Source organism: Pseudomonas sp. NY11955, from assembly GCF_048068035.1.
GTDB lineage: Bacteria > Pseudomonadota > Gammaproteobacteria > Pseudomonadales > Pseudomonadaceae > Aquipseudomonas.
Map to the genome: position 1 here is coordinate 1 of NZ_JBLUPS010000016.1, position 54149 is coordinate 54149.

Genomic DNA, 54149 nt, shown 5'->3' on the forward strand with positions numbered 1-54149 from the left:
TCTGCTGCGTGGTACCAAGCGTGACGACGTTGAGCGTGGCCAGGTTCTGGTCAAGCCAGGTTCGGTCAAGCCGCACACCAAGTTCACCGCAGAAGTCTACGTTCTGTCGAAGGAAGAAGGCGGCCGTCACACTCCGTTCTTCAAAGGCTACCGTCCTCAGTTCTACTTCCGTACCACTGACGTGACCGGTAACTGCGAACTGCCGGAAGGCGTTGAAATGGTAATGCCAGGTGACAACATTCAGATGACTGTTACCCTGATCAAGACCATCGCAATGGAAGACGGTCTGCGCTTCGCTATCCGTGAAGGCGGTCGTACCGTCGGCGCCGGCGTTGTGGCCAAAATCATCGAGTAATCACTCGACCGATTGAAAAAACCCCCGCTCAGCGGGGGTTTTTTTTATTGGGTTGACACTAAATGGGGGCGTCTATAGAATCACGCCTCCTTTTAGCGGGCGTAGTGCGTCCGTTGGGAACAGCCTGGAGTCTGAAATCCAATGCAAAATCAGCAAATCCGTATCAGGTTGAAGGCTTTCGACCATCGCCTGATCGACCAATCCACCCAGGAAATCGTGGAAACCGCGAAACGTACTGGTGCACAAGTGCGTGGTCCAATTCCACTGCCTACCCGCAAAGAGCGTTTCACCGTTCTGGTCTCCCCGCACGTCAACAAAGACGCGCGTGACCAGTACGAGATTCGCACTCATAAGCGTGTTCTGGACATCGTCCAGCCAACGGATAAAACCGTTGACGCGCTGATGAAGCTTGATCTGGCGGCAGGTGTGGAAGTACAGATCAGCCTCGGCTAAGACTTCGGTCTAGTCGTGTAACGCTCTGAAATGGGCGGCCATAGCGGGTGAAAGCCCCGTACACTCATGAGGTTTACAACATGACTATTGGTGTAATCGGTCGCAAGTGCGGTATGACCCGCATTTTCACCGAAGAAGGTGTCTCCATTCCGGTCACGGTCATTGAGATCGAGCCGAATCGCGTCACCCAGTTCAAAACTGAAGAAACCGATGGCTACCGTGCAGTGCAAGTCACTGTCGGCGAGCGTCGTGCTTCGCGTGTGACTGCCGCTCAGGCAGGCCACTTCGCCAAGGCCAACGTTGCCGCTGGTCGCGGTGTTTGGGAGTTCCGTCTTGAAGAAGGCGATTTCCAGGCTGGCGATCTGATCAAAGCTGAACTCTTCACTGCAGGCCAGCTGGTTGACGTTACTGGTCAGTCCAAAGGTAAAGGCTTCGCCGGTACCATCAAGCGCTGGAACTTCCGTGGTCAGGACAACACCCACGGTAACTCCGTGTCGCACCGTGTTCCTGGTTCCATCGGCCAGTGCCAGACTCCTGGTCGTGTGTTCAAGGGCAAGAAGATGTCCGGTCACATGGGCGCCGAGCGCGTGACTGTTCAGTCCCTGGAAGTAGTTCGCGTAGACGCTGAACGCAACCTGCTGCTGATCAAGGGTGCCGTACCTGGCGCTACTGGCGGCGACGTGGTTGTACGTCCAGCTGTCAAGGCTCGCGGTTAAGGGGAAACTGACATGCAACTTAATGTAAATGACGCTCAGGCGATCGAAGTTTCCGAACTGACTTTCGGTGGCGAATTCAACGAGACGCTGGTTCACCAAGCAGTCGTGGCCTACATGGCCGGCGGCCGTCAGGGTACCAAGCAGCAGAAGACCCGTTCCGACGTGGCTGGTGGCGGTAAGCGCCCATGGCGTCAGAAGGGTACTGGCCGTGCTCGTGCTGGTACCACTCGTGGTCCGATCTGGCGTGGCGGTGGTGTAACCTTCGCAGCTCGCCCTCAAGATCACTCGCAGAAGCTCAACAAGAAGATGTACCGCGCAGCCCTGCGCTCCATCCTCGCTGAGCTGGTGCGTAGCGACCGTCTGGTCGTGGTTCAGGACTTCGCTGTTGAAGCACCGAAAACCAAAGATCTGCTGAACAAGCTGAACGGCATGGGTCTGAGCGACGTATTGATCGTTTCCGACGCTGTTGATCAGAACCTGTACCTGGCTGCTCGTAACCTGCCGCACGTCGACGTACGTGACGTACAAGGTTCCGACCCGGTCAGTCTGATCGCATACGAGAAAGTGTTGATCACTGTCTCGGCCGTGAAGAAATTCGAGGAGCTGCTGGGATGAACCAGGAACGCGTATTTAAAGTCCTCCTTGGCCCGCACGTTTCCGAGAAGGCTACCGTTCTGGCTGAGAAAAAAGGCCAGTTCGTATTCAAGGTTGCTACTGATGCAACCAAGCTGGAAATCAAGAAAGCTGTCGAAGGCCTGTTCAACGTAAAAGTTGAAAACGTGTCGACTGTTAACGTTCTGGGTAAAACCAAGCGTACCGCACGTGGTCTGGGCAAGCGTAATGACTGGAAGAAGGCGATCGTCTCCCTTCAGCCAGGCCAAGATCTCGATTTCAGCAGCAGTGCTGAGTAAGGAAGGGGTGCATCATGGCAATCGTTAAATGCAAACCGACTTCCCCTGGCCGCCGTTTCGTGGTCAAGGTGGTCAACAAGGAGCTGCACAAAGGCGCTCCTCACGCACCGCTGATCGAGAAAAAATCGAAGTCTGGTGGTCGTAACAACAATGGCCGCATTACCACTCGTCACGTTGGTGGTGGTCACAAGCAGCATTACCGTCTGGTTGACTTCCGTCGCAACGACAAAGATGGCATCCCAGCCACTGTCGAGCGTATCGAATACGACCCGAACCGTACTGCTCACATCGCCCTGCTGTGCTACGCAGACGGTGAGCGTCGCTACATCATTGCCCCTAAAGGCGTGAGCGCTGGCGACCAGCTGATCGCAGGTGCCCTGGCCCCAATCAAGGCCGGTAACTCCCTGCAGCTGCGCAACATCCCAGTAGGTAGCACCATTCACGGCATCGAACTGAAGCCGGGTAAAGGTGCTCAGATCGCACGTTCCGCTGGTGCTTCGGCTCAGCTGATCGCCCGCGAAGGTGTCTACGTGACCCTGCGTCTGCGCTCTGGTGAAATGCGTAAAGTCCTGGCTGAGTGCCGTGCGACCCTGGGCGAAGTCTCGAACTCCGAGCACAGCCTGCGTTCGCTGGGTAAAGCTGGTGCCAAACGCTGGCGCGGCGTTCGCCCAACCGTTCGTGGCGTTGCCATGAACCCGGTTGACCACCCACATGGTGGTGGTGAAGGTCGTACCTCCGGTGGTCGTCATCCGGTATCGCCATGGGGCTTCCCAACCAAGGGTGCTAAAACCCGTGGTAATAAGCGTACCGACAACATGATCGTCCGTCGTCGCAAGTAACTAGAGGGATACGACAGTGCCACGTTCTCTGAAAAAAGGTCCTTTTATCGATCTTCACCTGCTGAAGAAGGTCGAAGTGGCGGTGGAGAAGAACGATCGCAAGCCAGTTAAAACCTGGTCGCGTCGCTCGATGATCCTGCCACAAATGGTCGGTCTGACCATCGCGGTTCATAACGGTCGCCAGCATGTTCCAGTTCTCGTGAACGAAGACATGGTCGGCCACAAACTGGGCGAGTTCGCCGGTACCCGCACCTATCGCGGGCACGTGGCTGACAAGAAAGCCAAGCGTTAAGGGGTAAGGAAATGGAAGTAGCCGCTAAGTTGTCGGGCGCTCGCATCTCCGCCCAGAAAGCCCGCTTGGTCGCCGACCAGATCCGCGGGAAGAAGGTGGGCGAAGCGCTCAACCTGTTGGCCTTCAGCAGCAAAAAAGCCGCTGAAATCATGAAGAAAGTCCTCGAGTCGGCCGTAGCCAACGCCGAACACAACGAAGGCGCAGACGTTGATGACCTGAAGGTCTCCACCGTCTTCGTCAACGAAGGGCGTTCGCTGAAGCGCATCATGCCACGTGCCAAAGGCCGTGCTGATCGCATCGTCAAGCGGTCTTGCCATATCACTGTCAAGGTTGCGGACAAGTAACGGAGTCGATCAGATGGGTCAGAAAGTACATCCCACTGGCATTCGCCTGGGAATCGTCAAGGAGCACACCTCCGTCTGGTACGCAGACGGTGCTACTTACGCAGATTACCTGTTGAAGGATCTGAAAACGCGTGAGTACCTCCAAGACAAACTAAAAAGCGCGTCCGTAAGCCGTATCGATATTCATCGTCCGGCTCAAACTGCACGCATCACCATCCACACCGCTCGTCCCGGTATCGTTATCGGTAAGAAAGGTGAAGATGTCGAGAAGCTGCGTCAGGACCTGACCAAGCAGATGGGTGTGCCTGTGCACATCAACATCGAAGAGATCCGCAAGCCGGAACTCGACGCTATGCTGGTTGCGCAGAGCGTAGCTCAGCAGCTGGAACGCCGCGTAATGTTCCGTCGCGCCATGAAGCGCGCCGTACAGAACGCCATGCGTATTGGTGCCAAGGGCATCAAGATCCAGGTGAGCGGTCGTCTCGGCGGTGCTGAGATTGCTCGTACCGAGTGGTATCGCGAAGGTCGTGTGCCTCTGCACACCCTGCGTGCCGATATCGACTACAACACCTACGAAGCTCACACCACTTACGGTGTGATCGGTGTGAAGGTTTGGATCTTCAAAGGCGAAGTTATTGGTGGTCGCCAAGAAGAACTGAAACCACAAGCACCAGCGCCTCGTAAAAAAGCTGCTAAGTAAGGGGTACGCCAAATGTTGCAACCAAAGCGTACAAAATTCCGCAAGCAGATGACTGGCCACAACCGTGGTCTGGCACTGCGCGGTAGCAAAGTCAGCTTCGGCGAATTCGCCCTGAAAGCTGTTGCTCGCGGTCGCCTCACCGCTCGCCAGATCGAGTCCGCACGTCGTGCGCTGACCCGTCACGTTAAGCGTGGCGGTAAGATCTGGATCCGTGTGTTCCCGGACAAGCCGATCTCCAAGAAGCCTCTCGAGGTTCGTATGGGTAAAGGTAAGGGCTCCGTGGAATACTGGGTTGCCCAGATTCAGCCAGGCAAAGTCCTGTACGAGATCGAGGGTGTTTCTGAAGAGCTGGCGCGCGAAGCTTTCGCCCTGGCTGCTGCAAAGCTGCCTCTCGCCACCTCCTTTGTTAAGCGGACGGTGATGTGATGAAAGCGAATGAACTTCGTGAAAAATCGGCACAGCAACTGAACGAGCAACTGCTCGGCTTGCTGCGCGACCAGTTCAATCTGCGTATGCAGAAAGCAACTGGCCAGTTGGGGCAGTCGCACCTGCTCTCGCAAGTTAAGCGTGACATCGCTCGCGTGAAAACTGTGCTCAACCAGCAGGCAGGTAAGTGATCATGGCTGAAGCTGAAAAAACCGTCCGTACGCTGACTGGCCGTGTCGTCAGCGACAAAATGGACAAGACCATCACCGTTCTGATCGAGCGTCGCGTAAAGCACCCGATCTACGGTAAATACGTTAAGCGTTCGACTAAGCTGCACGCGCACGACGAAGCCAACCAGTGCAAGATCGGCGACAAGGTTTCCATCCGTGAAACCCGTCCGCTGGCCAAGACCAAGTCCTGGGCACTGGTTGAAGTCCTCGAACGCGCTGTTGAAGTCTAAGGGCTAGGGGTCGGAGAAATTTTATGATTCAGACTCAATCCATGCTCGATGTGGCCGATAACAGCGGCGCTCGTCGCGTCATGTGCATCAAGGTGCTCGGCGGTTCGCACCGTCGTTACGCCGGCATCGGTGACATCATCAAGGTTACTGTCAAGGAAGCAATTCCGCGCGGTAAGGTCAAAAAAGGCCAAGTGATGACTGCTGTTGTCGTGCGCACCCGTCACGGTGTTCGTCGCGCTGACGGTTCCATCATTCGTTTCGACGGCAACGCTGCTGTTCTGCTGAACAACAAGCAAGAGCCGATCGGCACTCGCATCTTCGGGCCAGTGACCCGTGAACTTCGTACTGAGAAGTTCATGAAGATCGTCTCGCTCGCCCCTGAAGTGCTGTAAGGAGATCCGACATGCAAAAGATTCGTCGTGACGACGAGATCATCGTGATCGCCGGCAAAGACAAAGGTAAGCGCGGTAAGGTGCTGAAGGTTCTCGCTGATGACCGTCTGGTCATCGGTGGTGTGAACCTGGTCAAGCGTCATACCAAGCCTAACCCGATGGCGGGCGTACAGGGCGGTATCGTCGAGAAAGAAGCGCCTCTGCACGCTTCCAACGTTGCCATCTTCAACGGCGAAACCAACAAGGCTGACCGCGTTGGTTTCAAAGTAGAAGACGGTAAAAAAATTCGTGTCTTCAAGTCGACCCAAAAAGCGGTTGATGCTTGAACACTGCTAGGTAGAAGACCATGGCACGACTGAAAGAGATTTACCGGAACGAAATCGCTCCTAAGCTTAAGGAAGAACTTAAGCTGTCGAACGTGATGGAAGTTCCGCGCGTTACCAAGATCACCCTGAACATGGGTCTGGGCGAAGCGATCGGCGACAAGAAAGTCATCGAGCACGCTGTTGCCGACCTGGAAAAGATCACCGGTCAAAAGCCGGTCGTGACTTTCGCTCGCAAATCCATCGCTGGCTTCAAAGTCCGCGAAGGCTGGCCGATCGGCGTCAAGGTGACCCTGCGTAGCGACAAGATGTACGAATTCCTGGACCGCCTGCTGGCGATCTCCCTGCCTCGGGTTCGCGACTTCCGCGGCCTGAATGCCAAGTCCTTCGATGGCCGTGGCAACTACAGCATGGGCGTGAAAGAGCAGATCATCTTCCCGGAAATCGATTACGACAAGATCGATGCTCTGCGCGGTTTGGACATCACCCTGACCACCACTGCTCGTTCGGACGACGAAGGCCGCGCTCTGCTGCGTGCTTTCAAGTTCCCGTTCCGCAACTGATTGGAGTAGGAAAATGGCCAAGAAGAGCATGAAAAACCGCGAGCTGAAGCGTCAGCTCACGGTAGCCAAGTTCGCTAAGAAGCGTGCTGAGCTGAAAGCGACCATCGTCAACGTTAACGCCTCTCCAGAAGAGCGTTTCGCTGCCGTTGTCGCTCTGCAGAAGCAGCCACGTGACGCTAGCGCCTCGCGCCTGCGCAACCGTTGCCGCCTGACCGGTCGTCCTCACGGTGTATACCGTAAGTTCGGCCTGGGCCGTAACATGCTGCGTCAAGCTGCAATGCGCGGTGACGTACCAGGTCTGGTCAAAGCCTCCTGGTAATCGCTGCAGGCAGGTACCCGGCGCAAGGGGAGCAATCTTCCGACCGCCGGTGACCTCGCCAACAAACAAGCCCCTATATGGGGCTTGTTTCGTTTCTGCCTTGTGTCTAGAATGACCGGCTCACCTGAGCCTGGGTTTTTTGCCCAATCCGCTCCGGTGGTTGTCATAGCCGCAAGGCTAATAATTCTTGTATCAGGAGCATCTAGCCCATGAGTATGCAGGACCCGTTAGCGGACATGCTAACTCGCATCCGTAATGCCCAGATGGCTGAAAAGTCCGTCGTAAGCATGCCTTCCTCTACCCTGAAGGTCGCGGTTGCCAAAGTTCTGAAGGACGAAGGTTACATCGCTGGCTACCAGGTAACTGGTGAGGCCAAGCCTTCCCTGTCGATCGAACTGAAGTACTTCGAAGGCCGTCCGGTCATCGAGGAACTGAAGCGCTCCAGCCGTCCAGGCCTGCGCCAGTACAAGGCCGTCACCGATCTGCCGAAAGTACGTGGCGGTCTGGGCGTGTCTATCGTCTCCACCAACAAAGGTGTGATGACTGATCGCGCTGCGCGCGCTGCCGGTGTCGGCGGCGAAGTTCTGTGCACAGTGTTCTAAGGGGGGATAGACATGTCTCGCGTCGCTAAGAACCCCGTTAAGCTGCCATCCGGTGTCGAAGTCAAGTTCGCCGGCCAACAGCTTTCGGTGAAGGGTGCCAAAGGCACTCTCGAACTGAACGTTCACTCGTCTGTTGAAGTTACCGAAGAGTCTGGTGAGCTGCGTTTCGTCGCTCGCAATGGTGACCAGCAAGCTCGTGCCATGGCCGGTACTACCCGTGCTCTGGTCAACAACATGGTCCAAGGCGTAAGCCAAGGCTTCGAGCGTAAGCTCCAGCTGGTCGGTGTTGGTTACAAGGCACAGGCCAAAGGCACCGTCCTGAACCTGGCCCTGGGCTTCTCTCACCCAGTGGACTACGAACTGCCAGCCGGTATCACCGCTGAAACGCCTAGCCAGACCGACATCCTGATCAAGGGTATCGATAAGCAGCTGGTAGGTCAGGTGGCCGCTGAAATCCGCGACTTCCGTCCGCCAGAGCCTTACAAAGGTAAAGGTGTGCGTTACGCGGACGAAGTAGTCCGTCGTAAAGAAGCCAAGAAGAAGTAGGGCCTAGTAAATGACCGACAAAAAAGTTATTCGACTGCGTCGCGCTCGCAAAGCACGTCTCAAGATGCACGAACTCGAAGTCGTGCGCCTGTGCGTGTTCCGCTCCTCGCAGCACATCTACGCCCAGGTCATTTCGGCCGACGGCAGCAAGGTTCTGGCAAGCGCCTCGACCTTGGACAAAGACCTGCGTGATGGCGCCACTGGCAACATCGACGCGGCCACTAAGGTTGGCAAGCTGGTAGCTGAGCGTGCGAAAGCCGCCGGTGTATCTCAAGTTGCCTTTGACCGTTCCGGCTTCAAGTACCATGGCCGCGTCAAAGCGCTGGCTGATGCTGCTCGTGAAGGCGGGCTGGAGTTCTAAGTTATGGCAAATAACGATCAAAAGCGCGACGAAGGCTACATCGAGAAGCTGGTTCAAGTTAACCGCGTTGCCAAAACCGTAAAAGGCGGCCGTATCTTCACCTTCACCGCGCTGACCGTGGTAGGTGATGGTAAAGGTCGTGTTGGCTTCGGCCGTGGCAAGTCGCGCGAAGTACCTGCCGCGATTCAGAAAGCCATGGAAGCTGCTCGCCGCAACATGATCCAGGTTGACCTGAAGGGCACCACCCTGCAGTACGCCACCAAGGCTGCCCACGGCGCCTCGAAGGTTTACATGCAGCCTGCCTCGGAAGGTACCGGTATCATCGCCGGTGGCGCAATGCGTGCTGTCCTGGAAGTTGCTGGTGTTCAGAACGTTCTGGCCAAGTGCTACGGTTCGACCAACCCAGTGAACGTGGTTTACGCCACCTTCAAGGGTCTGAAAGCCATGCAATCTCCTGAATCCATTGCTGCCAAGCGCGGCAAGAGCGTCGAGGAGATCTTCTGATCATGGCAACCGTAAAAGTAACGCTGATCAAGAGCGTCTCGGGCCGTCTGCCTAACCACAAACTGTGTGTTAAAGGCCTGGGTCTGCGTCGCATCGGTCACACTGTAGAAGTCCAAGATACTCCTGAGAACCGCGGGATGATCAACAAGGCTTACTACATGCTGAAGGTCGAGGGCTAATCGATGAAACTCAATGATCTGAGTCCAGCGCCGGGTTCCCGTCGCGAGAAGCATCGTCCAGGTCGTGGTATCGGTAGCGGTCTGGGTAAGACCGGCGGCCGTGGCCACAAAGGTCAGACTTCCCGTTCGGGTGGTTCGATCGCTCCTGGCTTCGAAGGCGGTCAACAGCCGCTGCACCGTCGTCTGCCGAAGTTCGGCTTCGTTTCCCTGAAAGCCATGGACCGCGCTGAAGTGCGTCTGTCCGAGCTGGCCAAAGTGGAAGGCGACGTGATCTCCGTGCAATCCCTGAAGGATGCCAACGTGATCAACCAGCACATTCAGCGTGTGAAAATCATGCTGTCTGGCGAAGTTACTCGCGCAGTCACCATCAAGGGTATCGCAGCCACCAAGGGTGCGCGTGCGGCTATCGAAGCAGCTGGCGGCAAATTCGAGGAATAAATGGCTAAGCAAGGTGCTCTCTCTTCGCTCGGTAAGGGCGGGATGTCGGAACTCTGGGCTCGTCTGCGCTTTCTGTTCATGGCGATCATCGTCTATCGGATAGGTGCGCATATCCCGGTTCCCGGCATCAATCCGGACCGTCTGGCGGATCTGTTTCGGCAGAATGAGGGGACCATTCTTAGCTTGTTCAACATGTTTTCCGGTGGCGCGCTCGAGCGTATGAGCATCTTTGCACTGGGGATCATGCCGTACATTTCGGCATCGATCATCATGCAGCTGATGACCGCGGTCAGCCCGCAACTGGAGCAGTTGAAGAAGGAAGGTGAAGCTGGCCGTCGCAAGATCAGCCAGTACACCCGCTACGGCACCGTTATCCTGGCACTGGTTCAAGCCATTGGCATGTCCATTGGCCTGGCCAACCAGGGCGTGGCGTTTTCTGTGGGCCTGGGCTTCCATGTCGTCGCCGTCTCCACCTTCGTGGCGGGCGCGATGTTCATGATGTGGCTGGGCGAGCAGATCACCGAGCGCGGTGTGGGCAACGGTATCTCGATGTTGATCTTCGCAGGTATCGTTGCCGGTCTTCCGAGAGCAATCGGGCAGTCTTTCGAGTCTGCACGCACAGGCGATATCAACATTTTCGCCTTGGTCGCTATCGGTTTGCTGGCAGTAGCGATTATCGGTTTCGTGGTGTTCATTGAGCGTGGTCAGCGTCGTATCGCCGTTCACTACGCCAAGCGTCAGCAGGGCCGTAAGGTCTTCGCTGCGCAGACCAGCCACTTGCCGTTGAAGGTGAACATGGCGGGGGTTATCCCAGCCATTTTCGCGAGCAGCATTCTGCTGTTCCCGGCTTCGCTGGGTGCCTGGTTCGGTCAGTCCGAAGGTATGGGCTGGCTGCAGGACATCTCGCAGTCGATCGCTCCTGGTCAGCCGTTGAACATTTTGCTGTTTAGTGCAGGGATCATTTTCTTCTGCTTCTTCTACACAGCGTTGATGTTCAACCCGAAAGACGTAGCGGAAAACCTGAAGAAGTCCGGTGCCTTTATTCCGGGTATCCGTCCTGGTGAGCAGTCGGCGCGCTACATTGATGGCGTTCTGACCCGTTTGACCATGTTCGGTGCTCTTTACATGATGGCCGTCTGCCTTCTGCCCCAGTTCCTGGTGGTGGCAGCAAATGTGCCGTTCTACCTTGGCGGGACCTCGTTGCTGATTGTGGTAGTGGTTGTGATGGACTTCATGTCCCAAGTACAATCGCACCTCGTTTCGCACCAGTACGAATCCCTGATGAAGAAAGCCAACCTGAAAGGCTACGGTGGCAGCGGTCTGCTGCGCTGATACGCCCCTAAGGTTCGAGGAGTCGGTAATGAAAGTTCGTGCATCGGTGAAAAAGCTGTGCCGTAACTGCAAGATCATCCGTCGCGAAGGCGTCGTACGAGTGATCTGCAGCGCGGAACCGCGTCACAAACAGCGCCAAGGCTGAGTGTGATCTGCGCTTCAAACCCAGCAGCTAGTGTGCTGCTGGGTTGATTATTCGTTTCTACAGCGATATTATCTCGCGCCCTATTTCTTGGCTTCCGGGGCGTAGGTAGCTGTCAATTGGAGTCCCACTGAATGGCCCGTATTGCAGGCGTCAACATTCCAGATAACAAGCATACTGTTATCTCGCTGACCTACATCTATGGTGTCGGTCGCACAACTGCACAGAAGATCTGTGCAGACGCTGGTGTAAACCCAGCCGCTAAGATCAAGGATCTGAGCGACGAGCAAATCGAAACCCTGCGTGGCGAAGTTGCGAAGTTCACCACCGAAGGTGACCTGCGTCGTGACATCAACATGAAGATCAAGCGCTTGATGGACCTGGGTTGCTACCGCGGCCTGCGTCATCGTAAAGGTCTGCCGGTTCGCGGTCAGCGCACCAAGACCAACGCACGCACCCGTAAGGGCCCGCGTAAGCCGATCCGCAAGTAATCGCCCAGGAATATAGACATGGCAAAACCTGCTGCTCGTCCTCGTAAGAAAGTCAAAAAGACAGTGGTTGATGGCATCGCCCACATCCATGCGTCTTTCAACAACACCATCGTGACCATCACCGACCGTCAGGGCAACGCTTTGTCCTGGGCGACCTCCGGTGGTTCGGGTTTCCGTGGTTCGCGCAAATCCACCCCGTTCGCAGCTCAGATCGCTGCTGAGCGTGCTGGTCAAGCTGCGCTGGAATACGGTCTGAAGAACCTCGACGTTAACGTCAAGGGTCCAGGTCCAGGTCGTGAGTCCGCCGTTCGTGCATTGAACAGCTGCGGCTACAAGATCGCCAGCATCACCGACGTGACGCCTATCCCGCACAACGGGTGCCGTCCGCCGAAGAAGCGTCGCGTGTAATCAGGAGACAGAAGAATGGCACGTTACATTGGTCCAAAATGCAAACTGTCTCGTCGTGAAGGCACCGATCTGTTCCTGAAGAGCGGCGTTCGCGCTCTGGAATCGAAGTGCAACATCGAAGCAGCCCCAGGTATCCACGGCCAGCGCCGTGGCCGTCAGTCCGACTACGGCACCCAGCTGCGTGAGAAACAAAAAGTCCGTCGTATCTACGGTGTTCTGGAGCGTCAGTTCCGCGGTTACTACCAAGCTGCTGCCTCGAAAAAAGGCGCAACCGGTGAGAACCTGCTGCAACTGCTCGAGTGCCGTCTGGATAACGTCGTTTACCGTATGGGCTTCGGCTCGACTCGTTCCGAGTCGCGTCAGCTGGTTTCGCACAAAGCGATCAGCGTCAACGGTAAGACTGTAAACATTCCATCCTACCAAGTTCGTCCGGGTGACGTGGTCGCGGTCCGCGAGAAGTCGCTGGCCCAGCTGCGCATTGTTCAAGCCCTTGAACTGTGCGCCCAGCGTGGCCGCGTTGAGTGGGTTGACGTGGATGCTGCTAAAAAGTCGGGCGTTTTCAAGAACGTTCCTGCTCGCAGCGACCTGTCTGCCGACATCAACGAAAACCTGATTGTCGAGCTCTACTCCAAGTAAGGGCTAGAAAATAGGTGCATCCATGCAGATTTCGGTAAATGAGTTCCTGACTCCCCGCCACATTGATGTGCAGGTAGTCAGTCCGACCCGCGCCAAGATCACGCTCGAGCCTCTCGAGCGTGGTTTCGGCCATACCCTGGGCAACGCGCTGCGCCGCATCCTGTTGTCCTCCATGCCTGGCTGTGCAGTAGTCGAGGCCGAGATCGATGGCGTACTCCACGAGTACTCCGCGATCGAAGGTGTTCAGGAAGACGTAATTGAAATCCTGTTGAACCTGAAAGGCCTGGCTATCAAACTGCACGGTCGTGACGAAGTTACGCTGACCTTGTCGAAAAAGGGTTCGGGGGTGGTTACCGCTGCCGATATTCAGCTGGATCACGATGTCGAGATCGTCAACCCCGATCACGTAATCGCGAACCTGGCGTCGAATGGCGCCCTGAACATGAAGCTCACTGTAGCTCGTGGTCGCGGTTACGAGCCGGCCGACTCCCGTCAAACCGACGAAGACGAAAGCCGTAGCATTGGCCGTCTGCAGTTGGACGCTTCGTTCAGCCCGGTGCGTCGTATCGCCTACGTGGTCGAGAACGCCCGTGTTGAACAGCGTACCAACTTGGACAAGCTGGTCATTGATCTGGAAACCAACGGCACCCTGGATCCTGAAGAGGCTATCCGCCGCGCTGCGACCATCCTGCAACAGCAGCTGGCCGCGTTCGTCGACCTCAAAGGTGACAGCGAGCCTGTCGTAGTCGAGCAGGAAGACGAGATCGATCCGATCCTGCTGCGTCCGGTTGACGACCTGGAACTGACTGTACGTTCGGCCAACTGCCTCAAGGCGGAGAACATCTACTACATCGGCGACCTGATTCAGCGTACCGAAGTAGAGCTGTTGAAGACTCCTAACCTGGGCAAGAAGTCCCTGACTGAAATCAAGGACGTGCTGGCCTCTCGTGGTCTGTCTCTCGGCATGCGCCTCGACAACTGGCCGCCTGCAAGTCTTAAGAAAGACGACAAGGCGACCGCCTGATCGTCGTAATCACCGAACGTAGTGTTTGGTAAGGAATGAATCATGCGTCATCGTAAAAGTGGACGTCACCTGAGCCGCACCAGCTCTCACCGCAAGGCTATGTTCCAGAACATGGCAGTGTCGCTGATCGAGCACGAGCTGATCAAAACCACCCTGCCGAAAGCCAAGGAACTGCGCCGCGTTGCCGAGCCGCTGATCACCCTGGCCAAGGAAGACAGCGTTGCTAACCGTCGTCTGGCCTTCGACCGTACCCGTTCGAAGTCCGCTGTTGGCAAACTGTTCAACGACCTGGGCAAGCGTTACGCCACCCGTCAGGGCGGCTACCTGCGCATCCTGAAGTGCGGTTTCCGCGCTGGCGACAACGCGCCTATGGCGTACGTCGAGCTGGTTGATCGTCCGGTCGGCGGTGCTGTAGAAGCTGCTGAGTAAGACGTTCTGTCTGCTACAAAGAACCGGGCCTAGTGCCCGGTTTTTTGTTTCTGCATACATTGTTTATTTCTATTGATATAAGTCATGTAATGAATTTGTCCCTGTAACCTTGCTCGTCAATACTCTTTCTACAGCCGATTAGCCGGCGCTTTAAGACCAGAAAGGGAGAGCCCATGAGCAAGATTCTCACCACCGCCAGCGGTGCACCTGTAGCCGACAACCAGAATTCCCGCTCCGCCGGCCCGCGTGGCCCGCTGCTGCTCGACGACTTCCACCTGATCGAGAAGCTCGCCCATTTCAACCGCGAGAACATTCCGGAGCGCCGCGTCCATGCCAAGGGCTCGGGCGCCTATGGCACTTTCACCGTTACCCGCGATATCAGCGGCTACACCAGCGCCAAGCTGTTCGAACAGATCGGCAAACAAACCGAGACCTTCTTGCGCTTCTCCACCGTGGGTGGTGAGCGTGGCTCTGCGGATACCGAGCGCGACCCACGTGGCTTCGCCGTCAAGTTCTACACCGAGGAAGGCAACTGGGACATCGTTGGTAATAACACGCCAGTGTTCTTCATTCGCGACCCGTTGAAGTTCCCGGACTTTATCCACACTCAGAAGCGCCACCCGCAGTCCAACCTGAAGAATGCCCAAATGATGTGGGATTTTTGGTCGCATTCCCCTGAGGCGCTGCACCAGGTCACCATCCTGTTCTCCGATCGAGGCATTCCGGATGGCTATCGCCACATGCACGGTTTCGGCAGCCACACCTACAGCCTGATCAATGCCAAGGGTGAACGTACCTGGGTCAAGTGGCACTTCAAGACCCAGCAAGGCATCAAGAACCTCGCACCGGCGGAAGCTGCGCGCCTGGCGGGCACCGACCCGGATTACGCACAGCGCGACTTGTTCGAGGCCATCGAGCGTGGTGACTACCCGCGTTGGACGGTTTGCATTCAGGTGATGAGCGAAGCCGAGGCTGCCAGCCGCGACGAGAACCCCTTCGACGTGACCAAGACCTGGTCGCAAAAGGACTATCCACTGATCGAAGTGGGTGTGCTGGAGCTCAACCGTAACCCGCTCAACTACTTCGCCGAGGTCGAGCAGGCGGCGTTCGGGCCGAGCAATATGGTGCCTGGGGTTGGTCTGTCGCCGGATCGCATGCTGCAAGGTCGTGTGTTCGCCTATGCCGACGCGCACCGCTACCGGGTCGGTACCAACCACCAGCAACTGCCAGTGAACGCGCCACGCTGCCCGGTGAACAGTTATCAACGCGACGGTTCCATGGCAACCGGTGGTTACGGCAGTGCGCCGAACTACGAGCCAAACAGCTACAGCGATGCGCCGAAGCAGTCGCCACGGCATGCCGAGCCAGCACTGGCCCTCAACGGCTCGGCTGAGCGCTACGATCACCGCGAGGATACCGATTACTTCAGCCATGCCGGCGCTTTGTTCCGCTTGATGAGCGATGAGCAGAAAGCCCTGCTGATCAGCAACATCGCCGGTACCATGGCGGGTGTCAGCGAAGACGTGATCCAGCGCCAGCTGCAGTACTTCTTCAAGGCCGACCCGGCTTATGGTGAAGGGATTGCCAAGGCGTTGGGCATCCATCTCGCCTAAGTCGAAGTGATAAGAAGAACCGCCCTCATTTGGGCGGTTTTTCAATGAATATCACTACTGTTTAACCGATTTTTTGCGTCTTATTGCGCGTTTTTCAGTGACCGTAGGCGAAAGCTGGTTCACACTATGTGGCATAGACGTTTTCACATGGAGAATCAGGGCGATGCAAGGCCACCCGGATGTAATCAACTACCTCGTCACGCTGCTGAAGGGCGAACTGGCGGCACGCGACCAGTACTTCATTCATTCGCGCATGTACGAAGACTGGGGCCTGTCCAAGCTCTACGAGCGCATCAACCACGAGATGGAAGAAGAGACACAGCACGCCGATGCCCTGATGCGTCGCATCCTCATGCTTGAAGGCACCCCCGACATGCGCGCGGACGATCTGGAAGTCGGCAGCACTGTGCCAGAAATGATCGAGGCCGACCTCAAGCTCGAGTACAAGGTGCGCGGCGCGCTCTGCAAAGGTATCGAACTGTGCGAACTGCACAAGGACTACATCAGCCGTGACATCCTGCGCGCGCAGTTGGCCGATACCGAAGAAGACCACACTTACTGGCTGGAGAAGCAGCAGGGCCTGATCAAGGCCATCGGCCTGGAAAACTACCTGCAGTCGCAGATGTAAGTTATCCACAGACTCAAGAAAAAGCCCCTGGCACCAACGGTACCAGGGGCTTTTTTCATTGCCTCGGCAACACTCAGGCCCGGTCCCGCTCCAGCAGCGGTTTCAGGTAATGGCCGGTATACGATTGTTTCATCTCGCTCAGCTCTTCTGGCGTGCCACAGGCAATGATCTGCCCACCCTTGGAGCCACCCTCCGGCCCCAGGTCCACCAGCCAGTCGGCGGTCTTGATCACATCCAGGTTATGCTCGATCACCACCACGGTATTGCCGTGGTCGCGCAGGCGATGCAGCACGTCCAGCAACTGCTGGATGTCAGCGAAGTGCAGGCCCGTGGTCGGCTCATCGAGGATGTACAGGGTCTTGCCGGTATCGCGCTTGGACAGCTCGCGCGACAGCTTCACCCGCTGCGCCTCACCGCCAGACAGGGTGGTTGCCGACTGCCCCAGCTTGATGTACGACAGGCCCACATCCATCAACGTTTGCAGCTTGCGCGCCAGCGCCGGTACCGCATCGAAGAACTCGCGAGCATCCTCGATGGTCATTTCCAGCACCTCGTGGATGTTCTTGCCCTTGTACTTGATTTCCAGGGTTTCGCGGTTGTAGCGCTTGCTCTTGCACACGTCGCACGGCACATAGATGTCTGGCAGGAAGTGCATTTCCACCTTGATCAGGCCATCGCCCTGGCAGGCCTCGCAACGGCCGCCCTTGACGTTGAACGAGAAGCGCCCCGGGCCATACCCACGTGAACGCGATTCCGGCACGCCAGAGAACAGCTCGCGAATCGGCGTGAAAATGCCGGTGTAGGTCGCCGGATTGGAGCGCGGGGTACGGCCAATCGGGCTTTGGTCGATATCCACCACTTTGTCCAGGTGTTGCAGGCCGTCCATACTGCTGTGCGGTGCGGCTTCCAGGCTGCTCGCGCCATTGAGGGCGGTGGCGGCCAGGGGGAACAGGGTGTTGTTGATCAGCGTCGATTTGCCCGAGCCGGATACCCCGGTCACGCAGGTCAGCAGGCCGATCGGCACTTCCAGGTCAACGTTCTGCAGGTTGTTGCCACGCGCGCCCTTGAGCTTGAGTTGCAGCTTTTTGTTGCGCGGCGTGCGCTTGGCCGGTACGACGATCTTCTTGCGCCCGGACAGGTACTTGCCCGTCAGCGAATCGGGATGGTCCATGACCTCTTGTGGCGAGCCCTCAGCGACGATCTGCCCACCGTGCACACCAGCGCCCGGGCCGATATCGACCACGTAGTCGGCCAGGCGGATGGCGTCCTCGTCGTGTTCCACCACGATTACCGTGTTGCCCAGGTCGCGCAGGTGGTTGAGGGTGGCCAGCAGGCGGTCGTTGTCGCGTTGATGAAGGCCGATGGACGGTTCATCGAGGATGTACATCACGCCCACCAGGCCGGCGCCGATCTGGCTGGCCAGACGGATACGTTGCGCTTCACCACCGGAGAGGGTATCGGCGCTACGGTCCAGGGTCAGGTAGTCGAGGCCGACATTGACCAGGAACTGCAGGCGTTCGCAGATTTCCTTGAGGATTTTCGCCGCGATTTCACCACGGCGCCCAGTTAGCGTCAGGTCAGCAAAATAGTTGCTGGCTTCACCGATCGGCAGGTTGGTCACTGCCGGCAGGGTCTTCTCCCCAACCCACACATGGCGTGCCTCGCGGCGCAAGCGGGTACCACGGCAATCCGGGCAGGGTTGCGTGCCGAGGAACTTGGCCAGTTCTTCACGCACGGTGGCCGATTCGGTTTCGCGGTAGCGGCGTTCAAGGTTCGGCACAATGCCTTCGAACGGGTGCGAACGCTTGACGATATCGCCACGGTCGTTGAGGTACTTGAAGTCGACACTCTGCTTGCCACTGCCCTGCAGGATCACCTTCTGGTGCTCGGCCGACAGCTCGCCGAACGGCTCCTCCAGGCTGAAGCCATAGTGCGCGGCCAACGAACCGAGCATCTGGAAGTAGTACACGTTACGCCGGTCCCAGCCACGGATCGCGCCTTCGGCCAGGGTGAGTTCGGCATTGACCAGGCGCTTGGTGTCGAAGAACTGCTTCACCCCCAGGCCATCGCACGTCGGGCAGGCACCCGCCGGGTTGTTGAAGGAGAACAGCTTCGGTTCCAGCTCGCTGATCGCATGACCGCATACCGGGCAGGCGAAGCGCGCGGAGAAGATCATTTCTTCGCCTTGTTCGTCGTCCATCGGTGCCACCAGGGCGATGCCGTCGGCCAGTTTCAACGCGGTCTCGAACGACTCGGCCAGGCGCTGCTGCAAGTCGGCGCGGACCTTGAAACGGTCCACCACTACATCGATGCTGTGTTTTTTCTGCTTGTCCAGCTTGGGCAGTTCATCGAGCTCGTAGAGCTTGCCATTGACCCGGGCCCGCACGAAGCCCTGGGCGCGCAGCTCGTCGAAAACTGCCAGGTGCTCACCCTTGCGCTCGCGTACCACCGGTGCCAGCAGCATCAGCTTGCTGCCTTCCGGGCGCTCCAGCACCAGGTCGACCATCTGGCTGATCGTTTGCGCCTCCAGCGGGATATCGTGGTCCGGGCAGCGAGGCGTACCGACGCGAGCGTACAGCAGGCGCAGGTAGTCGTAGATCTCGGTGATGGTGCCGACCGTGGAGCGCGGGTTGTGCGAGGTCGATTTCTGCTCGATGGAAATCGCCGGCGACAAGCCTTCGATGGTGTCGACGTCGGGCTTTTCCATCATCGAAAGGAACTGCCGGGCGTAGGCCGACAGCGATTCCACGTAGCGGCGCTGGCCTTCGGCATACAAGGTATCGAACGCCAGGGACGATTTGCCGGAACCGGACAGGCCGGTGATCACGATCAGCTTGTCCCGGGGCAGGGTCAGGTCGATGTTCTTCAGGTTGTGGGTACGCGCCCCACGAATCAGGATCTTGTCCACTGCGGCCTCGCTCGGCGGGCATAAACAAGGAAGTATACGGCGCGCCAGCATGACGCGGCAAAGCGTCGCGTAGATGCCGTCAAGCTGTCGGACTGATAGAATCGCCGCCGGTTCACACGAGGTTAATCCATGCACGACACCCACAACGAGCGCATGAGTGGCGGCGAAACCCGCGCCGCTGGCGGCCTTGCCCTGGTCTTTGCCTTTCGTATGCTGGGCATGTTCATGGTCTTGCCGGTGCTGGCCACCTACGGCATGGACCTGGCCGGCGCCACGCCCGCGCTGATCGGCCTGGCCATTGGTGCCTATGGCCTGACTCAGGCGGTATTGCAGATCCCGTTCGGGATGATTTCCGACCGCATCGGCCGCCGGCCGGTGATTTACCTGGGGTTGGTGATTTTTGCCCTCGGCAGCGTGCTGGCGGCCCAGGCCGACTCCATCTGGGGCGTGATCGCAGGGCGTATCTTGCAGGGTGCCGGGGCGATTTCTGCCGCAGTGATGGCGCTGCTGTCAGACCTCACCCGCGAACAACACCGGACCAAGGCCATGGCCATGATCGGCATGAGCATCGGCTTGTCGTTCGCTGTCGCCATGGTCGTCGGCCCCTTGCTGACAAGTGCCTTTGGTTTGTCAGGCTTGTTCCTCGCCACGGCAGGACTTGCCCTGGTCGGCATAGCGCTGATCGCGTTCGTCGTGCCCAACACCCACAGCATTCTGCAGCACCGCGAGTCGGGTGTGGCACGCAAGGCACTCGGCCCAACCCTGCGCCACCCGGACCTTCTGCGCCTGGATGTGGGCATCTTCATTCTGCACGCCATCCTCATGGCCAGCTTCGTCGCGCTGCCGCTGGCCTTCGTCGAGCGTGGTGGCCTGCCCAAGGAGCAGCATTGGTGGGTATACCTGACCGCGCTGTTCATCTCATTTTTTGCAATGGTCCCCTTCATCATCTACGGCGAAAAAAAGCGCAAGATGAAACGTGTGTTGGCCGGCGCGGTCAGTGTCCTGCTGCTGACAGAGATATACTTCTGGGAGTGGGCTGACGGTTTGCGCGGACTGGTGATTGGCACCGTGGTATTCTTTACCGCATTCAACCTGCTGGAGGCTTCGTTGCCTTCTCTGGTGAGCAAGGTGTCGCCTGCCGGTGGCAAGGGGACGGCGATGGGGGTGTATTCCACCAGCCAGTTCCTTGGTGCGGCGCTGGGCGGGATCCTTGGCGGCTGGTTGTTCCAGCACGGTGGGCTGGACACGGTGTTCCTCGGTTGCGCGGTGCTGTGTGCCATCTGGCTGATCGTCGCCTTGCGCATGAACGAGCCGCCGTATGTGACCAGCCTGCGCATGCCGCTGACGCCTGAAGCAGTCCGTGAAGCCGGCCTGACCGAGCGCCTGATGGCCGTGCCGGGTGTGACCGACGCTGTGGTGGTGGCAGAAGAAGCCGCCATCTATATCAAACTGGATACGAAAATTTTGGACCGTGCGACCCTCGAGCGACTGGTGAACCCAGCCTCTTCGGCGTGCGAAGCCTAGGAGAACGTTATGGCCCGTGGGGTTAACAAAGTCATTCTGGTCGGCACCTGTGGCCAGGATCCCGAAGTCCGCTACCTGCCCAACGGTAACGCCGTGACCAACCTGAGCCTGGCCACCAGCGAGCAGTGGACCGACAAGCAGTCGGGCCAGAAGGTCGAGCGTACCGAGTGGCACCGTGTGTCGCTGTTCGGCAAAGTTGCCGAAATCGCCGGCGAGTACCTGCGTAAAGGTTCGCAGTGCTACATCGAAGGCAAACTGCAGACCCGCGAGTGGGAAAAAGACGGTATCAAGCGCTACACCACCGAGATCATCGTCGACATCAACGGCACCATGCAGCTGCTCGGCGGCCGTCCGCAGGGCCAGCAGCAGGGCGGCGACCCGTACAACCAGGGTGGCGGCAACTACGGTGGCGGCCAGCCGCAACAGTACAATCAGGCCCCGCGTCCACTGGCCCAGCGCTCGCAACAGGCCCCTCAGCGCCCCGCGCCGCAGCAGCCTGCACCGCAGCCGGCGGCTGACTTCGACAGCTTCGATGACGATATTCCGTTCTGATCAGAGCGGTAAGGCGTCTAGCAAGACCAGAAACCCAGGGCATTCGCCCTGGGTTTTTTTATGCGAGGAAACGAGCGCGGCGCCCCCGATAGGGCACTACACGGGCGCTTTGAAGATATTCTCCATGATCCCCATGAAATCCCACGCCAGCTTCGAGCGCTGCTGATGCCCAGGAAAGACCATGGACACCTCGAAAGGAATGGATTGTTCAAGCTTGCGATAAGTAATCCCCGGGTACTTGGAGTACGACGCCGTGAACGGGTCGCACACGGTCATGCCGAAGCCGCCCGACACCATGTTGCAGGCGAAATGCGCGGAGGTGGTATCCACCGATCTCTGGCCTACCACCTTGAGTGACTCCAGCGCAGCATCGAGGCGGCGCTGCAGGGGGTTGTTGGGGTTCAGTGAAATCAGGCGCTGGCCCTGCAGGTCTTCAAGGCTGACGACCTGCTTTTCGGCAAGGGGGTCATCGCAGCGCATCACGCACACAGCGTCTACCTTGGGCATCTGCACCAGTTGCAGGCCGGGGTAGTCGCCTGAGGGTACCTGTACGAAGCCGATATCCAGCTGGTTTGCCGACGTCAGTTCGAGCACGCTCATCGAGTTGCGCACATCCAGCGAGGTCCGCACGCCGGGGCGCTCATGCACGAACCGGCGTGCCCCTTCGGCTACCACGGTCAGGCCCAGCGCACTCATCGAGCCAATACGCAGGGTGCCCGTGCGCAGGGGCATCAGGTCTTCGGCTACACGCTCGATGCGCTCGATACCCTGGTAGAACTTGTCCACCTCGGCGTACAGGAACTGCGCTTCAGTGCTGGGGATCAGGCGGTTGCCTTCGCGGCGGAACAGGCGCAGCGAAAGGGCGATTTCCAGGTCGCGGATCAGCCGGCTGACGGCGGGTTGGGAAACCCGCAAGGTCTCGGCGGCAATGGTCATGCTGCCGGTGAGCATAACGGTGCGGAAGGCTTCCAGCTGGCGCGGGTTCAGTTTCATGTTCGGTCTCGGCGGGGCGCTACGGGGTGGCGGCATGACCAGCATAACATTTCATTATGTGCGTCCAACCCGCTGGCGTATTGCGCTGTTTTGTTGACGTGCGATTATTTGTTCAGGTGTTCGCAGGTTAACAGCTTGCCAACACTTACAGATGATTGCCGTTAATTAAAACAATAGGGGCTGATCGTGCTTAATTATGCAATTCGCAGGATATTGTTCCTGCTGCCCATGTTGTTGGGTGTATCGATCGTGGTCTTTCTGGTCTTGCATTTCATTCCGGGCGACCCGGCCAGGTTGGCCGCAGGGCCGGATGCCACGGAAGCGGACGTCGCGCAGATACGGCAGAACTACGGGTTGGACAAACCCCTGGTTTCCCAATACCTGATCTACGTGAGGAAAGTGGCCACCGGTGACCTGGGCGAATCCTTCCAGACCTTCACCCCCGTGCTCGAAGGTATCGCCCGGACATTACCCGCGACGCTCGAGTTGACCGCAGCAGGGATGCTGCTGGCGGTCATCATTGGCGTGCCGCTGGGCATCATTGCCGCCTTGCGCCCACGGGGCGTGCTCGACAGTACGTTGACGAGCCTGGCGGTACTGGGCATTTCGATGCCGGGCTTCCTCCTCGGGTTGATCCTGATGTCGGTGTTCTCAGCCAGCCTGGGCTGGCTGCCGCCTACCGGTCGCGGCGGGTTTCAGCACCTGATACTCCCGGCCGTGACGCTTGGCCTGCCGTATGTCGCGACGTTTTCCAGGCTGGCCCGTTCAACGATGATGGATGTATTGAAGGAAGACTATATAAGGACGGCCTACGCCAAAGGCGTGCCTAATTATAAAGTTGTCCTGAAACATGCACTTTCCAATGCCGCCATTCCATTGGTTACGGTCTTTGGCATGGACTTCGGAAGATTACTCGGTGGCGCGGTCATTGTTGAAACCGTGTTTGCCTGGCCCGGCATGGGACGCTTCCTGATAGATGCGATCATGGCCCGTGATATCTATGTGGTTCAAGGGACCGTATTGGTATTCGCTGCGCTGGTCGTTGTCGTCAACCTGATTGTGGATCTTGCATATGGCTTCCTCGACCCTCGCATCACCTACAACTGACGCCCGGCCCATGCCTCGTACCGTGCGGCGCATGAGTTTCATCGGCTTCCTCATCGCGAGAAAGCGCTGGTTTGCCCTCGGTGCAACCGCAGTGATCGTGCTGATGGTGACCGCGGCCATCTTCGCGCCGCTGTTTTTCGACTGGGATGCGGTGACCCGGATCAACTTGTCACAATCGCTGGTAATGCCAGGTGCCGAGTTCTGGCTGGGTACCGATCAACTGGGGCGCGACCTGTTCGGGCGTGTACTCTGGGGCGCGCGCATCACCCTGATCGTCGCCGTGGCCAGCGTGGGGATCGCCATGCTGGTGGGCGTTGCGGTGGGGGCGAGCTGTGGTTACTACAACGGGCCGATCTCCGGGCTGGTCATGCGCGTCATGGACTCGATGATCGCCTTCCCCCGTACCTTGGTGGCGATCCTGGTGATCACCGTGGCCGGCAACAGCATCCTCAGCCTGACCCTGGCAATCGCCATCTCCAGCATTCCCATCTACGTGCGGTTCTTCGCCGGGCCGGTCATGGCCCTGGCCAAGCGCGAATTCGTCCTGGCGTCGAAATCCATCGGGGTGAGCGATGTGCGGTTACTGCGGGTACATATTCTGCCCAACATCGGTTCGCTGGTGATCATCCAGGCCACGGTGTCGCTCGCCGAAGCCATCCTGATTGGCTCCGGGCTGAGCTTCCTCGGGCTTGGGCCACCCCCGCCGACGCCGGAGTGGGGCGCGATGATTGCCGAGTCACGGCCTTTGTTGACCACCCACCCCTATGTGCTGATCGCCCCGGGATGCGCGCTGGTCCTGACCATCCTGAGCTTCAACATCATGGGTGATGCACTACGCGACTTCATCGACCCGAAATCGCGCAAAGCCTGACAGTCACCGGTGCGGCCTGGCCGCGCCGGATGCAACGAAACCTTATCAAGCGAGAAAAGATCATGGAGCGTACAGGCTTCAAGGCACAGCTCGTCCGTGGTTTGCTGCTGGGTGTCCTCGGATGCTCGGCACTCGGCGCTGGCGCGGCCAGCGCACAGGACCTGCAGACACTGACCTTCGTCCAAGGGTCCGACATCGACACCCTGGACCCCGCGGTATCCCGCAGTGTGCCGTCGTACAACGTGCTCGACCACCTGTTCAACCGCCTGGTGAACTGGGAGGGCCAGGAGCGCGAGCAGGTCGTTCCCGATTTGGCGCTGTCCTGGGTCCGCTCCGACGACGGCCGGCAGTGGACCTTCACGCTGCGCAAGGGTGTGAAGTTCCACGACGGTACCGACTTCGACGCCCAGGCGGTGAAGTTCAATCTGGACCGGATCCGCGATGCCAAGCTGGGCTCGCCACACCGTTCCTACTACACCGACATCGTTGCGGTCGAGGTGCTGGCGCCCGACCAGTTGCGCATCACTACCCGCAACCCGTCGCCGACCCTGCTCGAACTGCTGGCCAAGCCGTCGTCGGCGATCAGCAGCCCGGCCGCAATCGCCAAGTATGGGCGGGCCTACGGGCACCATCCGGTCGGCACCGGGCCCTATCGCTTCGTGCGCTGGCTGCCCAACGACAACACCGTGATCGACAGGAACCCCGACTACTTCGGTACCGCCGGCAAGCCGGAAAAAATCGTGTTCCGCCCAGTGCGCGAGGACTCCTCGCGGGTCATTGAACTGCGTACGCGCAACGCCGACGTGGCCGCCGACCTGTCCCCTGAAGCGGCCATCGAGCTCAAGGCACTGAACAAATCCGACCTGTTGCGGGTGCCCAGCACCTTCCAGGTGTTCTTCGAGCTCAACCTCACTCGCCCGCCGTTCGATGACGTGCGCATGCGCCAGGCGGTGAACATGGCGATCGACCGCGATGCGCTGGTGAACAAGGTGTTGCTGGGCTACGGCAAGGTGCCGGTCAGCCCGTTCCCGGAAGGCACCCAGGCACGCCGTACCTTCGCCCCGGTGAAGTACGACCCGGTCGCTGCCCGGCGTTTGATCGAGCAGGTCTACCCCGGTGGCTTCCCAGGCACCGTGGTGATGTGGACCCCGGCGGGCCGCTACACCAAGGACCGCCAAGTGGCCGAAGTGGTCCAGGGCTACCTCAATGCGGTGGGGCTCAAGACCGAGTTCAAGGTCTGGGAGTGGGCGACTTACCAGAAGAGCCTTTACCGCCCCGAACCGGGAAAGGGTACGGGCAAGGGTTCCAACGATGCCGACATGTGGCTGCTCGGCACCGGCATCTCCGATGCGGACATCCGCTTGCGTCGCAAGCTGGTCACAGGCGACCCGCAGAACCTGACCGGCTACAGCAACCCCGAGGTGGATGACCTGCTGCAACAGGCCGCCCGCGAACTGGAGGAGCACAAACGCATGGCGTACTACGGGCAGATCCAGCAAATCCTCTGGGAGCAGGACCCCAACAGCCTGCCGCTGTTCGACCAGGAACAGATCATCGGGCTTCGCAAAGGTTTGAAAGGTCTCGTCGTGGATTACGAAGGGACGATCGATTTCCAGCATGCACAACTGAATTGAACGGTGGTACGACCATGTCCAAAGCACACGCACACGAAACCTTGCTCACCGATGCCCGCCTGAGTGCGCCAGCCGCTGAGCGGATGGTGAAATACCATGATATACCGGCCCTGGATACCGAGATCCGGCAGTTCCACGAGTTCATCGAGGTCGACTTGGCGCACACCGTCATGCTCGTCGAGCAGCAGATCCTCGCCCGTCCGGTAGGCCAGTCGATCCTCGCCGAACTGCGCAAGATTCGCGAGCTGGCCACCTCCGAGTTCCCGTTCGATGTCAGGAAGGGCAGCTTCCTGCTGCAGGTCGAGTCCTACCTGTTCGCCCGCATCGGCGAAGACAACGCCGGCCAGATGCACACCGGCCGCAGCCGCATCGACCAGGGCGCCACAGTGCGCCGGCTGTACGACCGCAAGCGCATCCTCGCGGTGCTGGCGCGCATCAATGGCTTCCAGCAAGCGCTGATCGAGCAGGCCACGCGCCATGCCGACACCATCATGCCGGGCTACACCCACATGCAGCATGCCCAGCCGTGGGTCTTCGGCCATTACCTGCTGAGTTTCAGCACCCGCCTGCACGACAGCTTCAGCCGTCTGGCCCAAGCCTATGCCCGCGTCAACCGCAACCCGCTGGGCGCGGTGGGGCTGGCCGGCACCTCGTGGCCACTGGACCGCAACCGCACCACCGAGCTGCTGGGCTTCGACAGCCTGGTGGAAAACTCAAAGCTGGGCCGCGAAGCCTGGTACGCGGCCGAGGCGATCGGTGCGCTGTCGTTCATCATGGCCGACCTGAATGACCTGGCCACGGACCTTCACATCTGGTCCAGCGTCGAATTTGCCACGGTCGAGAGCGACGACAGTTATTGCGGCACCAGCAGCATCTTCCCGCAGAAGAAGAACCCGTCGGGCCTGGAGACCATCAAGAAGGCCGCGGGCGAGTCGGTCACCTGGCTGAGCACGGCGCTGGCGACCTTCCGCGCCGAAGGTACCGGCGACCAGGCCATGCGCGACCTGCCATTGATCCAGCGGGCGCTGGAAGTCACCGAAGGCATGCTTGACCTGTTCACCGGCATCGTCGAGACCCTGAAAGTGCATGAGGCGCGCATGAGCGAGCTGCTGTCGGGCAGCTGGTGCACTGCCAGCAACCTGGCCGATGTCATCGTGCGTGAGCGCGGTATCAGCTTCCGCCAGGTGCATCACGTGGTCGCACGGCTGGTGCGCAACAGCCTGGCCGCCGGCGTGCTGCCGCAGCAGGTCACCGGAGCGGCGCTGGACCAGGCCGCCGAGGAAACCATCGGCTCGACCCTGGGCTATAGCGATGCGCAGGTGCGTGACGCGCTCAACCCGCGTACGTTCGTGGAAACGCGCATTTCCACCGGTGGCGTCGGCCCCGCCGAGGTGCGTCGCCTGCTGACGGTTGCCCAGGACGAGCTGGCGCAAGACCGCCTGTGGGTGGTTGCACACCAGGGCAAGGTGGCTGGTGCCCGGGCCGCGCTGGATGCCGCCGTGGCGCGGATCGTCGATTGAAGGAGGTCACCTTGATGAACGAAAACCTGGTCGCTCGGGTCGAGAACCTGAGCGTGGCCTTCGGCAGCGATGGCGAGGCGCCGGTGGTCCGCGATGTGTCCTTCGAAGTCGGCCGAGGCCAGACACTGGCCATCGTCGGTGAGTCCGGCTCCGGCAAGTCGGTGACCTCGATGGCCATGATGGGCCTGATCGGGCGCGCTGGCGGGCGTGTGGTGTCTGGCTCAATGCACCTGCGTACCGGCGATGGTGCGCTGGTCGACCTGGTGACGGCGCCCGAATCGCTGCTGCGCCGGCTGCGTGGCTCGGCGATGTCGATGATCTTTCAGGAGCCGATGACCTCCCTGAACCCGGTGTTCAAGGTCGGCACCCAGTTGGTCGAGGCGATCACCCTGCACAAGCGCTGCGGCCGCGCCAGCGCCGAGGCCCAGGCCCTGCGTATGCTAGACCTGGTGCGCATCCCCGATGCCCGGCAGGTCATGGGGCGTTTCCCCCACGAACTGTCCGGCGGTATGCGCCAGCGCATCATGATCGCCATGTCGCTGGTGTGCGAACCGACCCTGCTGATCGCCGACGAGCCGACCACCGCGCTGGACGTCACCGTGCAAGCGCAGATCCTGCGGATAATCAAGGAGCTGCAGGACAGCCTGCGCATGGGCGTTATCTTTATCACCCATGACATGGGCGTGGTGGCGGAGGTGGCCGACGAGGTGATGGTCATGAAACGCGGCGAGACCGTCGAGCACGGCGCGGCCAAGGACGTGCTGCTGCACCCGCGCCAGCCCTACACCCAGGCGTTGTTGGCGGCAGTGCCGAAGATCGGGTCGATGCGCGGCAGTGACCTGCCGGCCAAATTCGCCCTGGTCGACGAGCCGTCGGCGCAAGGGCCGCAGGATGCGGCGCGGGCGCCGGATTATCAGGGCGCACCAATCCTCAGCGTCGAGTCGCTGTCGATTCGCTATGACCTGCGTGGGGGCATCCTCGGCAAAGTCCAGCGGCGCGTACACGCGGTGGAGTCGATCGACTTCCAGATCTACCCAGGCGAAACCCTGGCATTGGTAGGGGAGTCGGGCTGCGGCAAGTCCACCAGCGCCCGGGCAGTGGCCGGGCTGATGCCCATCCAGGGCGGCAACATTCTGTTCCAAGGCAGGGATGTCGGTGCCTTGGGCAGGGCAGAGATGAAAGCGCTACGGCGTGATATCCAGATGGTTTTCCAGGACCCATATGCCTCCCTCAACCCGCGCCTGACCATCGAGCAGAGCCTGATGGAACCGCTGTTGGTGCACGGTATTGCCAGGGGTGATGCTGCGCGTCGGCAGGTTGCCGAGTTGCTCGAACGGGTAGGGCTGGGAGCCGAGCACGCGCAGCGCTACCCGCACGAGTTCTCCGGCGGGCAACGGCAACGGATCTGCATCGCTCGCGCGCTTACCCTTTCGCCCAAATTGATCATTGCCGATGAAGCGGTGTCGGCGCTGGACGTGTCGATCCAGGCCCAGGTCATCAACCTGCTGCAGGACCTGCAGCGGGAGCGGGGTATTGCCTTCCTGTTCATTTCCCATGACATGGCGGTGGTCGAACGGGTCAGCCATCGGGTGGGGGTGATGTATCACGGGCGGATCGTCGAGATCGGGCCGCGCCGCAGCGTATTCGAGAACCCGGGGCATGCGTATACCCAGCGGTTGCTCAGTGCGGTGCCTTCGGCGGACATGAATGTGCAGAGGAAACCGTTCAACCTGATGAGCGAGGCGGTTCCCAGCCGTATTCACGGCATCGGTTACCAGGCTGCGGCCATGCAGTATCGGGAAGTTGCGCCGGGGCATTTCGTCGCCATTTCAGCGGTGGCATGAGGACCCTGCGTTGCCGCTGCTGGCGGTAAGGCCGTCAACCCTGACCCAGGTCATCGCACCTTCTCGATTCTTGACTAGTCTTATCTATTGGCGGCCGTCAAAACCGCCACCGTGACTACCAAGAGGCGCCGGCCATGTTCCGCGCGTCCAAACCTGATCAGGAGTGCACGATGGACCTGAACCGTCGGCAGTTCTTCAAGGTCGCCGCTGTCGGCCTTGGAGGCTCGAGCCTGGCGGCGTTGGGCATGGCCCCGACGCCGGCCTTCGCCGAGCAGGTGCGTCACTTCAAGCTGGCGCACACTAAAGAAACCCGTAACACCTGCCCCTACTGCTCGGTCGGCTGCGGCCTGATCCTGTACAGCCAGGGCGATGCGGGTAAAAACGTCAAACAGAACATCATCCATATCGAAGGTGACGCCGACCACCCGGTCAACCGCGGCACTCTCTGCCCGAAAGGCGCCGGCCTGCTGGACTTTATCCACAGCCCGAGCCGCCTGCAGTATCCCGAGGTACGCAAGCCGGGCAGCAAGGAGTGGGTGCGGGTGAGCTGGGACGAGGCGCTCGACCGCGTCGCCGACCTGATGAAGCAGGACCGCGACGCCAACTTCATCGAGAAGAACGCCCAGGGGCAAACCGTCAACCGTTGGCTCACCACCGGTTTTCTGGCAGCCTCCGCCGCCTCCAGCGAGGCTGGCTACCTGACCCACAAGGTCGTCCGCGCAACAGGCATGCTGGGGTTCGATAACCAGGCACGTGTCTGACATGGCCCGACGGTGGCAAGTCTTGCCCCGACGTACGGCCGTGGCGCCATGACCAACCACTGGTCCGATATCGCCAACGCGAATCTGGTCCTGGTGATGGGTGGCAACGCAGCAGAAGCGCATCCGTGCGGCTTCAAGTGGGTGACCGAGGCCAAGGCGCACAACAAGGCGCGGCTGATCGTGGTCGACCCGCGGTTTACCCGTACCGCTTCGGTGGCGGACTACTACGCGCCGATCCGCACCGGTACCGATATCGCCTTCATGGGCGGGCTGATCAATTACCTGCTGAGCACCGACAAGATCCAGCACGAGTACGTGCGCAATTACACCGACGTGTCGTTCATCGTCAAAGAGAACTATGGCTTCGAGGATGGGCTGTTCAGCGGCTACGACGAGGCCAAGCGTGTGTATGCCGACAAGTCCGGCTGGGGTTACGAGCTGGGTGAGGACGGCTATGCCAAGGTCGACCCGACCCTGCAACACCCGCGTTGCGTGTTCCAGCTGATGAAGCAGCATTACAGCCGCTATACCCCGGAGCTGGCGAGCATGACCTGTGGCATGCCGCAGGACGCCATGATGAAGGTCTGGGAAGAGATCGCCACCTGCTCGGTACCGGGCAAGACCATGACGATCCTCTACGCGCTGGGCTGGACGCAGCATTCGATCGGTGCGCAGATCATCCGCAGTGCGGCCATGGTCCAGTTGCTGCTGGGCAACGTCGGCATGCCTGGGGGCGGGGTCAACGCCCTGCGTGGGCACTCCAACATCCAGGGCCTGACCGACCTTGGCCTGCTGTCCAACTCGCTGCCGGGCTACCTGACGCTGGCCGGTGACGCCGAGCAGGACTACGCCGCCTACATCGACAAGCGCGCGTCCAAGCCGCTGCGTCCTGGGCAGCTGTCGTACTGGCAGAACTACGGCAAGTTCCACGTCAGCCTGATGAAGGCTTGGTACGGGGCCAACGCCACGGCGGAAAACAACTGGGGTTATGACTGGCTGCCCAAGCTCGATGTACCGGCCTACGACGTACTGCGCATGTTCGAGATGATGGGCCAGGGCAAGGTCAACGGCTACATGTGCCAAGGTTTCAACCCGATCGCCGCGCTGCCGGACAAGAACCGCGTCACGGCGGCGCTGGGCAAGCTCAAGTGGCTGGTGATCATGGACCCGCTGGCCACCGAAACCTCGGAATTCTGGCGCAACGCCGGGCCGTTCAACGATGTCGACACAGCCAACATCCAGACCGAAGTGATCCGCCTGCCCACCACCTGCTTCGCCGAGGAAGACGGCTCGCTGGTCAACAGCAGCCGCTGGCTGCAGTGGCACTGGAAGGGCGCCGACGGCCCGGGCGAGACCCGTACCGACGTGCAGATCATGAGCGAACTGTTCTTGCGCCTGCGCCAACGCTACCAGGCCGAGGGCGGCGCCTACCCTGACGCGATGATGAACATCAACTGGCCGTACAAGATTCCCGATGAGCCATCCCCGGAGGAGCTGGCCAAGGAAATGAACGGTTGGGCGGTCACCGACCTGACCGACGCCACGGGCGCAACGCTCAAGGCCGGCCAGCAGCTGTCTGGCTTTGCCCAGATGAAGGACGACGGCAGCACGGCATCCGGTTGCTGGATCTTCGCCGGCAGCTGGACCGAGCAGGGTAACCAGATGGCCCGTCGCGACAACAGCGACCCGTATGGCATGCATCAGGTGCAGAACTGGGCCTGGGCTTGGCCGGCCAACCGCCGCATCCTCTACAACCGTGCCTCCAGCGACCCGCAGGGCAAGCCTTGGGATCCGGAGAAGAAACGCCTGGTGTGGTGGAACGGCAAGGCATGGACGGGTACCGACGTGCCCGACTTCAAGGTCGACTCGCCGCCTGAGGCGGGGATGAACCCGTTCATCATGAACCCCGAGGGCGTGGCGCGTTTCTTCGCGATCGACAAAATGGCCGAAGGCCCATTCCCCGAGCACTACGAGCCGTTCGAAACGCCGATTGGTATCAACCCGCTGCACCCGCAGAACAAGAAGGTGATCAGCAACCCGGCTGGGCGCATCTTCGACTCGGTGTGGGACACCCTCGGCAAGCATGACGAGTTCCCGTACGCGGCAACGACGTACCGGCTGACCGAGCACTTCCACTTCTGGAGCAAGCACTGCCGGCTCAACGCCATTGCCCAGCCCGAGCAGTTCGTCGAGATTGGCGAGGTGCTGGCCAACGAGAAGGGCATCAAGGCTGGCGACCGGGTGCGGGTGTCGAGCAAGCGTGGGCATATCGATGCGGTGGCGGTGGTGACCAAGCGAATTCGCCCGCTGCAGGTCAACAACCAGACCGTGCACCAGATCGGCATTCCGCTGCACTGGGGTTTCACTGGCGCTACCCGGCATGGCTACCTGACCAACACCCTGGTGCCATTCCTCGGTGACGGCAACACGCAGACCCCAGAGTCCAAGTCGTTCCTCGTCAAAGTGGAGAAACTCTGATGGCCAGCCAAGACATCATCGCCCGCTCGGCCACCACCACCGTGCCGCCCTCGGTACGCCAGCAGCAGGAGGTCGCCAAGCTGATCGATACCACCAAGTGCATTGGCTGCAAGGCCTGCCAGGTGGCGTGTTCGGAATGGAACGAACTGCGTGACGAGGTCGGCCACAACCACGGCACCTACGACAACCCCCAGGACCTCACTGCCGAGACCTGGACGCTGATGCGCTTTACCGAGCACGAGCGCGACGACGGCAACCTGGAGTGGCTGATCCGCAAGGATGGCTGCATGCACTGCGCCGACCCAGGTTGCCTGAAGGCCTGCCCGAGCCCGGGGGCGATCATCAAGCACGCCAACGGTATCGTCGACTTCAACCAGGACCACTGCATCGGTTGCGGCTACTGCATCACCGGCTGCCCGTTCAACATTCCGCGCATCTCGCAAAAGGATCACAAGGCGTACAAGTGCACCCTGTGTTCCGACCGCGTGACCGTGGGCCTGGAGCCGGCCTGTGTGAAAACCTGCCCCACCGGGGCGATCGTGTTTGGCAGCAAGGACGAGATGAAGGTGCATGCTGCCGAGCGCATCGTCGACCTGAAGTCGCGGGGCTACGACAAGGCCGGGTTGTACGACCCAGATGGCGTCGGTGGCACCCACGTGATGTACGTGCTGCACCATGCCGACACGCCGAAGCTGTACGCCGGCCTGCCGGACCAACCGGTGATCAGCCCGCTGGTGGGCTTGTGGAAGGGCTTCACCAAGCCGCTGGCGCTGCTGGCGATGGGCGCGGCGGTGCTGGCTGGGTTCTTCCACTACGTGCGGATCGGGCCGCAGCGGGTGGAGGAGGACGAACACCCTACGCCACCCGATGACAGCGTGCACCAGGTGGACCCGGCGGTGCATGTCTACGATCCGAAGCAGCCCGGTGGGCAAGGGGAGCAGCGGCCATGAGTGATAACAAACCCATCCTGCGCTACAACGCCAATGAGCGGACCAACCACTGGATCGTCGCCATTCTGTTCTTCATGGCCGGGCTTTCCGGGTTGGCGCTGTTCCATCCGGCGCTGTTCTGGCTTAGCCACCTGTTCGGCGGCGGGCCGTGGACACGTATCCTGCACCCGTTCATGGGGGTGGCGATGTTCGTGTTTTTCCTCGGCTTGGTGATCCGCTTCTGGCGTGCCAACTTCATCACCGCCAACGACCGCCTGTGGCTGCGCCGCATCGACCGGGTAATGGTCAATCGTGAGGACGGCGTGCCGCCCATCGGCAAGTACAACGCTGGGCAGAAGCTGCTGTTCTGGACCCTGCTGACGTGCATGCTGGTGCTGCTGGTCAGTGGCGTGGTGATCTGGCGCGCCTACTTCAGCCATTGGTTCGGCATCGAAGCCATACGCCTGTCTGCGCTGTTGCACGCGCTGGCGGCGTTCGTGCTGGTCCTCAGTATCATCGTGCACATCTACGCCGGTATCTGGATCAAGGGCTCGATCGGCGCGATGCTGCATGGCTGGGTCAGCCGCGCCTGGGCACGCAAGCACCATGAGTTGTGGTACCGCGAAGTGACCGGCGACAAGACGCCGGGCAATCACGGACGAAAAGAAGGATGAGCGCTTGAGCACGATACTCGAACCCGGGCAGATCGAAGCGTCGGCGGTAACGCCGCCGTTTCTGCACCTGCCTGCCGCCAACCTGTTTGAACTGCGCGCCGCGCGCCTGGAGCAACTGGCCGAAGGCAATGCCCTTGGCGATTACCTGAGGCTGATTGCGCGGTTGTGCCGCATCCAGCAGCAGCTTGTGGATAACCCCCCCGGCGGCATGCCGGTGGCTGAGGCGCGTCAACGCCTGTGCATAAGTCATGGTTTGCCGCCGCTGGCGGCTGACAGCCTGGTGCGAGAAGGGCCGTGGCTGGTCTGGTTGGCAGCCCTCCTTGAACACTTCAACGGCGAAAGCACTGGCCCGCTGGGTGAGGCCGTGCAGATGCTGCGTGGCAGTGAAGACCGCCAGCGCAAGGGCTGGGGCATTGCTTTGCTGTCAGGCCAGTACGACGCGGTGCCTGCGGCACTGGTACCGTTCCTCGGCGCTGCCTTGCAGGCGGCCTGGTCCAGCTGGCTGCTGGCGCTGCCCACACCCGAGCTCAAGCCTGCCGCAAGCCTGGCCCAGTGCCCGGCCTGTGGTTCGCCGGCGATGGCCGGGGTGGTGCGTAACCGTGGCAAGCACAACGGTTTGCGTTACCTGGCCTGTTCGTTGTGTGCCTGTGAGTGGCATGTGGTGCGGGTCAAGTGCGTGTACTGCGAGTCGAGCAAGGATTTGCGTTACACCAGCCTTGAGGATGACCGCCATGCGCCCGGCAAAGCGCCGCTGCGTGCCGAATGCTGTCCGGGGTGCGAAAGCTACCTGAAGCAGAACTACCTGGAGAACGATGCGGCGGCCGAGCCGTTGGCCGACGACCTCGCCAGCCTGGCGCTGGACCTGCGCCTGGATGAGGAGGGCTTCCATCGCCTGGCACCCAATCTGATGCTTGCGCCTGGGTAGTGGGTGAGTGTCTACACTGATGTATCGAGTCGCCCTTTTCGCGGGCACGCCCGCTCCCACATTCAGCTGCGCAGGCTTTGAGACCTGTGGAGAACCCTGTGGGAGCGGGCATGCCCGCGAAAGGGCCAGCACAGCAACGGACCAGTCCAAGGTAGTACCGCATGCCTTCAAGCCTAGCCAATGACACCCCACGCCTGCCCTCTATCGACACCCTCTTGCGCCACCCAGCCGGCCTTCCACTGATCGACCGCCACGGTCGCGAAGCAGTCCTGGCCACCCTGCGCCAACTGCTCGACGACCTGCGCGATCCCGCCCGCAACGGACAGCTCAGTGCGGTCGAACTGTCCCCCGAAATCCTCTTGGGCCGCACCGGCGAACGCCTGGCCGCTCAGCAGCGCAGCCAGGTCCGCCGTGTGTTCAACCTCACCGGCACCGTGCTGCATACCAACCTCGGCCGCGCCTTGTTGCCGGAAGAGGCCATCGAGGCCATGCAAACCGCCGCGCGTTATCCGCTCAACCTGGAGTTTGACCTGGCCACAGGCAAACGCGGTGACCGAGATGACCTGATCGAGGGCCTTATCCGCGAGTTGACCGGTGCCGAAGCCGTCACCGTGGTCAACAACAACGCCGCCGCTGTGCTGCTGGCGCTCAACAGCCTCGGCGCGCGCAAGGAAGGCATCATCTCCCGTGGCGAGCTGATCGAGATCGGTGGCGCCTTCCGCATTCCCGACATCATGGCCCGTGCCGGCGTGAAGCTGCACGAAATCGGCACCACCAACCGCACCCACGCCCGCGACTACGAGGCCGCCATCGGCCCGCGCACAGGCCTGCTGATGCGTGTGCATTGCAGCAACTACAGCATCCAGGGGTTCACCACCCAGGTGCCTACTGCCGAGCTGGCGCGTATTGCCCACCAACATGCGCTGCCGCTGCTTGAAGACCTGGGCAGCGGTAGCCTGCTCGACCTTACCCGCTGGGGCCTGCCCGCCGAACCGACGGTACGTCAGGCTTTGGCCGACGGCGCCGATATCGTCACCTTCAGTGGCGACAAACTGTTGGGCGGGCCGCAAGCCGGGATCATCGTCGGGCGCAAGGACTTGATCGCCAGGATCAAGAAGAACCCGCTCAAGCGTGCGCTGCGCGTCGACAAGATCACCCTCGCCGCACTCGAAGCGGTGCTGGCGCTGTACCGCAACCCCGACCGCCTGGCCGAGCGCCTGCCCAGTCTGCGCCTGCTGACCCGCAGCCAGGCCGAGATCCAGGCCCAGGCCGAGCGCCTGGCGCCTGAACTCAAGGCACACCTCGGCGAGCAATGGGCCGTCAGCGTGGCGCCAGCGTTGGGCATGATCGGCAGTGGCAGCCAACCGGTGGCGCGCCTGCCCAGTGCCGCACTGTGCCTGCGCCCGCAAGTGTCGAAGAAGTTGCGCGGGCGCAGCCTGCATGTGCTGGAACGAGCCCTGCGTGACCTGCCAGTGCCGGTGCTGGGCCGCATCGACGACGATGCGCTGTGGCTGGACCTGCGCCAACTGGACGACGAAGCCCAGTGGCTGGCCCAGTTGCCGGCCCTGCAGTTGGGGCCGGTGCAGTGATCGTTGGTACCGCTGGCCACATCGATCACGGCAAGACCGCACTGTTGCAGGCGCTGACCGGCCAGGCCGGCGACCAGCGGCAGGAGGAACGTGCTCGCGGTATGACCATCGACCTTGGCTACCGCTATGCAGCGTTGAGCGAAGGCGCACCACTGACTGGCTTCATCGATGTGCCGGGGCATGAGCGGTTTATCCACAATATGCTGGCCGGTGCCCATGGTATCGACCTGGTGCTGTTGGTCGTGGCTGCCGACGACGGGGTCATGCCGCAGACCCGTGAGCACCTTGCGATCATCGAGCTGCTGGGCATTCCCCAGGCCTTGGTGGCGATCAGCAAATGCGACCGGGTCGAGCCGGCGCGCCTGGCCGAGGTGCGGATGCAAGTCAGTGAACTGCTGGCGGCAGGGCCGTATGCCGGTGCGCGGCAGTTCCCATTGTCGAGCATCAGCGGGGACGGCGTGGAAGCGCTGCGTCAGGCCTTGCTGGAGGCTGAAGCAAATGTAAGGGTGCGCAGCGCGCGCGGTGGCTTTCGCCTGGCCGTCGACCGTGCCTTTGCGGTGACTGGCGCCGGTGTGGTGGTCACCGGCACGGCGCTGGCCGGGCGGGTCAGCGCCGGCGATACCTTGTTGCTGGGCAAGGCCGGCAAAGCAGTGCGGGTACGTGGGCTGCATGCACAGAGCCAGGCCGCATTGGTGGCCGAGGCAGGCCAACGGGTGGCGCTGAACATCGCTGCCGAGCGCCTGACCGTGGAGCAGGTGCACAGGGGCGACTGGCTGGTGCCCGAATGGCTGCATGCGCCCAGTGTACGGGTGGATATCGAACTGAACCTGCTGGCGGGCGAGACGCGAACTTTCGAACATTTCAGCGCTGTGCACGTGCACCTCGGCACCCAGGATGTAACGGCGCGGGTTGCCTTGCTGGAAGGTGAAAGCCTGGCGGCTGGCCAACGCATGTTTGCCCAATTGCTGCTCAACGCACCGCTGCAAGCGGTGCACGGCGACCGCCTGGTGCTGCGCGACCAACGTGCCCAGCGCACCCTGGGCGGCGGCAAGGTGCTCGACCCGTTCGCACCCAGCCGCCAACGCCGCAGCGATGAGCGCCTGCGGCAGTTGCAGGTGCTACGTGATGCTGCGGATCTGGAACAGGCGCTGCCAGCACTGCTTGCCAGCGCCCCGGGGGGTGTCGATCCGCAGCGACTTGAGCGGCAGTTCAATCGCCTGCGGGAAACCTGGCAGTTGCCGAAGGATGTGTTGGTAGTGGCCACGCGGCAGGGCCAACTGCTGTTCGCCAATGCCCAGTGGCAGGCGCTCAAGCAGCAGGTGCTGGCGCAGTTGGCGCGTTTCCATGAGCAAGAGCCCGATCAGCTCGGCCCGGACCGAGACCGCCTGCGCCGTTTTGTAGCCTTGCCCCTGGAGCGGCCTGCCTTCGTCAGCCTGCTGGATGAGCTGCTCGAAAACGGCACCATGGCCAGCAGCGGGCCTTGGCTGCATTTGCCCGATCACAAGGTTCAGTTGAGCGAAGCCGACGGTGCATTGTGGGCACGTTTGCAGCCCCGGTTGCTCGCAGGGCAATACGATCCGCCCTGGGTCAGGACGCTGGCGAGTGAGGAGAACTGCGCCGAAGGCGATGTGCGCCTGTTGCTGCGCAAGCTGGCTCGGCTGGGCCTGGTGCATCAGGTGGTGCGCGACCTGTTCTACCCGGAGGCGACGCTACAGCGCATGGCAGAGCTGCTGCTGGGGCAGGCAAGGGAAACGCCGATAGTGCAGGTTGCCGCGTTTCGCGATATGTTGGGCATCGGTCGCAAGCGCAGTGTGCAGATACTGGAGTACTTCGACCGCATCGGCCTGACTCGGAGGGTGGCCGACCAACGTCACATCCGCGCCGACAGCGCCCTGGCCCAGCAGCAGGCCAGGCACTGAATTCAAGGAAGGCAATCGCGCCCGGTGGCGCGGCCGGGCTTCAAACCCGGTTGGGGACGGCAGCCGTTCCCGGGCAGGTTCGACTCCCGCTGCCTTCCGCCATTTTTACTCGACGCCAAGGCCGCTTCTACGCCCGTTCCCCACACAGGTCCAGGGCAAACCATTGCTCGGCGGCTTCGACATCCAACCCTGCCCCCAGCAGCGCAAGCATCTTGCCCAGCGCTGCCTCACGGGTCATGCCGCCACCACTGATCAGGCCGGCCCCGCGCAAGCGGTTACCTGCGGCATAGGTATCGAACACCACGGAACCTTCAGGGCACTGGCTGATAGCCGCCAGCATCACGCCGCGCTGGCGCGCCGCGCTTAGCACATTGAGCAGTGCTTGGTCATCCGATGGACCGGTACCGCTGCCATAGCATTCCAGCAGAATCCCTTGTACACCTCTGTCGATCAGCCCCTGCAAGTGCCCGGCCTGAAGCCCCGGGAACACCGGTACTACCGCCAGGTTGACCGGCTGGCGCGGGTGCTTGTAGCCAAGCTCGGCGGGAATCGCCGTGGCGCGCTCACCGTCGCGATGACGCGGTAGCGCGGCAAAGGCATCGAACGCTTCGCTGCGCAGCTTCGACGCCCGGCAGCCATGCAGCAGTTGGCCGTGGAAGTACAGCTGCACGCCATCGTCCAGGCCTTGTTCGAACTGGCGCAACGCGCCGCACAGGTTGGCCCAGGCATCGCTGCCCGGGGCACCTGCCGGCAGCATCGAGCCGGTCAGCAGCACCGGTACCGGCAGGCCCAGCAACAGGAACGACAACGCTGCAGCGCTGTAGGCCAGGCTGTCGGTACCGTGCAGCACCAGCACGCCATCATGGCCCGCTACATCCACCGCCGTGACGATGGCATCGCGCATCGCCAGCCAGTTGTGCTGTTGCATGTTGGCGCTGTCGAGCAGCGGGTTCAGCTCTTGCAGCGTCCATTGCACCTGGGGTGCATCGGCCAGCTGGGCAAAGTGTTCACGCATCCGCGCTTCGAAGCCCCCGGCCGGCGCCAGGCCTTCCGGGGTTTCGAGCATGCCGATGGTGCCACCGGTATAGAGAACGAGAAGATTCTTTACTGCACGCATGGAAAGCATCCGTAGCGGTGAGCGGAGAAAGAAAAGCCGCCCGCGGAAGGGGCGGCTGGGCAGGCGAGGATATCAGCGCTGCGGCTGAGCTTGGCAGGCTGCTTTGTCAGCGGCTGTTTCCACCTGTGGATTGGCAGGCCAGGCATTGCGGTCCAGGTCCAGGTCGGCGAACTTGGACGAGTCGAACACGGGCTGCTGCACACCGGCCTTGCGCTGTTCGTCGTAGTCGCGCATGACGCGCAGGCCGACCTTGAACAGCAGGGCCAGGGCCACCAGGTTGACGAAGGCCAGGCAGGTCATGGTGATGTCGGCGAAGGCGAACACGGTCGACAGGTCTTGCATCGAACCCCATACCACCAGTGCCAGCACCAGGCCACGGAACACCATCAGCACCACGCGGTTGCGGCTGAGGAACTGCAGGCTGTTCTCACCCAGGTAGTAGTTGTAGAGGATGCAGGTGAACACGAACAGCGACAGTGCCACGCTGACGAACACGCGGCCCCAGTCACCTACCACGGCGGCCAGCGAGTTCTGGGTCAGGACAATGCCGTCGCCTTCGAAGCCTGGGGTGTAGAAGCCCGACAGCAGAATCAGCAGTGCGGTGCAGGTGCAGATCACGAAGGTGTCGAGGAACACGCTGAACGCCTGGACCACGCCCTGCGCACCCGGGTGTTTCACAGCCGCCACGGCTGCCACGTTAGGCGCACTGCCCAGGCCTGCTTCGTTGGCGAACACGCCACGCTTCACGCCCATGACGATGGCGCTGCCGAGCAGGCCGCCGAAGGCCGGGTCGAGGCCGAAGGCGCTCTTGAAGATGGTTTCCAGCATAGCCGGCACGTGTTCGATCTGGGTGCCGATCACGTACAGGGTCACGCCGATGTAGGCCAGGGTCTTGATCGGCACCAGCAAGTCCGACACCGCAGCGATGCGCTTGATGCCGCCGATGAAGGTGACGGCCAGCAGCACAGCCAGGACGATACCGGTGTGGCTCGGGTCGAAGGCAAAGGCGTTTTGCAGCGAATGGGTCACGGTGTACGACTGCAGGCCGATGAAGGCGAAGCCGTAGGTGACCAGCAGCAGGATCGAGAACACGATGGCCATGCTTTTCAGCTTCAGCCCGTGCTGGATGTAGTAGGCCGGGCCGCCGCGGTAAAGGCCATCGCCATCAGCGCGCTTGTACACCTGGGCCAGGGTACATTCGAAGAAGCTGCTGGACATGCCCACCAGTGCGGTGACCCACATCCAGAACACGGCGCCTGGGCCACCCAGGGTCACAGCGATACCGACACCGGCGATGTTACCGGCGCCGACGCGGCCGGCCAGGCTCAGCATCAGGGCCTGGAAGGAGCTCAGCTGGCCTGCCTGGCCACGCAGCGATTCCTTGAACACGCTGAACATGTGGGCGAAATGGCGGAACTGGACGAACCGGGAGCGGATGGTGAAGTAGCTACCCAGCCCTACGATCAGCACGATGAGGAGTTTCCCCGAAAGGAAATCGTTGATTACTTCGAGCATTGGAAAATGACCTCGATTCTTATTCTTCGTGTGGAAAGACCAGCGGACGGCAGGCGCACCGCTATTCGTTGGGGCGCATGGTTGGCCATGACAAGAGTGGTTACAATTTCGCGGGTTGCTCTGAGTTGATGCGACTTGATGCTATAGTGGCGTCATTCGCGTCACCTGGATTTCACACATGAGCGATCATTTCGCTACTAACCTCAAACTGGCCTGCAGCCACTACCGCTCTATTTCCGAAGTTTGCCGCCAGCTGTCGATCAACCGCGCGCAGTTCAACAAGTACCTGAGCGGGCAGAGCCGTCCGACGGCTTTCAACCTGAAGCGCATCGGTGATTTCTTCGGCGTCGAGGATTACGAGTTGAACTTGCCGGCTGAGCAGTTCGCCCGGCTGATTGGTGCACGGGTGTCGACCCTGGCCGAGCAGCCCAGCGACCCGATCAGCGAACTGTTCCGCCCGCTGCACGACCATGCCGGCAACCTGTCGCGCTATTGCGGCTATTACTTCGAGTATTCCAACTGCATGTCGGTGCCGGGCACGATCCTGGTGTCGCTGGTGCACCTGTGGGAAGAGCGCGGCCGCTTCCTGTTCGAGCGCCAGGAACGGCAGGAGCGGTCCAGTGCCACTGACCAGCATGCCGAGGTGCGTTGCCGCTACCTGGGGGCGGCGTTTCAGTTGCAGGACCGGTTGTTCCTCATCGACTACGAGTCGTTGACCTTCAACGAAATGAGCCAGACCATTCTCATCCCCAGTTTCAAAAGCCGTATCACTCGCCTGAACGGCCTGAAGGCCGGCGTGTCCAGCGGTGACCGGCGCAACCCGGCCTGCACCCGGGTGGTGTGGGAGTACTTGGGCGAGGAGATCAATCGCATCAACGCCTATCGGCAGGTAAAACTGTACCGGCCGGATGATCCGCGGATAGACGATGATGTACGTGAGCGGCTCAGTGTGAGGCCACTCAGTAACGGGCTGTTCGAGATCGAGTAAGGGTCAACGCGTCAGGCGTCATCAAGGATGAAGGCTTCCACGGCGTTCGCAACCTGATCCGCAATCGCAGGCGTACTGCGTAAGTGGGCGGCGATGCCATGGTCGCAGTCGGTAAGAAACAGGCATTGCAAACGCGCGGCTGGAACTGATTGCATCAACGCCTGGGTAACTTCTTCGGGGATCGGGCTGTAGCGTTCGGCGCCGGCCAGCCACAGGCTACCTACACTGGTGCCCGGTACCTTGCCGAATCGTTGTGAATTGAGCCCGTCATATTCGCCAATCACCATCAGAACCCTGCCTTGGAACCGCTTGAGGAAGGCATAACTGTCGCAATCGAGAAAACCGTAGGGGTTTCTGATCGCGGCTGTGAATGCCGGGCCGAACGGCGCCTGGTGAGCGGGGTCTGGATAGACTGCCGGGCAGATCAGTACGATGCTGTTCAATTGCGGCAATTGAGCTGCAAGTTTCAGCGCTATTGCCGCGCCCAGGCTGTGGCCTATTACCGTTCGACAGCGAGATGAGATGTGCGCGTGGAAGCGCCGTGCTTCATCAAGGTTCGTCGCCAGTGAAGGCGACACAGCGCCTGGTTCACTGGCGAGGCTATGGCCTGAAAGATTAGCAGTGAGCGAACCAATGCCTGCCGCTTGCAAGCGATAGAGCAGGGGGTTGAGCCGGGTAAAGTCGGAGCGCGCGCCGCCCAAGACGAAAACCGGCGCTGCGCGCTCAACATCGGCTACCAGCCATCTGGCCTGTTGCCGGTAGTTTCCAAACACTTCGTCGATGAACAGTTCTTTACCTGGGGCGCGTTCGTCAAACTGCCACTTCAGGCGCTGAGAAGATTCCGTTTGCAAGTGCATGGTGCCCTCTAGAATAACGCGTTGAGCCATTGGCGCGCTGTGATCTTGAGCTTTGAAAGTTCGAAAACAGCACTCCCTAGAGCATAGACGGGCCCGATGTTGGACTTCCCGCAACGGAAACCGCAAAATGACCCCTTTCCTTCATCAACCTCTCCGGATCTGCTGACTCTATGCGTATGCGCCTAATGCTGTTGGGTGGTGGCAATGCCCTCGGGCAAGCGCTGATTCGTCTTGGGGCCGAGGAGGACATCGCATTCCTGGCGCCGCGCCCGCCCGAGAACGGCTGGACGCCGGCCAGCCTCACTCAGTTGCTCGACGATCACCGCCCCGACGCCCTGGTCAACCTGGCCTATTACTTCGACTGGTTCCAGGCCGAGTCGGTCAGCGAGCAGCGCCTGGCTCAACAAGAGCGGGCGGTGGAGCGGCTGGCAGAGTTGTGTCAGCACCACCAGATCACCCTGGTGCAACCTTCCAGCTACCGAGTGTTCGATGGTTCGCGGGCCACGGCCTACAGCGAAAAGGACGAGCCCGTGCCGCTGGGCCTGCGTGGCCAGGCCTTGTGGCGCATCGAGCAGAGCGTGCGTGCGGCCTGCCCACAGCATGTGCTGCTGCGCTTTGGCTGGTTGCTTGACGAAAGCATCGACGGCTCGTTGGGCCGCTTCCTGACCCGTGCCGAGCAACCACAGGAGCTGCTATTGGCCGATGATCGACGTGGCAACCCGACGCCGGTCGACGATGCTGCCCGGGTGATCCTGTCGGTGATCAAGCAGCTCGATTGCAATGCGCCGCTGTGGGGCACCTACCATTACGCCGGCAACGAGGCGACCACACCGCTGGCGCTGGGCCAGGCGATTCTCAGCGAAGCCGGCCAGCACCGCCAGCTGGCCGTACAGGCCCCCACACCGCAGGCCCATGCCGCGCGCCCGGATGCCAGCGAAGAGCCGCAACATGCGGTACTGGCCTGCAAGAAAATCCTTCATACATTTGGTATCAAGCCGCGCGCCTGGCGCGCAGGCTTGCCGCCTCTACTGGACCGGTTCTACCGCCATGGCTGACGCCCCCATCCTGATCACCGGCGGTGCCGGCTTCATTGGCTCCCACCTGTGCGATGCGTTGTTGGACAAAGGCTACGCCGTACGCATTCTCGACGACTTCTCCACGGGCCGCAGGAGCAACCTGCAGGTCGACCACCCACGGCTGGAACTGATCGAAGGCGATGTTGCCGATGCCGGGTTGGTCACACAGGCTGCGGCTGGCTGCCGTGCTGTGGTGCACCTGGCGGCGGTGGCCTCGGTGCAGGCCTCGGTCGAGGACCCGGTACGCACACATCAAAGCAACTTCATCGGCACTCTCAATGTCTGCGAAGCCATGCGCGTGCACGGCGTGCGTCGGGTGCTGTTCGCTTCCAGTGCGGCGGTGTATGGCAACAATGGCGAGGGCGAGTCGATTGCCGAGGATACCCCCAAGGCGCCGCTGACCCCCTATGCCGTGGATAAACTGGCCAGTGAGCAATACCTGGACTTCTACCGTCGCCAGCATGGTCTGGAACCGGTGGTGTTCCGTTTCTTCAATATTTTCGGGCCTCGCCAGGACCCGTCCTCACCGTATTCCGGCGTGATCAGCATTTTCTGCGAGCGCGCTGTGCAGGGCTTGCCGATCACGGTGTTTGGCGACGGCGAGCAGACTCGCGACTTCCTCTACGTGGGTGATCTGGTGCAGGTGATGGTGCAAGCATTGGAGCAGCCGCAGGTCGAGGAGGGGGCGGTGAACATCGGCCTCAACCAGGCGACTTCGCTGAACCAGTTGCTGGCTGCGTTGGAAAAAGTGGTAGGGAGCTTGCCAGCGGTCAGCTATGTCGCGGCCCGTTCGGGGGATATTCGCCATTCGCGGGCGGATAATCAGCGGTTGCTGGCGCGGTTCAAGTTCGCCCAGGTGACGCCGATGGTCGAGGGCCTGGCGCGGCTTCTGGGCAAGGGCTGAAACCCAGGGGCTGCGCAGCAGCCCCAAAATCACTCATGGCGCACCCTTCTGCGCTGGCAGTCCTCGGCATGCAAAACCCGCCCATCCTGGCCACGCACCTGCAACGTCTCAAGTGCCTGCCCGGTAGCACCTTCCACCAATTCCGAACGCGCCTCACCCGCCTCGAACAGAAACCGCTCTCCCCATTGCCTCAAGCCAACTACCACTGGAAACACCGACCGCCCTTTCTCGGTCAGCACATATTCCTTGTAGGCACTGCCATCCGATGCCGGCTGCAAAGCCAGCAACTCGCTTTCCACCAGTAGCTTGAGCCGCGAGGCGAGGATGTTCTTCGCCAGCCCCAGGTTCTTGTGAAACTCACTGAACCGGCGCAGGCCGTCAAAGGCATCGCGCAGGATCATCAGCGCCCAACGGTCACCCAGCACCTCCAATGCCCGGGCTACGGGGCACTGCGCATTGTGTTCATCGAGCATGGGGCAAACCTGTTTTGATCGTCTGGTTGCAGATTAAAACTACATTTGCTAAATAGCCAGTATGTGGTTTCAAATAGAAACCAGTTTGACGAGATCGCTCCGATGGCTCCTTCACTGACACGCTGGATAACCCTGTTACTTGCCATTACCAGCGCCATGGCCGTCGCGACGGTGTACTTCGCTCAGCCTTTGCTTGAGTCGATGGCAGCCGAGCTGGGGGTGGGGCAGCAGCAGATTGGCTGGGTAGTTGGCGCGACCCAGGCGGGCTACGCCCTGGGGCTGCTACTGCTCGTGCCACTGGGGGACTTGGTCGATCGCAAGCGCCTGTTGCTTGGCCAGTTGCTGTTCTCGGCGCTGGCGCTGATCGGCGTCGGCATGTCGCAGAGTTGGGCAATGCTGCTGTTGGCGTTGGCCGTCACCGGGTTGATGGCCGTGATGGTGCAGGTAATGGTGGCGCATGCCGCGAGCCTGGCCTCACCGGACCAGCAAGGGCAGGCGGTAGGCACCGTTACCAGTGGTGTGGTGTTGGGCATTCTGCTGGCGCGCCTGGTCTCGGGCGGGCTGGCCGACCTGGCCGGTTGGCGCAGCGTGTACTGGGTGGCCGCCGGCGTCTTGATACTGCTGGCGCTGGTGATATGGCGCAACTTGCCCTCGGTGCAACCGGCCACGCATCGGTCTGGCTACCGGGCGCTGATTGTGTCCCAGTTCAACCTGTACCGGCACGACAGGTTGCTGCGCCAGCGTGGCACGTTTGGTGTGTTGATCTTCGCCGCGTTCAGCGTGCTATGGAGTGCCATGGTCATGCCGCTCAGTGCTGCGCCGTTGGCGCTGAGCCATACCGAAATCGGCCTGTTCGGCCTGGCAGGTGTCGCGGGTACGTTGGCAGCTTCGCGTGCCGGTCGTCTGGCTGACCAGGGGCAGGGTGAGCGCACCACTGGGTTGGCGCTGGCCTTGCTGACGCTGTCGTGGTTGCCCACGGCGTTTGTCGGGCATTCACTGATGGCCTTCGTGCTGGGGGTGCTGATGCTGGACTTCGCCGTGCAGGCGGTGCATGTCACCAACCAGAGCCTGTTGCTGGCCGGGCGTGGCGCGATGGCCAGCCGGTTGATCGGTGCCTACATGTGTTGCTATTCGCTTGGCAGCGGGCTGGGGGCGGTATCGGCAGCCTGGGTGTTTGCCCATTGGGGCTGGGTCGCGGTGTGCGGGCTTGGCATGGCCATCAGCGCGGTAGCGCTGGGCTACTGGCTATGGCTACAGCGTGCGAGGGCGGCTGAAGCCGCCCTGCCGTGTTCAGGTCAGAACTTGTAGCCAAGGCCGACCATGTACACCCACGGATCGACTTCGACGTCGACCTTGGTCTTGCTGTAGCCCAGGGCGGTCGGGCCGTTGACGCTGGCCTTGGTGTCGATGTCGACGTACCAGACCGAGGCGTTGACCAGCAGGTTGTCGGTGATCATGTAGTCCATGCCCAACTGGCCGGCGATCCCGATCGAGTCCTGCAGCTTCAGGTTGCTGAAGCCTTGCTGCTTGCGGGCGCTGCTGAGGTCTTCATCGAAGAACAGGGTGTAGTTGATACCCACGCCGGCATAGGGCTGGAACTTGGAGTTCGGTTCCATCGGGTAGTACTGCAGCGACAGGGTCGGTGGCAGTTGCTTGATGTCGGCCAGCTTGCCGTCCAGGCCGCCACCCAGGCCCTTCACGCCGACGGTGTGCTTGAACGGGGTGGCTGCCAGCAGCTCCAGGCCAATGTGGTCGGTGAGCATGTAGGCGAAGGTCAGGCCCAGTTGGGTGTCGCTGTCCAGGGTCGCCTTGGTGCCCGAAACCTTGTTGCCATCGAATTTCAGGTCGCCGCTGCTTTCGTTGGGGGCGGTGGTGATGGCGCCGGCACGGACGATGACATCGCCTGCCTGGTGGGCGTGGGCAACAGGGGCTGCGAGCGCCAGGGCCGCGAGGGCGGCGCCGAGCAAGGACTTGTTCATGGAAGCTCCCAAAGGACGTTATTAATCGAGTAGTCCAATGGTACGGAGCTGGTTAAACAGAAAGTTTGACCCAGCTCAAAGAAGCGTCTTCACGAATTCGAAACAGTTCTCATCTCAGCTCATATGCGTAAATTTTTTCGGCCTCCATTTGATAGCCGGCGTCGGCCAGTTCGCTGCTGGAGGCTCTAACTTGCATCTTCCCCTCGATCCAGTAGGGCTGGTAGAGGTCTTCGACGCGCACGCCCATCTCGCTGAAAATGTGCACGATCTGGTTCGACGGTGGGGGTGGCACATGGATGCATGCACCGTAGTAAGGGACCAGCAGGAATTCGGTGGTGCGGCCTTCTTCGCTGACTTCCAGCGGCACGATGTAGCCGGGCAGTTTGACCTGCTGGCCGTCCAGGCTTTTTACCACCGGCGCATCGGGCGCCTGCTGTCGCGCGGGCGGTGCGGACTCGGCGGACAGGGCATTGCTGAGCTGTGACATGTCGTGCAGCGGTGCCAGTTGTGGCGGGATGACAGGGGCGCCTTCGGGAATCAGGGCGGGCCAGTCCAGCTCTTTGGGTTCGGCGGCCCATAGCGGCATCGCAATCAGCAACAGCAGGGCCAGCAGCGCAAGCATTGCCGGCCTCTTCGCGGGCTTGCCCGCTCCCACAGGTCCTGCGTAAAGCTCGAAGCCTGTGGGGCTCACTGTGGGAGCGGGCGCGCCCGCGAAGGAGGCGGTGAGGTGTTTGATCATTACGCGCACTCAGAGGTGAATGGACAACCCATCGGCCAGCGACTGTCGGTAGGCCCGCCACGCCGGCACGCTGCCCATCAGCAACGCAGCCCCCAGGATAATAGCCAGCAAGGTCCATTCATGAGTGCTCGGCAGGGCCAGCGGCAAATACAAACCATAGTTGGCCTGCACGTACCCCTGCGCCAGGGCGATCCCCGCATACAGTAAGCCAAGCCCGGCCACGATCCCGACTGCCGCCAGTGACAGTGCCTCCAGCACCAGCAGCCCCGCGATATGCCAAGGCCTGGCACCGACCGAGCGCAAGATCGCCATCTCCCGGCGGCGCTCGTTGAGGCTGGTAAGAATTGCTGTGAGCATGCCAATCAAGCCGGTCAGCACCACGAACAACGACACCACGAACAACGCTTGTTCCGCCGTGCCCATCAGGCTCCACAGTTCTTGCAGGGCCACCCCGGGCAAGATCGCGAGTAGCGGCTCGTTGCGGTATTCGTTGATCTCCCGCTGCAGGCTGAAGGTCGCGATCTTGCTGTTCAGGCCAAGCATGAATGCGGTAATGGCGGCAGGTTGCAGGTCCATCGTCCGTGCCTGTTCGGCGCTGATGCGCCCGGCGCCACGGGCGGGTACGCCGTTGTGCCAGTCGATATGGATCGCCTCCATGCCACCCAGGCTGATATGCAGGGTGCGGTCGACGGGGGTGCCGGTGCGTTTGAGCACACCGACCACGGTGAACGGTTTGTCGTCGTGCTTGACCAGGCTGATGGCGGCCACGCCGTGGGCCAGTACCAGCTTGTCACCCAGCGTGTAGTGCAACGCTTCGGCCACTTCGGCGCCGAGCACCACCTCAAACGGGTCGTTGGCGAACTCACGCCCCTGGCTCAGTTCCAGATGCTGGCGGCGGCCGTACTGGTAATGGCTGAAGTAATCCGTCGTGGTGCCCATCACTCTGTAGCCGCGATGCGAATCGCCCAGCGAAATAGGGATTGCCCACTTCACTCGCGGGTCCTGTGCATAGTGCTGGAAGCTGTCCCAGCGGATGTTGTTGGTGGCGTTGCCAATGCGGAACACCGAATACAGCAGCAGGTTCACCGAGCCGGAGCGGGCACCGACAATCAAGTCGGTACCGCTGATGGTGCTGGCAAAGCTGGCGCGGGCCTCGGTACGGACTCGCTCCACGGCCAGTAGCAGGCACACAGACAGCGCGATGGCAAAAGCGGTCAGAAACGCGGTGAAACGGCGGTTGGCCAGGCTGGCCAGGGCAAGGCGGAGCAGGTACATCAGGCCTCCCGGGGCTTGGCGGCGCGGTTGAGGTCGGCCAGGGAAAGGTGGCGGTCGAACAGCGGTGCAAGGCTTTGGTCGTGGCTGACGAACAACAAGCTGGCACCGGCGGCGCGACACTCATCGAACAGCAGGCGGATGAACGCTTCGCGGGTGTCGGCATCCAGTGCCGAGGTGGGTTCGTCGGCAATCACCAGCTCGGGCTGGCCGATCAGGGCGCGGGCGGCGGCGACCCGCTGCTGTTGGCCGATCGACAGGCTGTCGGCGCGGCGAGCGAGCAGGGCGGGGTCGTCCAGGCCCAGGTGGGCCAGCAGCGTGCTGGCCGCCTGGTCGACACTGCCATGGCGCTGCTCGGCACGGGCCCTGCGGCTGCCTGAGAAGCGGCAAGGCAGCTCGACGTTTTCACGCACGGACAGGAACGGCAGCAGGTTGAACTGCTGAAAGATGTACCCCGTGTGATCGACTCGAAAGCGGTCACGGGCGCCCTGGCCCAGGCTGCCGAGGTCCTGGCCGAGCAGTTGGATGTGGCCCTGGGCCGGCACGTTCACGCCGCCCAGCAGGCCCAGCAAGGTGGTTTTGCCACTGCCGCTGGGGCCCTTGAGGAACAGGGCTTCACCCGCGTCCAGGTGAAATGCCGGAATATCCAGTAGCGGTGGCTGACCTGGCCAGGCGAACACCAAGTCATGCAGTTCGATCAACGGCTGGCTCATTCAGAAGGCGACCACTGCCTTGGCCGGCGTGGTTTCCACGCCTTTCTGGCCGTTGGGGCCGATCAGTTGCACGTTGATTTTCTGGGTGGCCGGGAAGGCCTTGAACAGCGGCGCCAGGTCCACCTGTGTCAGTTTGTCGGGGTTGGCGCAGGTCAGTTGGTAATGGGCACCGATGTCGCTGTGCTGGTGGCCATGCTCGTGCTCATCACCGTCGTCGTCGGCTTTTGGCGCGTCACCGAACAGCGGGCTTTCCAGTTCCTGCTGGTCTTCCTTGCAGCCTGCGGCAGCAGGAAGGCCGAACAGTTTGAGTGGTTGCTCGAGCTGCTGGCGCACGGCGGCGACCTTGGCCTTGTCGGCGTCGCTGCTGGCGCTGTGCTCGAAGCCGACCAGGTTCATCGCCGGGCTATCCAGCTCCAGCTCCAGGGTAGTGCCGTCGAGCACGGCATTGAGCTTGGCCACGCCGTGCTCGTGGGCACCGAGCGTGCCGTGGGCATGGTCATGATCATCGTGGGCATGGGCAGCGGCCAGGGGCAGTAACGCGAAGGGCAGGGCGAGCAACAGGCTACGCATGGACGACTCCAGGAGCGGGTTGGGAATTGTTTGGCAATGTTATAACAATTTTTCTCTATGCCGCCAGTCTGCGTGGCGCAGGTTTCACGTTGATGTAGCATGGCCCTATTGACCTGCGTTCAAGGAAAGCATTGTGAGAATTCGTGGACAGATTGGTGACTGGCCGGTGGACCTGACCATCGAGCTTGAGCCGGCAGAGTGGGCGCAGCTGGGCCGGCAGCTGGAAGTGCCTGTTGTCGCCGAAGGCGCATCGATTGCCACGCCGGCTAGCCCGCGCCAGGATGACGGGCAGTGGACGGCAGCGCGTGAGGTGCTGCGCCAGGCGGGGCAGATGAACGGGCCGGAATTGTTGGATCGACTTGAGCAACTGGTTGGAAGTACCTCGGGCGGTAAGCGTTTGATGGTGCGACTGAGGCATAGTCCAAATGTGCTGGTCAAAGCAGGAGAAACTTCATCTATTTACCTATGGAAGGAAGATTGAAACGACCCAGTGAACGGGGCGTTCCTATTGAGAGTAGTAGCGGTTGCATTAGTGTCTATGCAATGTGCGCAAGCAAAATTCGACCAGCCGTTTAAGGCAGGACCTGGCATTTTTGATAGTTGACGTTTCAGGCATGAAGGTTAGCCTGTTGAAGGCTGAACTCGACTGGCGGAGGTGTCAAATGGCTGAGTCAAATGAGGGCAATAGCGCTACCTATAACATGAATGGTTGGCGCGCGCATTTGAGGTTCGATCCCGTACTGCTCAATGCTGAATTAGAACGTCGATATAGTAGTCAGCCAGATCAGGGCACGGAAAAGCTTGATTTTTTTTCTAGCAAGACGTCAAGTGTTTCTCGGAATATTAAGTGTGAGTTTGGCAAGCCGCTGTTGATATTTCCCGAAGACGGGGCGTCTTCGAGTATTACAGTGGCGAGGAGGTTATTCTCCTATGCAAGCTATGTTCTTGAAAGGAAGTTGGGTTACAAGAAGTTGGATGTACAAGAGATTTCCGCTCAGTTAGTTAATGAACGTTTGATGCTGTTCAGTAGTGTGCTTTTTGAAGACTGTAGGGGCGTTTACTCTCCGGGGGCGCCCGTTTGTCTGCAGGTAAAAGAATTATCAGGCTGTGCGTTTGGTTACCTAGCGTCCACGCTGCGAGATGAGGAAGCTGCCCTCCCTTTCAGAATACGCTTCAATGAGCTGCCTGATGCAGATCGGGTCATTATGCTCAATGATGTTTTTCCTGAACCCGGCAGCGAGTGGCTTATGCGTGCGCTGCGTTTCAGTCCGCGTAAGGTAGTCGGTTCAAAACTTGATATTCTCTACATCGCGTATGCCACTGACAGTGATGGGACATTTCCAGCAGTACGTGCCGATGAAAATATTTTATCCAATGGGGCGCAGTATGACGATCCGTGGTTAGCCGTCAGTGCCTTCATTGACGGTAACTCCCTTCCGGCGGAGGGCTATAGAAATAGTGACTTTGCAAGTTTGGCTACTCTTGTGTTTCCGCGTGGCAGGGTAATAGGTGCGGGGCTCACGGAAATTGGAGAATCCTATATTTATGAAGGTAAGTTTCAACGGCCGCCGAGTTCATCCGCTTCGGATGCTCAGGAGACTCAGGAGACTCAGGAGACTCAGGAGGCTTGGACTGGGCGAGTTGATCCGTTGGTGAGCTTAGTCTATAGCGGAGGTGACGCAGTGGCACTAAGGCGGAAGGCTAACACCGAAGAGCAGTTTGAGTGGGTCTTCGAAGGCGTTGGTCTAGGCGGATTAAAACCTGCAGGCTCCAGCTGTGATTACGTGCCGCCCGCTGTGCCGGATGTTGAGCGCAATCTAAATGCTGACTCCCGTGAACCGCCCGTCAGACGCTCAAGTACGGAGCTTCCGGTCACCATTGATCGTGTTCGTGCCGGGCCCGAGGGGTCGCTGCTTGTATCAACGTTGGTGGTGAAAAAATGGAGGCAAACGAATTATTTCGAACTGGAGAAAAGCGGGGCCAAGCTGAAGCTTAATCTATGGCGGACAAAGAAGGATGGTACGGATCATCCGATTGCCCCCGAAAATATCACGTGGCACAGACTGGTGGGTGATGGTCGGGTCACCCAGGAGGGTGTATTTACACCCGGTATCTTCACTCGGTATTCCGTGTTGCTGGCAATAGAGAATAATGATCAGGACTGGTTCTGGGCCGTGATTATCATACCCGTGCCTTTCATGTCAGTAGATGAATTCATCGACCTCAGGCAGGAACATTAGTGCTTGCCCCGGCAATACAAGGGTTGTAAAGCATATTGCCGGGGCTTTTACAGTTCAGAACATGGCAGAAGACAGGCGGCGGCGATAGACGCCCACCAGCGGATGATCGCTCCCCAGCAATTCGAACACCTGCAGCATCGCCTTCTGCGGCAGCCCGTTCTCATAGGCACGGTTACGCTGGAACAGCTTCAGCAGCCCATCCAGCGCCGCCTCATACTGCTGACGCGCCAGTTGCTGGATACTCAGCTGATAAGCCGCCTCGTCATCCTGTGGGTTCTGCGCCAGGCGGCTTTTCAGGTCAGCCACTTCCGGCAGGCTTTCTGCCTGGCGCAGGAAGGTCAGCTGGGCTTTGGCGCCGGCCAGTGCAGCTTTATGTTCGTCAGTCTTGACCGCATCCAATACCACCTGGGCCTCGCCCAGCTCACCCCGTTCGGCCAGACAGCGGGCATACAGGATCAGCGCCTCGGCATTGCTGTTGTCCTCACCCAGCAGCGTCTGCAACAGTGCTTCTGCTTCGGCGAAGCGGCTTTCGGCAAACAGTGCCTTGGCTTGCTCCAGCGGCGACGCGGCGGGTGCGGCGGGCATTTGCACATGCGGCTCTAGCATGGCGCGAATCGCCGACTCCGGCTGTGCCCCGGCGAAACCGTCCACCGGCTGGCCGTCCTTGAACAGCACCACGGTCGGCAGGCTGCGGATGCCGAACTGGGCAACCACCTGTTGCTCCACATCGCAGTTGATCTTGGCCAGCAGCAGCTCGCCCTGGTAACCCTCGGCGATCTTGGCCAGCAACGGCATCAGCGCCTTGCATGGCGCGCACCATTCGGCCCAGAAGTCCACCAGCACCGGCTTGTGGAAGGAGTTCTCGATCACCAGCTGCTGGAAGGTGGCATCGGTGGCGTCGAAAATGTACGGCGTGTCTTGGCTCATTGCGACTCTCGCAAACTCGTGAATGGCTCCACTATAAGGCGTCGCGGCTGGCGTGGTACAGGCTGACCCGGCGGAATTCGTGTGGCTCGGCCAGGTCTGGCAGGGTCAGTGCTTCGAGCACGCCC

At 60.7% G+C, this 54149-nt stretch carries 62 protein-coding genes, 1 tRNA gene and 1 pseudogene (1 of these 64 running past the window's edge); 51 read left to right on the plus strand and 13 right to left on the minus strand.

The window, feature by feature from the left end; genetic code table 11:
- The 31 genes and pseudogenes from ACNFBR_RS23950 to bfr form a co-directional block, all read left to right on the plus strand.
- A pseudogene (locus ACNFBR_RS23950) lies at positions 1-355 on the plus strand (elongation factor Tu); the annotation flags it as partial.
- A 141-nt stretch (positions 356-496) separates the two neighbouring features.
- On the plus strand, positions 497-808 hold the full coding sequence (gene rpsJ, locus ACNFBR_RS23955; RefSeq protein WP_003186070.1) for a 30S ribosomal protein S10: 312 nt from the start codon (positions 497-499) through the stop codon (positions 806-808).
- Between the two features lie 80 nt (positions 809-888).
- Positions 889-1524, plus strand: coding sequence for a 50S ribosomal protein L3 (rplC, locus tag ACNFBR_RS23960; RefSeq protein ID WP_003255486.1), 636 nt, complete (start codon positions 889-891; stop codon positions 1522-1524).
- A 12-nt stretch (positions 1525-1536) separates the two neighbouring features.
- Positions 1537-2139 (plus strand): 50S ribosomal protein L4, encoded by a 603-nt coding sequence (rplD, locus tag ACNFBR_RS23965; protein WP_003255485.1) that lies wholly within the window; start codon positions 1537-1539, stop codon positions 2137-2139.
- Positions 2136-2435 carry a 50S ribosomal protein L23 gene (gene rplW / locus ACNFBR_RS23970; protein ID WP_003255484.1) on the plus strand — a complete coding sequence of 100 codons (300 nt, stop codon included), beginning with the start codon at positions 2136-2138 and terminating at the stop codon, positions 2433-2435. The genes rplD and rplW overlap by 4 nt, the downstream gene beginning before the upstream one ends.
- Before the next feature lie 14 nt (positions 2436-2449).
- Entirely contained in the window at positions 2450-3274 is an 825-nt protein-coding gene (gene rplB / locus ACNFBR_RS23975; protein WP_003255483.1) for a 50S ribosomal protein L2, read from the plus strand.
- Between the two features lie 16 nt (positions 3275-3290).
- Positions 3291-3566 carry a 30S ribosomal protein S19 gene (rpsS, locus tag ACNFBR_RS23980; protein WP_003255482.1) on the plus strand — a complete coding sequence of 92 codons (276 nt, stop codon included), beginning with the start codon at positions 3291-3293 and terminating at the stop codon, positions 3564-3566.
- Positions 3567-3577: 11 nt separating this feature from the next.
- The gene (rplV, locus tag ACNFBR_RS23985; RefSeq protein ID WP_003103908.1) at positions 3578-3910 is read left to right on the plus strand and encodes a 50S ribosomal protein L22; all 333 of its coding nucleotides are present in this window, start codon (positions 3578-3580) and stop codon (positions 3908-3910) included.
- Between the two features lie 13 nt (positions 3911-3923).
- Positions 3924-4610 carry a 30S ribosomal protein S3 gene (gene rpsC, locus ACNFBR_RS23990; protein WP_003255481.1) on the plus strand — a complete coding sequence of 229 codons (687 nt, stop codon included), beginning with the start codon at positions 3924-3926 and terminating at the stop codon, positions 4608-4610.
- Positions 4611-4622: 12 nt separating this feature from the next.
- Positions 4623-5036 (plus strand): 50S ribosomal protein L16, encoded by a 414-nt coding sequence (gene rplP / locus ACNFBR_RS23995; protein ID WP_003255479.1) that lies wholly within the window; start codon positions 4623-4625, stop codon positions 5034-5036.
- A complete protein-coding gene (gene rpmC / locus ACNFBR_RS24000) occupies positions 5036-5227 on the plus strand; it encodes a 50S ribosomal protein L29 (protein WP_002555481.1) in 192 nt (63 codons plus the stop codon). The genes rplP and rpmC overlap by 1 nt, the downstream gene beginning before the upstream one ends.
- Before the next feature lie 2 nt (positions 5228-5229).
- Positions 5230-5496: a 30S ribosomal protein S17 gene (rpsQ, locus tag ACNFBR_RS24005; protein WP_003255478.1), complete on the plus strand. Its 267-nt coding sequence runs from the start codon at positions 5230-5232 to the stop codon at positions 5494-5496.
- A 23-nt stretch (positions 5497-5519) separates the two neighbouring features.
- Positions 5520-5888 (plus strand): 50S ribosomal protein L14, encoded by a 369-nt coding sequence (gene rplN, locus ACNFBR_RS24010; protein ID WP_002555479.1) that lies wholly within the window; start codon positions 5520-5522, stop codon positions 5886-5888.
- An 11-nt stretch (positions 5889-5899) separates the two neighbouring features.
- On the plus strand, positions 5900-6214 hold the full coding sequence (rplX, locus tag ACNFBR_RS24015) for a 50S ribosomal protein L24 (RefSeq protein WP_003255476.1): 315 nt from the start codon (positions 5900-5902) through the stop codon (positions 6212-6214).
- Positions 6215-6234: 20 nt separating this feature from the next.
- Positions 6235-6774: a 50S ribosomal protein L5 gene (rplE, locus tag ACNFBR_RS24020; protein ID WP_003255474.1), complete on the plus strand. Its 540-nt coding sequence runs from the start codon at positions 6235-6237 to the stop codon at positions 6772-6774.
- Between the two features lie 13 nt (positions 6775-6787).
- On the plus strand, positions 6788-7093 hold the full coding sequence (rpsN, locus tag ACNFBR_RS24025; RefSeq protein ID WP_009681970.1) for a 30S ribosomal protein S14: 306 nt from the start codon (positions 6788-6790) through the stop codon (positions 7091-7093).
- Between the two features lie 209 nt (positions 7094-7302).
- Positions 7303-7695: a 30S ribosomal protein S8 gene (gene rpsH, locus ACNFBR_RS24030; RefSeq protein WP_003255471.1), complete on the plus strand. Its 393-nt coding sequence runs from the start codon at positions 7303-7305 to the stop codon at positions 7693-7695.
- Between the two features lie 12 nt (positions 7696-7707).
- On the plus strand, positions 7708-8241 hold the full coding sequence (gene rplF, locus ACNFBR_RS24035; protein ID WP_003255469.1) for a 50S ribosomal protein L6: 534 nt from the start codon (positions 7708-7710) through the stop codon (positions 8239-8241).
- A 10-nt stretch (positions 8242-8251) separates the two neighbouring features.
- A complete protein-coding gene (gene rplR, locus ACNFBR_RS24040) occupies positions 8252-8602 on the plus strand; it encodes a 50S ribosomal protein L18 (RefSeq protein ID WP_003255467.1) in 351 nt (116 codons plus the stop codon).
- 3 nt (positions 8603-8605) lie between these two features.
- Positions 8606-9106, plus strand: a complete 501-nt coding sequence (gene rpsE, locus ACNFBR_RS24045; RefSeq protein ID WP_003255465.1) for a 30S ribosomal protein S5 — start codon at positions 8606-8608, stop codon at positions 9104-9106.
- Between the two features lie 2 nt (positions 9107-9108).
- Positions 9109-9285, plus strand: a complete 177-nt coding sequence (rpmD, locus tag ACNFBR_RS24050; protein ID WP_003255463.1) for a 50S ribosomal protein L30 — start codon at positions 9109-9111, stop codon at positions 9283-9285.
- Positions 9286-9288: 3 nt separating this feature from the next.
- Entirely contained in the window at positions 9289-9723 is a 435-nt protein-coding gene (gene rplO, locus ACNFBR_RS24055; protein ID WP_003255461.1) for a 50S ribosomal protein L15, read from the plus strand.
- Positions 9724-11055, plus strand: a complete 1332-nt coding sequence (gene secY, locus ACNFBR_RS24060) for a preprotein translocase subunit SecY (protein ID WP_003257108.1) — start codon at positions 9724-9726, stop codon at positions 11053-11055. It begins immediately after the preceding gene.
- Between the two features lie 28 nt (positions 11056-11083).
- Entirely contained in the window at positions 11084-11200 is a 117-nt protein-coding gene (gene rpmJ / locus ACNFBR_RS24065; protein WP_002555468.1) for a 50S ribosomal protein L36, read from the plus strand.
- A 131-nt stretch (positions 11201-11331) separates the two neighbouring features.
- The gene (rpsM, locus tag ACNFBR_RS24070) at positions 11332-11688 is read left to right on the plus strand and encodes a 30S ribosomal protein S13 (RefSeq protein WP_003255457.1); all 357 of its coding nucleotides are present in this window, start codon (positions 11332-11334) and stop codon (positions 11686-11688) included.
- A gap of 18 nt (positions 11689-11706) precedes the next feature.
- Positions 11707-12096: a 30S ribosomal protein S11 gene (gene rpsK, locus ACNFBR_RS24075; RefSeq protein WP_003255454.1), complete on the plus strand. Its 390-nt coding sequence runs from the start codon at positions 11707-11709 to the stop codon at positions 12094-12096.
- Positions 12097-12111: 15 nt separating this feature from the next.
- Positions 12112-12732, plus strand: a complete 621-nt coding sequence (rpsD, locus tag ACNFBR_RS24080; RefSeq protein WP_012270238.1) for a 30S ribosomal protein S4 — start codon at positions 12112-12114, stop codon at positions 12730-12732.
- Between the two features lie 22 nt (positions 12733-12754).
- Positions 12755-13756, plus strand: a complete 1002-nt coding sequence (locus ACNFBR_RS24085; protein ID WP_003255452.1) for a DNA-directed RNA polymerase subunit alpha — start codon at positions 12755-12757, stop codon at positions 13754-13756.
- A gap of 42 nt (positions 13757-13798) precedes the next feature.
- Entirely contained in the window at positions 13799-14185 is a 387-nt protein-coding gene (gene rplQ, locus ACNFBR_RS24090; RefSeq protein ID WP_003255451.1) for a 50S ribosomal protein L17, read from the plus strand.
- A 173-nt stretch (positions 14186-14358) separates the two neighbouring features.
- Positions 14359-15798 carry a catalase gene (locus tag ACNFBR_RS24095; RefSeq protein ID WP_416737082.1) on the plus strand — a complete coding sequence of 480 codons (1440 nt, stop codon included), beginning with the start codon at positions 14359-14361 and terminating at the stop codon, positions 15796-15798.
- 163 nt (positions 15799-15961) lie between these two features.
- Complete coding sequence (bfr, locus tag ACNFBR_RS24100) at positions 15962-16426, plus strand: bacterioferritin (protein ID WP_003257116.1); 465 nt, start codon at positions 15962-15964, stop codon at positions 16424-16426.
- A gap of 73 nt (positions 16427-16499) precedes the next feature.
- Here the strand turns inward: bfr and uvrA are convergent, their stop codons facing one another.
- Positions 16500-19334, minus strand: a complete 2835-nt coding sequence (gene uvrA, locus ACNFBR_RS24105; protein WP_416737083.1) for an excinuclease ABC subunit UvrA — start codon at positions 19332-19334, stop codon at positions 16500-16502.
- Between the two features lie 129 nt (positions 19335-19463).
- On the opposite strand from uvrA, the gene ACNFBR_RS24110 reads away from it, so the two are divergent.
- Positions 19464-20858: an MFS transporter gene (locus tag ACNFBR_RS24110; protein ID WP_416737084.1), complete on the plus strand. Its 1395-nt coding sequence runs from the start codon at positions 19464-19466 to the stop codon at positions 20856-20858.
- A gap of 9 nt (positions 20859-20867) precedes the next feature.
- Positions 20868-21410 carry a single-stranded DNA-binding protein gene (ssb, locus tag ACNFBR_RS24115; protein ID WP_416737085.1) on the plus strand — a complete coding sequence of 181 codons (543 nt, stop codon included), beginning with the start codon at positions 20868-20870 and terminating at the stop codon, positions 21408-21410.
- A 96-nt stretch (positions 21411-21506) separates the two neighbouring features.
- Here ssb and ACNFBR_RS24120 read toward each other — a convergent pair whose 3' ends face one another.
- On the minus strand, positions 21507-22403 hold the full coding sequence (locus ACNFBR_RS24120; protein WP_416737086.1) for a LysR substrate-binding domain-containing protein: 897 nt from the start codon (positions 22401-22403) through the stop codon (positions 21507-21509).
- Positions 22404-22589: 186 nt separating this feature from the next.
- Between ACNFBR_RS24120 and ACNFBR_RS24125 the strand changes: the two genes are divergently transcribed.
- The 12 genes from ACNFBR_RS24125 to ACNFBR_RS24180 all read left to right on the plus strand — a co-directional run bounded on the left by ACNFBR_RS24125 (position 22590) and on the right by ACNFBR_RS24180 (position 38756).
- Complete coding sequence (locus ACNFBR_RS24125; RefSeq protein ID WP_416737087.1) at positions 22590-23510, plus strand: ABC transporter permease; 921 nt, start codon at positions 22590-22592, stop codon at positions 23508-23510.
- Between the two features lie 10 nt (positions 23511-23520).
- On the plus strand, positions 23521-24381 hold the full coding sequence (locus ACNFBR_RS24130) for an ABC transporter permease (RefSeq protein ID WP_416737088.1): 861 nt from the start codon (positions 23521-23523) through the stop codon (positions 24379-24381).
- A 29-nt stretch (positions 24382-24410) separates the two neighbouring features.
- Complete coding sequence (locus tag ACNFBR_RS24135; RefSeq protein ID WP_416737089.1) at positions 24411-26015, plus strand: ABC transporter substrate-binding protein; 1605 nt, start codon at positions 24411-24413, stop codon at positions 26013-26015.
- 14 nt (positions 26016-26029) lie between these two features.
- On the plus strand, positions 26030-27535 hold the full coding sequence (argH, locus tag ACNFBR_RS24140; RefSeq protein ID WP_416737090.1) for an argininosuccinate lyase: 1506 nt from the start codon (positions 26030-26032) through the stop codon (positions 27533-27535).
- A gap of 14 nt (positions 27536-27549) precedes the next feature.
- Entirely contained in the window at positions 27550-29379 is a 1830-nt protein-coding gene (locus ACNFBR_RS24145) for an ABC transporter ATP-binding protein (RefSeq protein ID WP_416737091.1), read from the plus strand.
- A 170-nt stretch (positions 29380-29549) separates the two neighbouring features.
- Positions 29550-32618 carry a formate dehydrogenase-N subunit alpha gene (fdnG, locus tag ACNFBR_RS24150; protein ID WP_416737092.1) on the plus strand — a complete coding sequence of 1023 codons (3069 nt, stop codon included), beginning with the start codon at positions 29550-29552 and terminating at the stop codon, positions 32616-32618.
- Positions 32618-33568: a formate dehydrogenase subunit beta gene (fdxH, locus tag ACNFBR_RS24155; protein ID WP_416737093.1), complete on the plus strand. Its 951-nt coding sequence runs from the start codon at positions 32618-32620 to the stop codon at positions 33566-33568. The genes fdnG and fdxH overlap by 1 nt, the downstream gene beginning before the upstream one ends.
- Complete coding sequence (locus tag ACNFBR_RS24160) at positions 33565-34221, plus strand: formate dehydrogenase subunit gamma (protein WP_416737094.1); 657 nt, start codon at positions 33565-33567, stop codon at positions 34219-34221. Before fdxH ends, ACNFBR_RS24160 begins: the two co-directional genes overlap by 4 nt.
- A gap of 4 nt (positions 34222-34225) precedes the next feature.
- Positions 34226-35146 (plus strand): formate dehydrogenase accessory protein FdhE, encoded by a 921-nt coding sequence (gene fdhE / locus ACNFBR_RS24165; RefSeq protein ID WP_416737095.1) that lies wholly within the window; start codon positions 34226-34228, stop codon positions 35144-35146.
- A gap of 161 nt (positions 35147-35307) precedes the next feature.
- Entirely contained in the window at positions 35308-36735 is a 1428-nt protein-coding gene (gene selA, locus ACNFBR_RS24170; protein WP_416737096.1) for an L-seryl-tRNA(Sec) selenium transferase, read from the plus strand.
- Positions 36732-38654: a selenocysteine-specific translation elongation factor gene (gene selB, locus ACNFBR_RS24175; RefSeq protein WP_416737097.1), complete on the plus strand. Its 1923-nt coding sequence runs from the start codon at positions 36732-36734 to the stop codon at positions 38652-38654. Before selA ends, selB begins: the two co-directional genes overlap by 4 nt.
- A 6-nt stretch (positions 38655-38660) precedes the next feature.
- Positions 38661-38756 (plus strand) — tRNA-Sec (locus ACNFBR_RS24180).
- Between the two features lie 25 nt (positions 38757-38781).
- Here ACNFBR_RS24180 and ACNFBR_RS24185 read toward each other — a convergent pair.
- Positions 38782-39771, minus strand: a complete 990-nt coding sequence (locus tag ACNFBR_RS24185) for an asparaginase (RefSeq protein WP_416737098.1) — start codon at positions 39769-39771, stop codon at positions 38782-38784.
- Between the two features lie 72 nt (positions 39772-39843).
- Positions 39844-41286 carry an alanine/glycine:cation symporter family protein gene (locus ACNFBR_RS24190; RefSeq protein ID WP_416737099.1) on the minus strand — a complete coding sequence of 481 codons (1443 nt, stop codon included), beginning with the start codon at positions 41284-41286 and terminating at the stop codon, positions 39844-39846.
- Positions 41287-41464: 178 nt separating this feature from the next.
- Between ACNFBR_RS24190 and ACNFBR_RS24195 the strand changes: the two genes are divergently transcribed.
- Positions 41465-42274, plus strand: a complete 810-nt coding sequence (locus tag ACNFBR_RS24195) for a helix-turn-helix domain-containing protein (RefSeq protein ID WP_012270267.1) — start codon at positions 41465-41467, stop codon at positions 42272-42274.
- Between the two features lie 11 nt (positions 42275-42285).
- On the opposite strand, the gene ACNFBR_RS24200 is transcribed toward ACNFBR_RS24195, so the two are convergent.
- On the minus strand, positions 42286-43131 hold the full coding sequence (locus ACNFBR_RS24200; RefSeq protein WP_416737100.1) for an alpha/beta hydrolase: 846 nt from the start codon (positions 43129-43131) through the stop codon (positions 42286-42288).
- Between the two features lie 170 nt (positions 43132-43301).
- Here ACNFBR_RS24200 and ACNFBR_RS24205 point away from each other — a divergent pair, with 170 nt between their 5' ends.
- Both ACNFBR_RS24205 and ACNFBR_RS24210 read left to right on the plus strand, forming a co-directional pair.
- Positions 43302-44186: a sugar nucleotide-binding protein gene (locus ACNFBR_RS24205; protein WP_416737101.1), complete on the plus strand. Its 885-nt coding sequence runs from the start codon at positions 43302-43304 to the stop codon at positions 44184-44186.
- Positions 44179-45111, plus strand: coding sequence for an NAD-dependent epimerase/dehydratase family protein (locus tag ACNFBR_RS24210; protein WP_416737102.1), 933 nt, complete (start codon positions 44179-44181; stop codon positions 45109-45111). The genes ACNFBR_RS24205 and ACNFBR_RS24210 overlap by 8 nt, the downstream gene beginning before the upstream one ends.
- 29 nt (positions 45112-45140) lie before the next feature.
- Here the strand turns inward: ACNFBR_RS24210 and ACNFBR_RS24215 are convergent, their stop codons facing one another.
- A complete protein-coding gene (locus ACNFBR_RS24215; RefSeq protein ID WP_416737103.1) occupies positions 45141-45584 on the minus strand; it encodes a winged helix-turn-helix transcriptional regulator in 444 nt (147 codons plus the stop codon).
- Between the two features lie 102 nt (positions 45585-45686).
- Between ACNFBR_RS24215 and ACNFBR_RS24220 the strand changes: the two genes are divergently transcribed.
- Positions 45687-46892 carry an MFS transporter gene (locus ACNFBR_RS24220; protein WP_416737104.1) on the plus strand — a complete coding sequence of 402 codons (1206 nt, stop codon included), beginning with the start codon at positions 45687-45689 and terminating at the stop codon, positions 46890-46892.
- On the opposite strand, the gene ACNFBR_RS24225 is transcribed toward ACNFBR_RS24220, so the two are convergent.
- From ACNFBR_RS24225 to ACNFBR_RS24245, 5 genes are all read right to left on the minus strand, one after another.
- Positions 46880-47563, minus strand: coding sequence for an OmpW/AlkL family protein (locus ACNFBR_RS24225; RefSeq protein ID WP_416737105.1), 684 nt, complete (start codon positions 47561-47563; stop codon positions 46880-46882). The genes ACNFBR_RS24220 and ACNFBR_RS24225 overlap by 13 nt on opposite strands.
- Before the next feature lie 109 nt (positions 47564-47672).
- Positions 47673-48185, minus strand: coding sequence for a DUF3299 domain-containing protein (locus ACNFBR_RS24230; RefSeq protein ID WP_416737106.1), 513 nt, complete (start codon positions 48183-48185; stop codon positions 47673-47675).
- 126 nt (positions 48186-48311) lie between these two features.
- Positions 48312-49577, minus strand: coding sequence for an ABC transporter permease (locus ACNFBR_RS24235; RefSeq protein ID WP_416737107.1), 1266 nt, complete (start codon positions 49575-49577; stop codon positions 48312-48314).
- Complete coding sequence (locus tag ACNFBR_RS24240) at positions 49577-50287, minus strand: ABC transporter ATP-binding protein (RefSeq protein WP_416737108.1); 711 nt, start codon at positions 50285-50287, stop codon at positions 49577-49579. The genes ACNFBR_RS24235 and ACNFBR_RS24240 overlap by 1 nt, the downstream gene beginning before the upstream one ends.
- Entirely contained in the window at positions 50288-50857 is a 570-nt protein-coding gene (locus ACNFBR_RS24245; protein ID WP_416737109.1) for a DUF2796 domain-containing protein, read from the minus strand.
- 133 nt (positions 50858-50990) lie between these two features.
- Here ACNFBR_RS24245 and ACNFBR_RS24250 point away from each other — a divergent pair, with 133 nt between their 5' ends.
- The gene (locus ACNFBR_RS24250) at positions 50991-51338 is read left to right on the plus strand and encodes a hypothetical protein (RefSeq protein WP_416737110.1); all 348 of its coding nucleotides are present in this window, start codon (positions 50991-50993) and stop codon (positions 51336-51338) included.
- A 181-nt stretch (positions 51339-51519) separates the two neighbouring features.
- Complete coding sequence (locus ACNFBR_RS24255) at positions 51520-53097, plus strand: hypothetical protein (RefSeq protein ID WP_416737111.1); 1578 nt, start codon at positions 51520-51522, stop codon at positions 53095-53097.
- Between the two features lie 54 nt (positions 53098-53151).
- On the opposite strand, the gene trxA is transcribed toward ACNFBR_RS24255, so the two are convergent.
- The gene (gene trxA, locus ACNFBR_RS24260; protein WP_416737112.1) at positions 53152-54024 is read right to left on the minus strand and encodes a thioredoxin; all 873 of its coding nucleotides are present in this window, start codon (positions 54022-54024) and stop codon (positions 53152-53154) included.
- Positions 54025-54055: 31 nt separating this feature from the next.
- On the minus strand, positions 54056-54149 hold the end of the coding sequence (locus ACNFBR_RS24265; RefSeq protein WP_416737113.1) for a class I SAM-dependent methyltransferase. The gene runs 566 nt beyond the window's last position; the window shows 94 of its 660 coding nt (coding positions 567-660); its start codon lies off the right edge, out of view; its stop codon occupies positions 54056-54058.

Excerpts from the sequence above, each read along its gene's own strand:
- rpsJ (WP_003186070.1), top strand. The coding sequence starts at position 497 with ATGCAAAATCAGCAAATCCGTATCAGGTTGAAGGCTTTCGACCATCGC.
- rplC (WP_003255486.1), top strand. The coding sequence starts at position 889 with ATGACTATTGGTGTAATCGGTCGCAAGTGCGGTATGACCCGCATTTTC.
- rplD (WP_003255485.1), top strand. The coding sequence starts at position 1,537 with ATGCAACTTAATGTAAATGACGCTCAGGCGATCGAAGTTTCCGAACTG.
- rplW (WP_003255484.1), top strand. The coding sequence starts at position 2,136 with ATGAACCAGGAACGCGTATTTAAAGTCCTCCTTGGCCCGCACGTTTCC.
- rplB (WP_003255483.1), top strand. The coding sequence starts at position 2,450 with ATGGCAATCGTTAAATGCAAACCGACTTCCCCTGGCCGCCGTTTCGTG.
- rplV (WP_003103908.1), top strand. The coding sequence starts at position 3,578 with ATGGAAGTAGCCGCTAAGTTGTCGGGCGCTCGCATCTCCGCCCAGAAA.
- rpsC (WP_003255481.1), top strand. The coding sequence starts at position 3,924 with ATGGGTCAGAAAGTACATCCCACTGGCATTCGCCTGGGAATCGTCAAG.
- rplP (WP_003255479.1), top strand. The coding sequence starts at position 4,623 with ATGTTGCAACCAAAGCGTACAAAATTCCGCAAGCAGATGACTGGCCAC.
- rpmC (WP_002555481.1), top strand. The coding sequence starts at position 5,036 with ATGAAAGCGAATGAACTTCGTGAAAAATCGGCACAGCAACTGAACGAG.
- rpsQ (WP_003255478.1), top strand. The coding sequence starts at position 5,230 with ATGGCTGAAGCTGAAAAAACCGTCCGTACGCTGACTGGCCGTGTCGTC.
- rplN (WP_002555479.1), top strand. The coding sequence starts at position 5,520 with ATGATTCAGACTCAATCCATGCTCGATGTGGCCGATAACAGCGGCGCT.
- rplX (WP_003255476.1), top strand. The coding sequence starts at position 5,900 with ATGCAAAAGATTCGTCGTGACGACGAGATCATCGTGATCGCCGGCAAA.
- rplE (WP_003255474.1), top strand. The coding sequence starts at position 6,235 with ATGGCACGACTGAAAGAGATTTACCGGAACGAAATCGCTCCTAAGCTT.
- rpsN (WP_009681970.1), top strand. The coding sequence starts at position 6,788 with ATGGCCAAGAAGAGCATGAAAAACCGCGAGCTGAAGCGTCAGCTCACG.
- rpsH (WP_003255471.1), top strand. The coding sequence starts at position 7,303 with ATGAGTATGCAGGACCCGTTAGCGGACATGCTAACTCGCATCCGTAAT.
- rplF (WP_003255469.1), top strand. The coding sequence starts at position 7,708 with ATGTCTCGCGTCGCTAAGAACCCCGTTAAGCTGCCATCCGGTGTCGAA.
- rplR (WP_003255467.1), top strand. The coding sequence starts at position 8,252 with ATGACCGACAAAAAAGTTATTCGACTGCGTCGCGCTCGCAAAGCACGT.
- rpsE (WP_003255465.1), top strand. The coding sequence starts at position 8,606 with ATGGCAAATAACGATCAAAAGCGCGACGAAGGCTACATCGAGAAGCTG.
- rpmD (WP_003255463.1), top strand. The coding sequence starts at position 9,109 with ATGGCAACCGTAAAAGTAACGCTGATCAAGAGCGTCTCGGGCCGTCTG.
- rplO (WP_003255461.1), top strand. The coding sequence starts at position 9,289 with ATGAAACTCAATGATCTGAGTCCAGCGCCGGGTTCCCGTCGCGAGAAG.
- secY (WP_003257108.1), top strand. The coding sequence starts at position 9,724 with ATGGCTAAGCAAGGTGCTCTCTCTTCGCTCGGTAAGGGCGGGATGTCG.
- rpmJ (WP_002555468.1), top strand. The coding sequence starts at position 11,084 with ATGAAAGTTCGTGCATCGGTGAAAAAGCTGTGCCGTAACTGCAAGATC.
- rpsM (WP_003255457.1), top strand. The coding sequence starts at position 11,332 with ATGGCCCGTATTGCAGGCGTCAACATTCCAGATAACAAGCATACTGTT.
- rpsK (WP_003255454.1), top strand. The coding sequence starts at position 11,707 with ATGGCAAAACCTGCTGCTCGTCCTCGTAAGAAAGTCAAAAAGACAGTG.
- rpsD (WP_012270238.1), top strand. The coding sequence starts at position 12,112 with ATGGCACGTTACATTGGTCCAAAATGCAAACTGTCTCGTCGTGAAGGC.
- ACNFBR_RS24085 (WP_003255452.1), top strand. The coding sequence starts at position 12,755 with ATGCAGATTTCGGTAAATGAGTTCCTGACTCCCCGCCACATTGATGTG.
- rplQ (WP_003255451.1), top strand. The coding sequence starts at position 13,799 with ATGCGTCATCGTAAAAGTGGACGTCACCTGAGCCGCACCAGCTCTCAC.
- ACNFBR_RS24095 (WP_416737082.1), top strand. The coding sequence starts at position 14,359 with ATGAGCAAGATTCTCACCACCGCCAGCGGTGCACCTGTAGCCGACAAC.
- bfr (WP_003257116.1), top strand. The coding sequence starts at position 15,962 with ATGCAAGGCCACCCGGATGTAATCAACTACCTCGTCACGCTGCTGAAG.
- ACNFBR_RS24110 (WP_416737084.1), top strand. The coding sequence starts at position 19,464 with ATGCACGACACCCACAACGAGCGCATGAGTGGCGGCGAAACCCGCGCC.
- ssb (WP_416737085.1), top strand. The coding sequence starts at position 20,868 with ATGGCCCGTGGGGTTAACAAAGTCATTCTGGTCGGCACCTGTGGCCAG.
- ACNFBR_RS24120 (WP_416737086.1), bottom strand. The coding sequence starts at position 22,403 with ATGAAACTGAACCCGCGCCAGCTGGAAGCCTTCCGCACCGTTATGCTC.
- ACNFBR_RS24130 (WP_416737088.1), top strand. The coding sequence starts at position 23,521 with ATGCCTCGTACCGTGCGGCGCATGAGTTTCATCGGCTTCCTCATCGCG.
- ACNFBR_RS24135 (WP_416737089.1), top strand. The coding sequence starts at position 24,411 with ATGCAACGAAACCTTATCAAGCGAGAAAAGATCATGGAGCGTACAGGC.
- argH (WP_416737090.1), top strand. The coding sequence starts at position 26,030 with ATGTCCAAAGCACACGCACACGAAACCTTGCTCACCGATGCCCGCCTG.
- ACNFBR_RS24145 (WP_416737091.1), top strand. The coding sequence starts at position 27,550 with ATGAACGAAAACCTGGTCGCTCGGGTCGAGAACCTGAGCGTGGCCTTC.
- fdxH (WP_416737093.1), top strand. The coding sequence starts at position 32,618 with ATGGCCAGCCAAGACATCATCGCCCGCTCGGCCACCACCACCGTGCCG.
- ACNFBR_RS24160 (WP_416737094.1), top strand. The coding sequence starts at position 33,565 with ATGAGTGATAACAAACCCATCCTGCGCTACAACGCCAATGAGCGGACC.
- selA (WP_416737096.1), top strand. The coding sequence starts at position 35,308 with ATGCCTTCAAGCCTAGCCAATGACACCCCACGCCTGCCCTCTATCGAC.
- ACNFBR_RS24185 (WP_416737098.1), bottom strand. The coding sequence starts at position 39,771 with ATGCGTGCAGTAAAGAATCTTCTCGTTCTCTATACCGGTGGCACCATC.
- ACNFBR_RS24190 (WP_416737099.1), bottom strand. The coding sequence starts at position 41,286 with ATGCTCGAAGTAATCAACGATTTCCTTTCGGGGAAACTCCTCATCGTG.
- ACNFBR_RS24195 (WP_012270267.1), top strand. The coding sequence starts at position 41,465 with ATGAGCGATCATTTCGCTACTAACCTCAAACTGGCCTGCAGCCACTAC.
- ACNFBR_RS24200 (WP_416737100.1), bottom strand. The coding sequence starts at position 43,131 with ATGCACTTGCAAACGGAATCTTCTCAGCGCCTGAAGTGGCAGTTTGAC.
- ACNFBR_RS24205 (WP_416737101.1), top strand. The coding sequence starts at position 43,302 with ATGCGTATGCGCCTAATGCTGTTGGGTGGTGGCAATGCCCTCGGGCAA.
- ACNFBR_RS24210 (WP_416737102.1), top strand. The coding sequence starts at position 44,179 with ATGGCTGACGCCCCCATCCTGATCACCGGCGGTGCCGGCTTCATTGGC.
- ACNFBR_RS24215 (WP_416737103.1), bottom strand. The coding sequence starts at position 45,584 with ATGCTCGATGAACACAATGCGCAGTGCCCCGTAGCCCGGGCATTGGAG.
- ACNFBR_RS24220 (WP_416737104.1), top strand. The coding sequence starts at position 45,687 with ATGGCTCCTTCACTGACACGCTGGATAACCCTGTTACTTGCCATTACC.
- ACNFBR_RS24225 (WP_416737105.1), bottom strand. The coding sequence starts at position 47,563 with ATGAACAAGTCCTTGCTCGGCGCCGCCCTCGCGGCCCTGGCGCTCGCA.
- ACNFBR_RS24230 (WP_416737106.1), bottom strand. The coding sequence starts at position 48,185 with ATGCTTGCGCTGCTGGCCCTGCTGTTGCTGATTGCGATGCCGCTATGG.
- ACNFBR_RS24235 (WP_416737107.1), bottom strand. The coding sequence starts at position 49,577 with ATGTACCTGCTCCGCCTTGCCCTGGCCAGCCTGGCCAACCGCCGTTTC.
- ACNFBR_RS24240 (WP_416737108.1), bottom strand. The coding sequence starts at position 50,287 with ATGAGCCAGCCGTTGATCGAACTGCATGACTTGGTGTTCGCCTGGCCA.
- ACNFBR_RS24245 (WP_416737109.1), bottom strand. The coding sequence starts at position 50,857 with ATGCGTAGCCTGTTGCTCGCCCTGCCCTTCGCGTTACTGCCCCTGGCC.
- ACNFBR_RS24255 (WP_416737111.1), top strand. The coding sequence starts at position 51,520 with ATGGCTGAGTCAAATGAGGGCAATAGCGCTACCTATAACATGAATGGT.
- trxA (WP_416737112.1), bottom strand. The coding sequence starts at position 54,024 with ATGAGCCAAGACACGCCGTACATTTTCGACGCCACCGATGCCACCTTC.